The organism is Nitrosovibrio sp. Nv17, from assembly GCF_900119085.1.
Taxonomy (GTDB): domain Bacteria; phylum Pseudomonadota; class Gammaproteobacteria; order Burkholderiales; family Nitrosomonadaceae; genus Nitrosospira.
This window is the reverse complement of sequence record NZ_FPIQ01000005.1, coordinates 90795-148465: the sequence shown is the minus strand read 5'-3', so window position 1 is coordinate 148465 and position 57671 is coordinate 90795. Positions and strand designations below refer to the sequence as shown.

51 protein-coding genes (1 of these 51 only partly in view) are annotated in these 57671 nt (G+C 63.8%); 30 read left to right on the top strand and 21 right to left on the bottom strand.

Translation table 11 applies throughout. The features are described from left to right. The 8 genes in view from BT108_RS04855 to BT108_RS04820 are tightly spaced (at most 43 nt apart) and all read left to right on the top strand, a layout consistent with a single transcriptional unit that may run on beyond the window. On the top strand, window positions 1-731 hold the 3' portion of the coding sequence (locus BT108_RS04855) for a TIGR03016 family PEP-CTERM system-associated outer membrane protein (protein ID WP_255369622.1). It extends 898 nt beyond the left edge of the window; 731 of the gene's 1629 nt are visible here — the last part of the coding sequence; its start codon lies beyond the left edge, outside the window; it ends in the stop codon at window positions 729-731. Between the two features lie 11 nt (window positions 732-742). After that, entirely contained in the window at window positions 743-1762 is a 1020-nt protein-coding gene (locus tag BT108_RS04850) for an XrtA/PEP-CTERM system-associated ATPase (protein WP_072293412.1), read from the top strand. Window positions 1763-1805: 43 nt separating this feature from the next. After that, window positions 1806-2657 carry an XrtA system polysaccharide deacetylase gene (locus BT108_RS04845; RefSeq protein ID WP_072293411.1) on the top strand — a complete coding sequence of 284 codons (852 nt, stop codon included), beginning with the start codon at window positions 1806-1808 and terminating at the stop codon, window positions 2655-2657. Between the two features lie 5 nt (window positions 2658-2662). Further along, window positions 2663-3739 carry a FemAB family XrtA/PEP-CTERM system-associated protein gene (locus BT108_RS04840; RefSeq protein ID WP_369816925.1) on the top strand — a complete coding sequence of 359 codons (1077 nt, stop codon included), beginning with the start codon at window positions 2663-2665 and terminating at the stop codon, window positions 3737-3739. A 4-nt stretch (window positions 3740-3743) separates the two neighbouring features. Then, window positions 3744-5012, top strand: coding sequence for a TIGR03087 family PEP-CTERM/XrtA system glycosyltransferase (locus BT108_RS04835; protein WP_072293409.1), 1269 nt, complete (start codon window positions 3744-3746; stop codon window positions 5010-5012). Beyond that, complete coding sequence (gene xrtA / locus BT108_RS04830) at window positions 5009-6595, top strand: exosortase A (protein ID WP_072293408.1); 1587 nt, start codon at window positions 5009-5011, stop codon at window positions 6593-6595. Before BT108_RS04835 ends, xrtA begins: the two co-directional genes overlap by 4 nt. Window positions 6596-6626: 31 nt before the next feature. Further along, on the top strand, window positions 6627-7784 hold the full coding sequence (locus tag BT108_RS04825) for a TIGR03088 family PEP-CTERM/XrtA system glycosyltransferase (protein ID WP_218184817.1): 1158 nt from the start codon (window positions 6627-6629) through the stop codon (window positions 7782-7784). A gap of 11 nt (window positions 7785-7795) precedes the next feature. After that, on the top strand, window positions 7796-9772 hold the full coding sequence (locus tag BT108_RS04820; RefSeq protein ID WP_072293406.1) for an XrtA/PEP-CTERM system amidotransferase: 1977 nt from the start codon (window positions 7796-7798) through the stop codon (window positions 9770-9772). A 182-nt stretch (window positions 9773-9954) separates the two neighbouring features. On the opposite strand, the gene BT108_RS04815 is transcribed toward BT108_RS04820, so the two are convergent. Together BT108_RS04815 and BT108_RS04810 are read right to left on the bottom strand one after the other, a co-directional pair. After that, window positions 9955-12087: a VanZ family protein gene (locus tag BT108_RS04815; RefSeq protein ID WP_072293405.1), complete on the bottom strand. Its 2133-nt coding sequence runs from the start codon at window positions 12085-12087 to the stop codon at window positions 9955-9957. Between the two features lie 17 nt (window positions 12088-12104). Beyond that, on the bottom strand, window positions 12105-13406 hold the full coding sequence (locus tag BT108_RS04810; protein WP_083566217.1) for a right-handed parallel beta-helix repeat-containing protein: 1302 nt from the start codon (window positions 13404-13406) through the stop codon (window positions 12105-12107). A 320-nt stretch (window positions 13407-13726) separates the two neighbouring features. Between BT108_RS04810 and BT108_RS04805 the strand changes: the two genes are divergently transcribed. Together BT108_RS04805 and lolD are read left to right on the top strand one after the other, a co-directional pair. Next, window positions 13727-14974, top strand: a complete 1248-nt coding sequence (locus BT108_RS04805) for a lipoprotein-releasing ABC transporter permease subunit (protein WP_072293436.1) — start codon at window positions 13727-13729, stop codon at window positions 14972-14974. Further along, window positions 14967-15644, top strand: coding sequence for a lipoprotein-releasing ABC transporter ATP-binding protein LolD (lolD, locus tag BT108_RS04800; RefSeq protein ID WP_072293404.1), 678 nt, complete (start codon window positions 14967-14969; stop codon window positions 15642-15644). Before BT108_RS04805 ends, lolD begins: the two co-directional genes overlap by 8 nt. A gap of 48 nt (window positions 15645-15692) precedes the next feature. Here the strand turns inward: lolD and BT108_RS04795 are convergent, their stop codons facing one another. Continuing rightward, window positions 15693-16280, bottom strand: coding sequence for a DUF2062 domain-containing protein (locus BT108_RS04795; protein WP_255369621.1), 588 nt, complete (start codon window positions 16278-16280; stop codon window positions 15693-15695). Between the two features lie 69 nt (window positions 16281-16349). Here BT108_RS04795 and BT108_RS04790 point away from each other — a divergent pair, with 69 nt between their 5' ends. The 18 genes from BT108_RS04790 (at window position 16350) to ftsZ (ending at window position 39297) form a co-directional block, all read left to right on the top strand. Further along, on the top strand, window positions 16350-18773 hold the full coding sequence (locus tag BT108_RS04790) for a ComEC/Rec2 family competence protein (protein ID WP_255369620.1): 2424 nt from the start codon (window positions 16350-16352) through the stop codon (window positions 18771-18773). 53 nt (window positions 18774-18826) lie between these two features. Continuing rightward, the gene (locus BT108_RS04785; RefSeq protein ID WP_083566216.1) at window positions 18827-21049 is read left to right on the top strand and encodes a RelA/SpoT family protein; all 2223 of its coding nucleotides are present in this window, start codon (window positions 18827-18829) and stop codon (window positions 21047-21049) included. Between the two features lie 382 nt (window positions 21050-21431). After that, window positions 21432-21875: a division/cell wall cluster transcriptional repressor MraZ gene (gene mraZ, locus BT108_RS04780; RefSeq protein WP_072293401.1), complete on the top strand. Its 444-nt coding sequence runs from the start codon at window positions 21432-21434 to the stop codon at window positions 21873-21875. Between the two features lie 19 nt (window positions 21876-21894). Beyond that, on the top strand, window positions 21895-22854 hold the full coding sequence (rsmH, locus tag BT108_RS04775) for a 16S rRNA (cytosine(1402)-N(4))-methyltransferase RsmH (protein WP_072293400.1): 960 nt from the start codon (window positions 21895-21897) through the stop codon (window positions 22852-22854). Between the two features lie 15 nt (window positions 22855-22869). After that, window positions 22870-23181 (top strand): cell division protein FtsL, encoded by a 312-nt coding sequence (gene ftsL, locus BT108_RS04770; protein ID WP_072293399.1) that lies wholly within the window; start codon window positions 22870-22872, stop codon window positions 23179-23181. Next, entirely contained in the window at window positions 23178-24914 is a 1737-nt protein-coding gene (locus BT108_RS04765) for a peptidoglycan D,D-transpeptidase FtsI family protein (RefSeq protein WP_072293398.1), read from the top strand. Before ftsL ends, BT108_RS04765 begins: the two co-directional genes overlap by 4 nt. After that, window positions 24911-26461, top strand: a complete 1551-nt coding sequence (locus tag BT108_RS04760) for a UDP-N-acetylmuramoyl-L-alanyl-D-glutamate--2,6-diaminopimelate ligase (RefSeq protein WP_072293397.1) — start codon at window positions 24911-24913, stop codon at window positions 26459-26461. The genes BT108_RS04765 and BT108_RS04760 overlap by 4 nt, the downstream gene beginning before the upstream one ends. Further along, complete coding sequence (murF, locus tag BT108_RS04755) at window positions 26458-27852, top strand: UDP-N-acetylmuramoyl-tripeptide--D-alanyl-D-alanine ligase (RefSeq protein ID WP_072293396.1); 1395 nt, start codon at window positions 26458-26460, stop codon at window positions 27850-27852. Before BT108_RS04760 ends, murF begins: the two co-directional genes overlap by 4 nt. Window positions 27853-27912: 60 nt before the next feature. Continuing rightward, a complete protein-coding gene (gene mraY / locus BT108_RS04750; protein ID WP_072293395.1) occupies window positions 27913-28998 on the top strand; it encodes a phospho-N-acetylmuramoyl-pentapeptide-transferase in 1086 nt (361 codons plus the stop codon). Between the two features lie 13 nt (window positions 28999-29011). After that, the gene (murD, locus tag BT108_RS04745) at window positions 29012-30433 is read left to right on the top strand and encodes a UDP-N-acetylmuramoyl-L-alanine--D-glutamate ligase (protein WP_072293394.1); all 1422 of its coding nucleotides are present in this window, start codon (window positions 29012-29014) and stop codon (window positions 30431-30433) included. Window positions 30434-30435: 2 nt separating this feature from the next. Then, complete coding sequence (gene ftsW / locus BT108_RS04740) at window positions 30436-31599, top strand: putative lipid II flippase FtsW (protein ID WP_072293393.1); 1164 nt, start codon at window positions 30436-30438, stop codon at window positions 31597-31599. Window positions 31600-31616: 17 nt separating this feature from the next. Beyond that, window positions 31617-32669, top strand: coding sequence for an undecaprenyldiphospho-muramoylpentapeptide beta-N-acetylglucosaminyltransferase (gene murG, locus BT108_RS04735; RefSeq protein ID WP_072293434.1), 1053 nt, complete (start codon window positions 31617-31619; stop codon window positions 32667-32669). A 10-nt stretch (window positions 32670-32679) separates the two neighbouring features. Further along, window positions 32680-34098: a UDP-N-acetylmuramate--L-alanine ligase gene (murC, locus tag BT108_RS04730; protein WP_072293392.1), complete on the top strand. Its 1419-nt coding sequence runs from the start codon at window positions 32680-32682 to the stop codon at window positions 34096-34098. Between the two features lie 70 nt (window positions 34099-34168). Continuing rightward, entirely contained in the window at window positions 34169-35191 is a 1023-nt protein-coding gene (gene murB / locus BT108_RS04725) for a UDP-N-acetylmuramate dehydrogenase (RefSeq protein ID WP_072293433.1), read from the top strand. After that, window positions 35188-36105, top strand: a complete 918-nt coding sequence (locus BT108_RS04720; protein ID WP_072293391.1) for a D-alanine--D-alanine ligase — start codon at window positions 35188-35190, stop codon at window positions 36103-36105. The genes murB and BT108_RS04720 overlap by 4 nt, the downstream gene beginning before the upstream one ends. Further along, window positions 36095-36793: a cell division protein FtsQ/DivIB gene (locus BT108_RS04715; RefSeq protein ID WP_072293390.1), complete on the top strand. Its 699-nt coding sequence runs from the start codon at window positions 36095-36097 to the stop codon at window positions 36791-36793. The genes BT108_RS04720 and BT108_RS04715 overlap by 11 nt, the downstream gene beginning before the upstream one ends. A 40-nt stretch (window positions 36794-36833) precedes the next feature. Next, window positions 36834-38072 (top strand): cell division protein FtsA, encoded by a 1239-nt coding sequence (ftsA, locus tag BT108_RS04710; protein ID WP_072293389.1) that lies wholly within the window; start codon window positions 36834-36836, stop codon window positions 38070-38072. A 58-nt stretch (window positions 38073-38130) separates the two neighbouring features. Beyond that, window positions 38131-39297, top strand: coding sequence for a cell division protein FtsZ (gene ftsZ / locus BT108_RS04705; RefSeq protein WP_072293388.1), 1167 nt, complete (start codon window positions 38131-38133; stop codon window positions 39295-39297). A 78-nt stretch (window positions 39298-39375) separates the two neighbouring features. On the opposite strand, the gene BT108_RS04700 is transcribed toward ftsZ, so the two are convergent. Beyond that, window positions 39376-40029, bottom strand: a complete 654-nt coding sequence (locus BT108_RS04700; protein ID WP_143142398.1) for a zinc metalloprotease — start codon at window positions 40027-40029, stop codon at window positions 39376-39378. A 196-nt stretch (window positions 40030-40225) separates the two neighbouring features. Next, on the bottom strand, window positions 40226-40687 hold the full coding sequence (locus BT108_RS04695) for a DciA family protein (RefSeq protein ID WP_072293386.1): 462 nt from the start codon (window positions 40685-40687) through the stop codon (window positions 40226-40228). A 31-nt stretch (window positions 40688-40718) separates the two neighbouring features. On the opposite strand from BT108_RS04695, the gene BT108_RS04690 reads away from it, so the two are divergent. Together BT108_RS04690 and secA are read left to right on the top strand one after the other, a co-directional pair. Next, on the top strand, window positions 40719-41636 hold the full coding sequence (locus BT108_RS04690) for a M23 family metallopeptidase (RefSeq protein WP_072293385.1): 918 nt from the start codon (window positions 40719-40721) through the stop codon (window positions 41634-41636). Between the two features lie 93 nt (window positions 41637-41729). Next, window positions 41730-44477: a preprotein translocase subunit SecA gene (gene secA, locus BT108_RS04685; protein ID WP_072293384.1), complete on the top strand. Its 2748-nt coding sequence runs from the start codon at window positions 41730-41732 to the stop codon at window positions 44475-44477. A gap of 90 nt (window positions 44478-44567) precedes the next feature. Here the strand turns inward: secA and BT108_RS04680 are convergent, their stop codons facing one another. The 16 genes from BT108_RS04680 to BT108_RS13945 all read right to left on the bottom strand — a co-directional run. Continuing rightward, window positions 44568-45134: a cytochrome P460 family protein gene (locus BT108_RS04680; protein WP_255369619.1), complete on the bottom strand. Its 567-nt coding sequence runs from the start codon at window positions 45132-45134 to the stop codon at window positions 44568-44570. Window positions 45135-45298: 164 nt separating this feature from the next. Further along, window positions 45299-47380 carry a M3 family metallopeptidase gene (locus BT108_RS04675; RefSeq protein ID WP_072293382.1) on the bottom strand — a complete coding sequence of 694 codons (2082 nt, stop codon included), beginning with the start codon at window positions 47378-47380 and terminating at the stop codon, window positions 45299-45301. A 32-nt stretch (window positions 47381-47412) separates the two neighbouring features. After that, window positions 47413-48687 carry a dihydroorotase gene (locus tag BT108_RS04670; RefSeq protein WP_072293381.1) on the bottom strand — a complete coding sequence of 425 codons (1275 nt, stop codon included), beginning with the start codon at window positions 48685-48687 and terminating at the stop codon, window positions 47413-47415. A gap of 6 nt (window positions 48688-48693) precedes the next feature. Continuing rightward, window positions 48694-49644 (bottom strand): aspartate carbamoyltransferase catalytic subunit, encoded by a 951-nt coding sequence (locus BT108_RS04665; protein WP_072293380.1) that lies wholly within the window; start codon window positions 49642-49644, stop codon window positions 48694-48696. Beyond that, window positions 49641-50153 (bottom strand): bifunctional pyr operon transcriptional regulator/uracil phosphoribosyltransferase PyrR, encoded by a 513-nt coding sequence (gene pyrR, locus BT108_RS04660; RefSeq protein WP_072293379.1) that lies wholly within the window; start codon window positions 50151-50153, stop codon window positions 49641-49643. The genes BT108_RS04665 and pyrR overlap by 4 nt, the downstream gene beginning before the upstream one ends. After that, window positions 50137-50628, bottom strand: coding sequence for a Holliday junction resolvase RuvX (gene ruvX, locus BT108_RS04655; RefSeq protein WP_083566213.1), 492 nt, complete (start codon window positions 50626-50628; stop codon window positions 50137-50139). Before ruvX ends, pyrR begins: the two co-directional genes overlap by 17 nt. Beyond that, window positions 50621-51181, bottom strand: a complete 561-nt coding sequence (locus tag BT108_RS04650; protein ID WP_072293432.1) for a YqgE/AlgH family protein — start codon at window positions 51179-51181, stop codon at window positions 50621-50623. The genes ruvX and BT108_RS04650 overlap by 8 nt, the downstream gene beginning before the upstream one ends. Before the next feature lie 212 nt (window positions 51182-51393). Then, a complete protein-coding gene (locus BT108_RS13495) occupies window positions 51394-51651 on the bottom strand; it encodes a hypothetical protein (RefSeq protein WP_143142397.1) in 258 nt (85 codons plus the stop codon). A 65-nt stretch (window positions 51652-51716) separates the two neighbouring features. Then, window positions 51717-52166, bottom strand: coding sequence for a hypothetical protein (locus BT108_RS04640; RefSeq protein ID WP_072293376.1), 450 nt, complete (start codon window positions 52164-52166; stop codon window positions 51717-51719). Window positions 52167-52308: 142 nt separating this feature from the next. After that, window positions 52309-52797: a pilin gene (locus tag BT108_RS04635; protein ID WP_072293375.1), complete on the bottom strand. Its 489-nt coding sequence runs from the start codon at window positions 52795-52797 to the stop codon at window positions 52309-52311. Between the two features lie 49 nt (window positions 52798-52846). Further along, window positions 52847-53272: a universal stress protein gene (locus BT108_RS04630; protein WP_072293374.1), complete on the bottom strand. Its 426-nt coding sequence runs from the start codon at window positions 53270-53272 to the stop codon at window positions 52847-52849. 147 nt (window positions 53273-53419) lie between these two features. Further along, window positions 53420-54148 (bottom strand): TerC family protein, encoded by a 729-nt coding sequence (locus BT108_RS04625; RefSeq protein WP_072293373.1) that lies wholly within the window; start codon window positions 54146-54148, stop codon window positions 53420-53422. Between the two features lie 44 nt (window positions 54149-54192). Beyond that, entirely contained in the window at window positions 54193-55398 is a 1206-nt protein-coding gene (locus tag BT108_RS04620) for a patatin-like phospholipase family protein (protein WP_072293372.1), read from the bottom strand. A gap of 9 nt (window positions 55399-55407) precedes the next feature. Further along, the gene (fumC, locus tag BT108_RS04615; protein WP_072293431.1) at window positions 55408-56796 is read right to left on the bottom strand and encodes a class II fumarate hydratase; all 1389 of its coding nucleotides are present in this window, start codon (window positions 56794-56796) and stop codon (window positions 55408-55410) included. Between the two features lie 186 nt (window positions 56797-56982). Further along, window positions 56983-57261, bottom strand: a complete 279-nt coding sequence (locus BT108_RS04610) for a hypothetical protein (protein ID WP_072293430.1) — start codon at window positions 57259-57261, stop codon at window positions 56983-56985. A 190-nt stretch (window positions 57262-57451) separates the two neighbouring features. Beyond that, window positions 57452-57671: hypothetical protein (locus BT108_RS13945; RefSeq protein ID WP_218184816.1), on the bottom strand; the 220-nt coding region annotated here is incomplete at its 5' end.

The following is a 57671-nucleotide window of genomic DNA, read 5'->3' as shown; positions in this document are numbered from 1 at the left end:
ACGAGCGCACCAGCGTCATGCTGAACGCGGGGCAGAGATTCTTCGGCGACACCTATTCCGCTCTGCTCAACCATCGTACCCGGATGACGGTCTGGAACCTTACTTACGATGAGAACATCACCACCTTCAACCAGCAGACGGGCATGGGGGCGGGCGGCTTCGGTCTGGGCGGCCTGGGGCAGCTCATCGGTTCCCAGAATCCGGGCATGGGGTCGGGACCGTCGCTGGGCAGTCCCGGCTTGGGTCCGGGGTTCCCGGGTGGGGGCGGATCCTTCCTGGATCCGAGCAATTTCCTCACCAATCGCCTGTTCCTGCAAAAGCGCCTGCAGGTTTCCATGGGGATAAACGGAAAGAGGCACACGTTTATGCTCAGGGGATTCAACATGACGCGCCGGGCATATTCTCCGGAATCGGACGACATCGGCCTGCTGGGGGTGAATACCTCGTTGCTCAACAACACCCGGCAGAGCGGAGCCAGTGCGACGTGGAGCTATCGGGTATCCGCGCTGACGCAGGCCAGCCTGAACGTCGGTTTTACGCGCTACGCTTTCCTTTCGACCGACCGGGAAGATGATTTCATCATCGGCAGGGCGACCGTGTCGAGGAATCTGCGCACGAATCCCATGGTGCAGGGCATGCTTGAATTCCGGCACGTTCAACGGGATTCCAATCAGGCTGCGGCCAATTATCGCGAGAATGCCGTGACCGCTTTTCTGAACATGAGTTTCTAGGAGCGGCGGCGATGTACGCATCCTACTACGGTTTCAGGGTCAAGCCCTTCCAGCTGCGGCCCGACCCGAACTTCTTCTTCGGCAGCAAGGGCCATCGGCGCGCCATGGCCTACCTTCAGTACGGCCTTTCCCAGGGCGAGGGCTTCATCGTCATCACCGGCGAGGTGGGGGCCGGCAAGACCACGCTGGTGCGCAACCTTTTCCGTACGCTGGAATCCGAGAACGTCCTGGCTGCACAGATCGTCAGCACCCACCTGGACTCGGACGATACGCTCAGGATGGTCGCGGCGGCATTCGGCCTGCCCCACGAGAATGCCAGCAAGGCCTCCCTGCTGATTTCCCTGGAATCGTTCTTCCGCCAGTGCGAGCGGCAGGGGAAGCGCACCCTTCTGGTGGTGGACGAGGCACAGAACCTTTCCCCGAAGACGGTGGAGGAGCTGAGGATGCTGTCCAATTTCCAGACGGACGACAAGCCGCTGCTGCAGACGTTCCTGCTGGGTCAGCCGGAGTTCAGGAAGACCCTGCTGGGGGGCGACATGCTGCAGTTGCGGCAGCGGGTGACCGCCACTTACCACCTTGGCCCCATGGATCTGTCGGAAACGCATTCCTATATCGAGCATCGCCTGAACACCGCCGGCTGGAACGGCGATCCCTCGTTCGACGAAGACGCGTTCGAGACCATCTTTGCCCATACCGGCGGCATTCCGCGCAGGATCAACACGCTGTGCGACAGGCTCCTGCTGATGGGCTGCCTGGAGCAGTTGCATCGTTTCGGCAATGCCGAGGTGGCCGAGGTCATCCGTGACATTCGACAGGAATTCGATATGTCGTCGATGGATGACGACCACGTCGATACCGGCGGTGCCCATTCGCCGGTGGGGGAGGCATCCGGGGGCCTCGCCCATATCGACGAGCGGATCGTCAAGCTGGAAGAGTCCGTCGTGTCGGTGCTGGAGCTTCTCAAACAGATCCTTGCCCTGGCGGAGGTCAGCAAGCATCTGCACAGGGACGAGGCCCGGCGCAGTCCCTGACGCGCGGGCGAAGGACAGGAACCGTGGAAGCGAGGACGTCCGGATGAGCGCAGCATCCATACGCAATGCGATGACGATCGATGTGGAAGACTATTTCCAGGTATCGGCGTTTGCACCCTATATCCCGAGGGAATCGTGGGCCTCTCGTGTGTGCAGGGTCGAATCCAATATCGATCGCATCCTGGCCCTGCTGGATGAGAAGGAGGTCAAGGCAACCTTTTTCACCCTGGGGTGGATCGCGGAGCGCCACGCCGGCATGGTCAGGCGCATCGTGGCGGGCGGCCACGAACTCGCCAGCCATGGTTGGGGGCATCAACGCGTCACCGACCAGGCTTCCCATGAATTCCGGGAGGATGTCGTGCGCAGCAAGGCACTGCTCGAGGATATTGGCGGGCAGGCGGTGCTGGGCTATCGCGCGCCAAGTTTTTCCATCGGTCGCCACAACCTGTGGGCGCTGGATGTGCTGGAAGAGTCGGGTTATCGCTACAGCTCCAGCATCTATCCCATCCGGCACGATCACTATGGCATGCCGGAGGCGCCGCGCTTCCCATACCATCCGCGTCCCCAGCACGGGTTGCTGGAGGTGCCGATCACCACTTTGCAGCTGTTCCAGCGCAACTTTCCCGCCGGGGGCGGAGGCTACTTCCGGCTCTGGCCCTATCCGGTCTCGCGCTGGCTGCTGCAGCGGCTGAATCATCGGGAGGGTCGTTCCGCGATCTTTTATTTCCATCCCTGGGAGATCGACCCGGGACAGCCGCGCCAGCCGGGTATCGGCATGAAGACGCGTTTTCGCCACTACTACAATCTCGATCGCATGGAAGGGCGCATCCGGGCGTTGACGCGCGATTTCCAGTGGGGCCGCATGGACCGGATCTTCCTGGAGGGGAGCGCGTGAACAGCGTGGCCGATGCATTCCAGCGGTTGCCGCAGGCCGCCCCTGCACGGGACGGCGCGCTGTCCGTCCGTGCCTGCCAGCCGCGCGACGCGGCAAGGTGGGATGCGTTCGTCCATGCCTGTCCGGAAGCCACCTTCTTTCATCGGGCAGGCTGGAAAACAGTCATCGAGCAGGCGCTGGGCCACAGGACGTGGTATCTCTACGCGGAGGCGGGCGGAGAGATTCAGGCGGTGCTGCCCCTCGTCGAGATCGACAGCAGGCTTTTCGGCCATAGCCTGAGTTCGCTGCCGTTCTGCGTCTATGGGGGCATTGCCGCGGTCTCGGAACCTGCCCGCATTGCGCTCGACCAGGAAGCCCAGGCGCTTGCTGCGCGGCTGAACGTCGATTTCCTCGAGTATCGCAATCTTGAGGTACGGCACCCCGGCTGGCACGCCAAGAATCTCTACGTGACGTTTCGAAAGGAGCTGTATCCGGAGACGGAGCAGAACATGCTGGCGATTCCGCGCAAGCAGCGGGCAATGGTGCGCAAAGGCATCAAGGCCGGCCTGGAAAGTGTGCTCGATGAGGATATCGGACGTTTCTACCTGGCCTACTCCACCAGCGTGCACCGCCTGGGCACGCCGGTATTCTCAAGGAAGTATTTCCGGCTTCTCAAGGAAACATTCGCCCAGGATTGCGAGCTCATGGTCGTGCAGAATGCGGGGCGCACGCTCAGCGGCGTGATGAGCTTCTATTTTCGGGACGAGGTGCTGCCCTACTATGGCGGAGGCACCGGCGAAGCCAGGGAGCTGGCAGCGAACGACTTCATGTATTGGGAGCTGATGCGGCGCGCATGTGAAAGGGGAATCCGGATTTTCGACTTCGGGCGCAGCAAGCGCGGCACGGGATCGCATGACTTCAAGAAGAACTGGGGGTTCGAGCCGCAGCCGCTGCACTACGAGTACCAGCTCCATCGCGCCCGCGCGGTGCCCGACCACAATCCGCTCAATCCGAAGTACCGCCTGTTCATCCGCGCGTGGCAGAAGCTGCCGCTGGCGCTCGCCAATTTCGTGGGTCCCTATGTCGTGAGGAATCTGGGTTAGGCGCATGCAGGATCTGCTCTATCTCGTACATCGTATCCCCTACCCTCCGGACAAGGGGGACAAGATACGCTCCTACCACCTGCTCAAGCACCTGAGCCGGCGCTATCGCGTGCATCTGGGCACATTCATAGACGATCCGAGAGACCGGGCTCACATCGAGACGGTGAAGGGTCTTTGCGGCGAGACCTGCTTCATCGACCTTTCTCCGCGTATCGCGCGCCTGCGCAGCCTGGGCGGCATGCTGCTGCGGCAGCCCCTGACGCTGCCCTATTATCGGAGCGGACGCCTGCAGGCATGGGTGAACGGCATGCTCGAGACACGGTCGATCCCCGGCATCCTGGTATTTTCCTCGGGAATGGCGCAGTACGTGCGGCATGCCGCACCGGCGCGCCGCATCATCGATTTCGTCGACATCGATTCCGACAAGTGGATGCAGTACGCGGCCACGCGCGGATGGCCGATGAACTGGATATACCGGCGCGAGTCGAGATTGCTGCTGGAGTATGAAAGGCGGGTTGCCGCGGAGTTCGACGGGGCCGCCTTCGTTTCCGCAGCGGAGGCCGATCTTTTCAGGCGGCTTGCACCGGAGGCCGCAACCAAGGTGACGCACTTCAACAATGGTGTCGATACCGACTATTTTTCTCCCGGCCGCGAGTATCCCAATCCGTATGCCGCGTCCGGCCGCATTCTGGTCTTCACCGGGGCCATGGATTACTGGGCGAACGTGGATGCGGTCGAATGGTTCGTGCGCGATATTTTCCCCGCGCTGCGCCGGCGCCTGCCCGATATCGAGTTCCACATTGTCGGCGCCAGGCCCACCGCGAGGGTAATGACCCTGTCCGCCGTTGCCGGTGTCAGGGTAGCGGGCTCCGTGCCGGACATACGGCCCTATCTCGCCCATGCGTCGCTGGCGGTGGCACCCCTGCGCATCGCCCGCGGCATCCAGAACAAGGTGCTGGAGGCCATGGCCATGGAGAAGACCGTGATCGCCTCGCCGCAGGCGATGGAGGGAATCTGCGCCCTGCCCGGCAAGGAGTTGCTGGTCGCCGCCAACGAACGTGAATTCGTCCAGCAGATCATTGCGTTGCTTCAGCACCCCGCGCACCAGGCCAGAGGGCAGCTTGCCAGGGCCCGCATCCTGAAGGACTATACCTGGGAAAGCGGGCTGGCGCGCGTGGATGCGCTGCTTTCGCAGTCGGTTGCCATGCCGCCCGACATTCCATACACGTATTCCGTGGAAGGCTACCTCGAGTCTGCGGAAGATCCGGCATGAGCGCGCACACCCCCCAGGAGATCGTGCAGGGTGTTTCCACGATCCCGGATCAGCATCACCTGAAGATGGCAGCATGGGTGACGGCGCTCGTCGTGGCGGCGATTCTGGTGGGCTACCATGAGACCACCTGGTCCATGATCTCCATCTGGGAGCGTTCCGACACCTTCGCTCATGGTTTTCTCATCTTTCCCTTCAGCGCCTACCTGATCTGGGGCCGTCGCCATCATCTGGCGACGCTGCGTTCGCGCCCCTGCCCGCTGGCGCTGGCGGCGCTCGGAGTGCTGGGATTCTGCTGGCTGCTGTCCACGCTCGCCAGTGTTCAGGTACTCGAGCAGTATTTCCTGATCGCCATGATCCCGGTCGCCGTCTGGGTCATCCTGGGCACCCGGATGGCCTGGGCCCTGGCCTTTCCGCTGGCCTACCTCCTCCTGGCGGTCCCGTTTGGCGACGTCCTGATTCCTCCCCTCATCGACTTCACCGCCGATTTCACCGTGCGCGCATTGCAACTGACCGGCATTCCCGTCTACCGCGAGGGCAGCTTCTTCACCATTCCGACAGGGAACTGGTCGGTGGTGGAGGCCTGCAGCGGCCTGCGCTATCTGATCGCATCCTTCACCCTGGGCACGCTGTATGCCTATCTCACCTACCGCAGCCTCAAGCGCCGCCTGGGGTTCATCGCGTTGTCGGTGATCGTGCCCATCGTCGCCAACGGCATCCGCGCCTACCTGATCGTGATGACCGGCCATCTGAGCGACATGCGGCTGGCCGTGGGGGTCGATCATCTCATCTATGGCTGGGTGTTCTTCGGCGTCGTGATGCTGGTGCTGTTCTGGATCGGCTCGTTCTGGCGCGAGGATGACGAAGCTGGCGAGGACGCCGGCACGATCTCCCGGTCCGGCTCGCATTCCGGCCTCGAGGTTGCAGATGCGCCGCTGGGCGGCACATTGCTTGCCTCCGGCGCGGTGTTGCTCATTGCCCTGGTCTGGCCGGCGGCGGCGGACTATCTGGATGACAGATTCTCCCGCAGCACCGCGCCCCAGGTCGAGATACCTGTCGCGAGCGGGGAGTGGAGGGCCGCCACGGAACCGGCTTCCGACTGGAAGCCGGTATACGTGGGGGCGACTGCAGGGTACCTGAGAAGCTACCGCAGCAGCGACGGCAGCGTGGATCTGTACGTCCACTACTACCGTAACCAGCGCCAGGGGGAGGAGCTGGTCAATACCGAGAACCTGCTCGTGCCCGAGATGGGGTCGCGCTGGCGCAACGTCGGGGAAAGTACCCGCAGCATCGCGCGGGGATCGCGTTCCATGACCGTGAGGCAGAGCCAGCTGCACGCGCCGGCGCGGAGACTGCTCGTCTGGCGCTGGTACTGGGTCGGGGGGGAAGAAACGGCGAGTCCCTACATGGCGAAATTTCTTCTGGCGCGAAACAGGCTCCTCGGCAGAGGGGACGATGGCGCCGAGATCGTTCTCGCGACGCCCTATGAAGAGGACCCGGAAGAGGCCACGCCGAGCCTCCAGGCTTTTGTCGACCACATGGCGCCAGCGCTGACGGAGGGACTCAGGCATGCATGGCAGCATTAGCGCCCGACCGGCATCATCGATGGGGCTCTCGATGAGCGCCGTCGCACGGCCTCCGCTCATCGTCCACGTCATCCATCATCTGGGCGTGGGCGGTCTCGAGAACGGCCTGGTCAACCTGATTAACCATATGCCGGTCGAGCGATACCGGCACGCCATCGTCTGCCTGAAGGGTTATTCGGATTTTCGCCGCCGCATCCTGAGGGAGGACGTGGAGATCTTCGCGCTGAACAAGCGCGAAGGGCACGACCTTGCCGTCTATCGCAACCTGTTCCGGCTGCTGCGGCGCCTGCGGCCGGATATCGTGCACACCCGCAATCTCGGCACGATGGAGGCGCAGGTCGTGGCCGCGGCTGCGGGCGTGCGCGTGCGCATTCATGGCGAGCATGGGCGGGACATGTTCGATCTTCATGGAAAGAATCGCAAGTACAATCTCCTGCGCAGGGTAATCCGCCCGCTCATCCATCATTTCATCCCCGTCAGCCGGGATCTGGAAGGCTGGCTGGTCGAGACGGTGGGGGCGGTCCCGCAGCGCGTCGACCAGGTCTACAACGGCGTGGACAGTGTGCGCTTCCATCCGCGCGACGGAGCACGCATGGATGGCGTCATCCGGGAATTTTTTCCGGATGACGCCTTTGTCGTGGGAAGTGTCGGCAGGATGGCGGACGTGAAGAACTACCCCGGCCTGGTGCGGGCATTTCTGCAGGTCCTGGAGCAGGAGCCGATGGCCCGCGAACGTTTGCGACTGCTGATCGTGGGCGAGGGGGTTACCCGGGCGGCGTGCCTCGGGATGCTCAGGGAAGCGGGAGCGGAATCGCTTGCCTGGTTGCCGGGCGAACGCGCCGACATTCCCGAACTGATGCGCGCCATGGATCTCTTCGTCCTGCCTTCGCTCGGAGAGGGGATCTCCAACACCATATTGGAAGCCATGTCCACCGGTCTGCCGGTGGTGGCCACCCGCGTCGGCGGCAATGGCGAACTGGTGAGGGAAGGACATACCGGGATGCTGGTTCCGCCGGCGGACCCGCAAGCATTGGCGCAGGCCATCCTGGCGTACTACCGGGCCCCCGATCAGGCTGTGCGGCACGGCAAGGCGGCCCGGCGTCTGGTCGAGGCAGGGTTCAGCATGGAGGCAATGACACGCGGATATCTCCAGGTCTATGACAAGGCCCTGGGAATACGGTCGTCATAAAGGGGTCCGGTATGTGCGGAATCGTGGGATTGTTTGACACGCGCGGCAGGCGCGAGATCGACCGGCGGCTGTTGTGGCGCATGAATCAGCTTCAGATCCATCGCGGTCCCGATGAAGGCGAGCTTCATACCGAGCCCGGCGTGGGCCTGGGCCATCGGCGCCTTTCGATCATGGACGTTTCCAGCGGGCAGCAGCCGCTGTTCAACGCCGACGGCACCGTGGTCGTCGTGTTCAACGGCGAGATTTACAATTTCCAGGCGCTCACGGCGGAACTGGTCGCCCGTGGCTATACGTTCCGCACCCATTGCGACACCGAGGTCATCGTCTACGCCTGGGAGGAATGGGGCGAGCGATGCGTGGACCATTTTCGCGGCATGTTCGCCTTCGGCCTGTGGGATCGGAACCGGGAGACCTTGTTCCTCGCCCGGGATCGGCTCGGCATCAAGCCGCTCTATTACGCCCTGCTCGACGACGGCATGCTGGCGTTCGCCTCCGAGCTCAAGGCGCTGCTGGCGCATCCGGGCCTGGCGCGCACGATGGATCCTCGCGCCATCGAGGACTACTTCGCGTATGGCTACGTGCCCGAGCCGAAGACGATCTTTCGCGAGGCGTTCAAGCTCTCCCCGGGGCATACGCTGAGGCTCTCGACCGGGCGGGACGTGCCGCAACCGCAGCGCTACTGGGACGTGCCGTTCGTCCCGCACGACCCCATGAGTCTGGAGGCGGCGCAGGAGGGGCTGATCGCCCGGCTGAGTGAATCGGTCGGCCTCCATCTCATGACGGAAGTCCCGCTGGGAGCGTTCCTGTCCGGAGGAGTGGACTCCAGCGCGGTGGTGGCGATGATGGCGAATCTGATGGATGAGCCGGTCAACACCTGCTCCATTTCCTTCGGCAATCCCGCCTTCAATGAATCCGAGTACGCCCGCATGGTGGCGGAGCGCTACCATACCCGGCATGACGTCGAGCAGGTGGAGCCGGACGACTTCGACCTCGTGGACAGGCTCGCCACGCTGTACGACGAGCCCTTTGCCGACAGTTCGGCCATGCCGACCTATCGCGTCTGCGAACTGGCCAGGAAACGCGTGACCGTCGCCCTGTCGGGGGACGGCGGGGACGAGAATCTTGCGGGATATCGCCGCTACCGCTGGCACCTGTATGAGGAGCGGTTGCGCTCCATGCTGCCGCTGGGACTGCGCCGGCCTCTGTTCGGCCTGCTGGGCGGACTCTATCCCAAGGCCGACTGGGCACCCAAGGTGCTGCGTGCCAAGTCCACCTTCGAGGCCCTGGCGCGCGATTCCGTGGAAGGCTATTTTCATGGCGTTTCCATCATGAAGGACGCCATGCGTCGACGCCTGTTCAGCGGCGACTTCAGCCGCAGCCTCGAGGGGTACCGGGCGGTGGAGGTGCTGCGCGAGCACGCCGGGCGGTGCCCCGTCGATGATCCGCTGTCCCGTGTGCAATACCTGGACATGAAAACCTACCTGGTGGGCGACATCCTGACCAAGGTGGACCGCGCCAGCATGGCGCACGCCCTGGAAGTGCGCGTGCCGCTGCTGGATCATGAACTCGTCGAGTGGATATCCGGACTGCCGGTGTCCTTCAAGCTGCAGGGGCACCAGGGCAAGTACGTATTCAAGAAGGGACTCGAACCCTACCTGCCGGACGAGGTGCTCTATCGTTCCAAGATGGGATTCTCGGTGCCGCTCGCGGAATGGTTCCGCGGCCCTTTGCGGCAGAGGATCGAGGAGGCGCTGCTGGGACCGGTGCTGGCCGAGACGGGAATCTTCGACCGGGCCTTCCTCGGAGAATTGCTGGCACAGCACCAGTCGGGCAGGCGCGACCACAGTGCGCCGCTGTGGTCGCTGCTGATGTTCGAATCGTTTCTGCGCAACGTGCTATCCGTGGACCATGCCCGCCTGCCGACAAGCGGGCAGCCGTACGAGGAACGGGCGGTTGCGCGGGCCGCGAGCGTGTCCGCGTACCATTAACAGGGCATGAAAGCGAAGCGTATGCTCGATGGTGGGATGGGCACGCCGGCTCGCGGCCAGGTGATGGAGGCGTTCTTCGCCATCGACGCAGGGGCGACGGCTGGATCGGGATCGAGACCATTTGCCCGGTCGCGTCTTGCCGCTGGCGATTGACATCTCTGGCAGGCGAAAGCCGTCCAGGTTCAGGCGGCCGGTGATATGCGGCCGACCTCGGTTCCGGGACGGGCAGGGAGACTGCGGCGCCACAGCGGATATTGCACCATCGCGATGGTCGCGACGAGGGCGCTCCACAGCGTCAGGTAGCGCAGGATGAGCTCTTCCGTTGTTGCCAGTTGAGTACGGTCACTGCTCAGCAGGAACTGCAGCGCGGAGAAGACCCGCCCGTACTTGACGATCACCTGTTCCGTGCCGAGGTGCAGCGCAAGATAGACCAGCATCCCGCTGACGAGCGTCCCGGCGAGTGCCGCGCCGCGCGCGCCGGTCGTTGGCATGAGTCCCAGCGCCACGCTGGTTCCGCCGAATGCGATGCCGGCCATCGCCAGGCCGATCAGCAGGAATCCCGTCACGCTGCCGTTGCCGGCGATCAGTTCGACCACGTTGTCGGTGGCTGCCGCCATCACCATGACGTAGTAGAAGACCGGCAGCAGCAGGCAGGCGCCGATCGTCCAGCCCAGCATCGCCGTCCATGCTCCGCGGCCGGGGAGGGCATGCCGGGCGGCTGCGATGGTGCCGCCGGTCGCCGCGACGCTGTAGAAGCCGAACACCGCCAGGAAGCGTCCCAGGACTTCCCATTTCCAGGGCCAGTCCAGAATCGGGGAACCGACGATATCGTGGAAGCTTTCGTCGGGCACCGCCAGCCACAGCAGCAGCCATGCCCCCAGTCCGTGCAGCAGCACCAGGGGCGGGAGGCCGAGCAGATATGCTTCCCCCCGTGACAGCCGCCGTACGATCAGGATGGTGAAGCCCGCCGCCCAGTATGCCAGGATCGCAAGCAGCACGAGCGACCGGAAGGGATGCCCGGAATAGACCAGTTCGCGCACGTTGTAGGGCACCCATGGCGATCGGGCGACGAGCCAGCCGACGGCAGTGCACAGGGCCACGCCTGCAGCCATGATGGCCAGGACCTGCCTTGCGCTTATTCGATCCTCCCTCATGTGCGCTGCCGTACCGTGCGCCGGCGCAGGGCTGTCGATCGCCTGTGCCGAGGGGATACCGGGCCGATGCATCCGCGACAGGGCCCAGCCCACCAGCAGTACCAGCAGCGGTTCCGTCACGTCCGCCGTACGGCCCAGCATTCCCATCTGCAGCAGTTCGATGATAAACGACCCTGCCATCAGTCCCCCCGTGGCCCGTGCGAACCCTGTCCCCATCCGATGCAGCAGCCATAGCAGGGCGGTGTAGACGAACAGCGACTGGGTCAGCCCGCGCGCGCCGACCTCCATCGACCCGCGCAGCATGGTGGCGAACGGGATGCCGTTGAAGCTCCCGGCCGGTGCAATGGAAAACGGGGAAAGCGCGGCGATGCTCCAGGCGGCCAGCAGCAGCCAGAAGGCCGATGCGGGCGGGCGTGTGCGATCGGATCGCGACGTCGCCAGAAAGCCCGTGTAGCCCGCCAGCGAACCCACGAAGAACGATCCATCCACGGCCAGATGGATGATGATGAGCTTGCCCATCCCCACGCAGGCCAGCACGCCTCCCAGCCACCATGCCGGGCGCCGCCCCAGCGCCGCGAGGGCGATGCCCGCGATCATCACGCCCGCTGCGTGCATGAGCGCAGCGGAGAAGGAGAATTCGAAACCGAGGAGCAGCGGTTTCAGCGCATCCTTGAATTTCTGCCAGTCCAGCGTGGGCACCAGCGGCAGCAGTTCGGTGAGCAGCCATAGCAGCAGGATCCACAGGGGCGCCGATGCGCCGGCGCCCGGGATGTGAGCCAGCTTGGGCCGGTACCTGCCGATCGCATGCGCCACCCCCATGCCCAGAAGCAGCCCCGTCATGTTCCACAGCACGTCGGCCAGTCCCGCGGTGCGAGTGGGCAGCCATACCTGCGCCAGCTGGAGGGCAAACGAATAGGTGAGCGCAAACAGGCCGAGCAGGAAGGTATGGACGGAATCCTTCATCCAGTCGGGGCGCAGGAGCATGCAGGCCGCTCCCAGCGGAAAGAACAGAGCGATGTTGCCGAGCAGGTCGCCCTGGGTGGTGAACAGGCTCCAGTCGGTCAGGAACTGTCGCAGGGCGCCGGGTTCCGGGGGGGCGAAGTCGCCGGGGTAGAGCGATCCGTAGGCGATCAGGGCAAGGATGGCGAGCAGGATGCGCATGGCTGGCTGCCCGCCGCTCAGGGTTTGGTGCGCAGAAGCTTGATTTCCAGGGCCGGTCGCCAGTGCCCGTGCGCATGACCGGGCGCGTAGGCTCCTGCGACGTCGGTTTCCCATGCGTAGCCGTCGAAATCCAGGTTGGCGTGAAGGTAGGCGCCAAAGCGCGCCAGGGCGTCCGGCTGCAATCGCATGCCCGCACCCGCTGGCATCAGACTCATCGCGCCCAGAGGAGCGAACGGCCGGACGAGATGCCTGGGTGCGGCGTCGAATGACCCGGTCAGGTTCCCCTTCAGGGATGCGCCCCGGATCGGTATCCCGGCGAATACGATATTGGCCGTGACGAATTGCGGATATTCGGGATCGTGTTCGCGCCGCTCCAGTACGATACCCGAGCCGCCAGCCACCACGGTGTTGTGGAACACGTCCACTGCGCGCGGGGTGTCGTTGTGCGGCTGCAGCCGCACCGCGTCTCCCGCGTGGTTGACGAACAGGTTGCTGTACAGGGCGATGTTCCCTTCCCCCTGGAACAGGGCCTCGTACGGGTTCTGGTGGAAGAAGTTGCCGTATACGAGGTAGCGGTCGCGTGCGCCGGGACCGGAAAGCGGCCAGTGCCCCACCAGGACGTTGGGTCTCGCCATGTCTTCGGATCCGCCCTGTGCCTTGCTGAACACGTTGTGGCGGATGATCGTCACACGATCCTCGTCCGGCATGCCGGGCAGTGCCGGGCGGGGCTGCTGGTGCTTGATCTGCAGGTTGTAGCCGCGCGTGCCGACGACGAGGTTGTGCTCGATCAGTCCGCCGATGAAAGGTGCGCGCCCGTCGGAGTTGCCCAGATAAAGGCCGGTTCCGGCGCCTTCGATCACATTTTCGCGAATCGTCCAGTCCCACGCCGGGCATTTGGTGGAGATGCCCACCGTTTGCTGGTTGTGGCCGTGGCCGCGGATGCGCAGCGCTGCGAGCGTGATGTGGTGTGCCCAGTCCGCATGTCCCTCGCACTTGACACCGTCCACCGGCAGGTTGCGTCCATCCAGCACCAGATCGCGGATGGTGACGTATCGCGAATTGACGATGCTGATCGTATTGTGCCCGGGCCGTGCAATGAAGATCGCGAGGGGTTCTCCTTCCGGGCCCGAGATCGTGATGGGGTGCCCGGGAGTACCCTGCAGGTGATGGATGGGCAGGCCGTCCCGGTATTCCCCCGGCATCAGCTGCAGGCGGTCACCGGGGCCGAGTTGTCTGAGCTGCATACGGTAGGTGCCGGGATCCGCTGTATGGACGACCTCCGGACAGGCGAATGGCGTGTGGCAGAGCAGTCCAAGCATCGCCGGAATCCATTGGGGCCGGAGTGTGCCGACCGGGCGGAGTCCGGTTTCTCCAAAACACGGGGCGCGGGCGGCAGGATGCGCGCGGGGAGGGCGGAGGATTGGGAAAATCATGTGCGGAGGGTGTTGCGGTCCTTTTCCGTGGCGTGACTCCTCTCATGGGTGCCGGGCATGGCGGCGACGATGCGCCGAGGGATCATTGTACTGAAACTGGCGGATGAGTGGTCGATCGAACGGCGGGACGGAACCATCTCCAGCCTGTTAAGCCCTGTTGGAATATGGCACACTTCGGCATCTTTCATGCTCCGGGCCGCGAACCCATGTCGCCCTACGAATTGTTCATCGGTCTGCGCTACACACGTGCCAAGCGCCGCAATCACTTCATTTCCTTCATCTCGCTGATATCCCTGCTAGGCATCACCCTGGGCATGACGGCACTCATTACCGTCATGTCGGTGATGAACGGATTCCAGAAGGAAGTGCGCTCGCGCATCCTGGGCGTGGCGTCCCACATTCAGATCAGCGGATTCAACGGCGGACTGACGGATTGGCGGGACGTGGCGCGGGAAGCCTTGGCGCACGGGCAGGTCGAGGCCGCTGCGCCGTATGTGAGCGCGCAGGGCATGGTGTCGTTCGACCAGGGAGTCAGCGGTGTGGCGGTCAGGGGCATTGCTCCAGAGCTGGAGGACGGAGTAGCCGATCTGTCCCGGATGATGATAGATGGGCGACTCGAGGATCTCGTGCCGGGCCGGTTCGGCATCGTGATCGGATCGGAGCTGGCGCGAGCCCTGGGCGTATTCACCGGGGACAAGATCGTGCTGATCTCGCCCCAGGGCCAGGTGACGCCTGCCGGCATGCTGCCGCGCCTCAAGCAGTTCACGGTCACCGGCATTTTCGAGGCGGGGCACTTCGAATACGACTCGAGCCTGGTACTGATCAACATAGAGGATGCGCGTAGACTCTACCGCATGGAGGCCGGCCAGGTGTCAGGGGTGCGCCTGAAGCTGCACGACCTGTTCGGCGCACCGCAAGTGGCGCAGGATCTGGCATCGACGATCTCGCGGGCGGTCCTCATCAGCGACTGGACACGTCAGCATGCCAATTATTTCCGCGCGATACAGATCGAGAAGCGCATGCTCTCGCTCATCCTGGCGCTGATCATCGCGGTGGCGGCGTTCAACATCGTATCGACCCTGGTGATGGCGGTGACCGACAAGCAGCCGGATATCGCCATCCTGCGTACCCTGGGAGCCAGTCCGCGCAGCATCATGAAAATCTTCATCGTGCAGGGTACCCTGATCGGGATCCTGGGCACCGCGCTCGGCGTCCTGGGAGGCGTATCGCTGGCGTACAACATCGAGTCGGTGATCGCCGTGATCGAGCGCGTGTTCAGCGTCCAGTTCCTGTCGCGGGAGGTTTACTACATCAGCGAGATTCCATCCGATCCCCAGGCGGCCGACATCATCGCCGTGGCCGTGGTGTCGTTCGTACTGACGCTGCTGGCGACGATCTATCCCAGCTATCGGGCATCGCGGGTCAATCCGGCGGAGGCGCTGCGCTATGAGTGAAGCCGTCATCGCCTGCCAGGACATGCGCAAGAGCTATTTCCAGGGAAAGCAGGAAGTCCCGGTGCTCCTGGGCGTGAACCTGGATGTGCCCGCGGCCCATACCCTTGCCATCGTGGGTGCCTCGGGATCGGGCAAGAGCACGCTGCTGCACGTGCTGGGGGGGCTGGATGCACCGACCGGCGGCGACGTACGCATCATGGGTCGCAGCATGGTATCGCTGGGCGAGGACGAGCGGTGCAGGCTGCGCAATCGGTCGCTGGGCTTCATCTATCAGTTTCATCACCTGTTGCCCGAATTCAGCGCGCTGGAAAATGTCGCCATGCCGCTTTTGATCCGGCGCACCCCGCGCACCGAAGCCTGCGAGCGCGCGGCGGAGATTCTGAAACGTGTGGGTCTGGGTCACCGTCTTGCCCATACGCCGGGCGAGCTCTCCGGCGGGGAGCGGCAGCGCGCCGCGGTGGCGCGGGCGCTGGTGACCCAGCCCGCCTGCGTGCTTGCCGACGAGCCTACGGGCAATCTCGATCGGCATACCGCCGAAGGCGTGTTCGAGCTGATGCTCGAGCTCAATCGTCAGGTGGGCGCGAGCCTCGTCATCGTCACCCATGACCTGGATCTGGCCAGGAAGACAGGGCGAACGCTGTGCCTGGTGGACGGGGTACTGGCAGAATAGGCAGCCGCGGAGTCTTTCCGCGGGCCGGCGGTGGCCGGCGACGGCGCGTCAGTGTCGGTGCTCCATCCGCTTCCGCCATGCGTATATCACATACAGCCGCCATGCGACGCGTACCGCAAGGTATCCGGCCGTGGCCAGGAGCAGCGCCAGCAAGGGGATTCCCACCAGCAGCGGTTTGCCCAGGGCCTCCAGCCAGCCGATCAGCGCGGGGATCCATTCGCCGATGGGCTTGTCCATGAGGTGCAGCTCGGCCTGGGGTACGTTGCCGCCGCCGTCGTCGGTGACGAGATCGCCGATGGCGTAGGCGGCGATATAGATCGGTACGATCGTCAGGGGATTGGAGTAGAGCGTGGTGAATACCGCTACCGGAAGATTGACCTTGAAGGCGATCGAGAACAGGGCGGCAAAAAAAAACTGCACCGGATTGCTGCCGGGGATGAGTCCGGCGAACAGCCCCGCCGCCACGCCGCCCGCTACCGATCGGCGATGGAGGTGCCAAAGGTTGTGGTGCTGCAGGTGCTTGCCGAACAGTCCGATGAACCGGTTTTGCCGGACGGATTCGTGGGTGGGCAGGTATTTTCTGAAGAATTTTCGCAGCACGGGCAGAGTGTACGAAAATACCCAGCCTGCGTGCAAACATCCTCCTGAATCCGGTGGCAGGGAGAAAGTCCGATGCGAGCGTCTGTTCTTGCATGCGTAGCGGGTATGGCGTGGCTGCAACAGCAGGCAGAATTGCCCCTGCTGCACTGGGCCTGGCTGCTGCTGCCGGGGATCGCGCTGGTGGTGGCGCTCGCGCGCCTGCCTGCGATCCCGCCGATCGTCGTCCGGATGATGCTCGTCGGGGTGGCTGCGGGGGCCGGGTTTTTCTGGGCGGCGGCGTGCGCCCATTGGCGCCTGGCGGATGCCCTTCCCGCCGAATGGGAGGGTCGCAATATCCGGGTGGCCGGGGTGGTGGCCGATCTCCCGCAGATCGGAGAAGACGGGGTACGCTTCACATTCGACGTGGAGCAGGTGTTGACGGAAGGGGCGGCCGTTCCCGAGCGTATCCTCCTGACGTGGTACAACGAGCGGCGCCGGCCCGGAAAGGCGCTTTCTCCGGAGGCCGCTCCGCGCAGGCCCAATGCGGGCGAGCGTTGGCAGATGACGGTACGGCTCAAGCGCCCGCATGGCAGCGTCAATCCCCACGGTTTCGATTTCGAGAGATGGGCGTTGGAACGGCGCATCCGGGCCACCGGCTATGTCCGGAGCGGCGACGGCACCCTGCGTCTGGCCGAGCAGGTGGATCGGCCCACTTACCGGATCGCGCGCCTGCGCCAGACGATACGCGAACGCCATCTCGCGGCGCTGCCCGGCTATGACCATGCCGGGGTGCTGGTCGCGCTGGCAGTGGGCGACCAGCGTGCGATCCCGCGGACGCAATGGCAGGTGTTCACGCGCACGGGCGTCAATCATCTCATGAGTATCTCGGGGCTGCACGTGACCATGGTCTCGGGCCTGGTGTTTGCCCTGGCCTACGGGCTCTGGCGCAGGAGCCACCTTCTGCTGCTGTGGCTGCCGGCCCGCAAGGCAGCGGTGATCGCCGGACTGGCCGCCGCGTTCGGGTACGCGCTGCTGGCAGGCTTCGAAGTGCCGGCGCAGCGCACGGTCTATATGCTGGCAGCGATGGCGCTTGCCCTCTGGCTGGGGCGCCTGGCGTCCGCCACGACCGTGCTGGCCTGGGCATTGCTGTGCGTGGTGGTGCTGGACCCGTGGGCAGTGCTCGCCCCCGGTTTCTGGCTGTCGTTCGGCGCGGTGGCGGTCATCATGCTGGTCGCGGCCGGGAGGATTGGCGCCGAGCACTGGCTGTCCGGATGGGTACGGGTGCAGTGGGCCATCACGCTCGGCCTGGTACCCCTGCTGCTGGCGATGTTCCAGCAGGTATCGCTGGTCTCGCCCATCGCGAATGCCATCGCCATACCGTTGGTAAGTCTGGTGGTGGTTCCCCTGACACTATTGGCGACACTGCCTTTTCTCGACATCCTGTTGTTGCCGGCGCATATGATCATGCACGCCTGCATGGAAATGCTGCAATGGATGGGTAGTCTGCCGCAAGCGGTATGGAGCCAGCATGCGCCGCCGCCATGGACGGTGGGTGCGGCGATGGTCGGCATCATCTGGATGTTGCTTCCAGGAGGACTGGGGTTCGGTCTCGGGGGTGGTCCGAGATTCACTAGCGGATTTCCTGCCCGCTGGCTGGGAGCGGTGGCGCTGCTGCCCATGTTTCTGGTATTCCCGCCGAGGCCGGAACCCGGGACCCTGTGGCTCACGGTGCTGGATGTGGGGCAGGGGTTGGCGGTGGTGGCGCGCACGGCGCAGCATGCGCTGCTGTTCGATACGGGTCCGGCTTTCGGCACCGGAGCGGACAGTGGCAACCGCATCATCGTTCCTTACCTGCGCGGCGAAGGGATCGGACACCTGGACGTCATGGTCGTCACGCACGCCGACTCGGATCATAGCGGTGGGGCGCTGTCGGTGCTGGAGGCGGTACCGGTGGAATGGCTGGTGTCCTCCCTGGGTGTCGATCATCCGATCCGGCGAGCCGCCGCCAGGCAGCGCCCCTGTCTTGCGGGGCAGTCCTGGGAATGGGACGGCGTGCGCTTCGACATGCTGCATCCGCCACCGCAGCGCGATGCCAGGCGCAAGGTCGGGAGCAACGCCGGGAGCTGCGTGCTGAAGGTCACGTCTGCCCACGGCAGCGTATTGCTGCCCGCGGACATCGGCAAGCAGGCCGAGCGCAGGCTGCTCAAGGAGAGCGGTGAGCAGTTGGCCGCGACGGTGCTGGTGGCTCCCCATCATGGGAGCAAGACATCTTCCAGCGAAGCGTTCGTGCGCCAGGTGGCTCCTGGGCTGGTAATATTCACCGTGGGTTACCGCAATCGCTTCGGTCATCCCCGGGAAGAGGTGGTCGAACGCTATCGGAGACAGGGGAGCACGCTGCTGCGCAGCGACCAGGATGGAGCCATACTGCTGCGTTTCATGGGAGGCGTGCCGGCAGTGAGGCGTGCGCGCACCCTGTATCCCCGCTATTGGCAGGCTGACCCTTCTGCGTCCAGCCCGCCCGCACCACCCGCAGCTTCCTGGCCCCGATGAAATCAGAATGCCCGATTGTCGCAGTGAACCGCCCCTTGTCCGATATGCCGGGAATGCCGCCGCCTGATCCCCTGCCCGCGGCAACCGCCGCCTGGCTGGAGCCCGTGTTGTCCGCGCTGCCCGCTTCTGCCGGGGAGGCCGACACCCTGCGGCGCGCATGGACGTTTTCCCAGCCGCTGTATGCAGGCAGACGCCTGCCGGACGGCGAGGCGGCCGATCGGCATGTGGCAGGGGTCGTATCGATCCTGGCGTCACTGCGGGTCGATGCCGACACCCTGGTTGCGGGACTGCTGTGCGGCACCCCGGATTCGCCGGAGGGTTTCCGGGAGGCGCTGCAATCGGCCTTCGGCGAGACGGTGGCCCACCTGGTGGAAGGCGTGGTGCGCATGGGCCGCATCCACATCCTGGGAGCGGCAAAGAAGAGCGGGCGTCGTGGGGTGGATCATGGCGCCCAGATCGAGGCGCTGCGGAAAATGCTGCTGGCGATGGCGGAAGACATACGCGTGGTCATCATCGCGCTGGCCGATCGCGTGCAGACGATGCGGCACCTCGTTGCCAATGACGCTGCCCGGCACGTGGAGGTGGCGATTGAAACGCTGGAGATCTTCGCCCCCCTCGCCAATCGCCTGGGGTTGTGGCGGGTAAAGTGGGAGCTGGAGGATCTGTCGTTCCGGATACTCGAGCCCGAGCGCTACCAGGAGATTGCCCGGCTGCTCGAAGAGACCCGTGACAGCCGGGAGCGGTATATCGCCAGGGTGGTGGCAAAACTGCAGCAGGAACTGCATCAGGCCCGCATCGTGGCCGAGGTGACCGGGCGTCCCAAGCACATCTACAGCATATACAGGAAAATGCGGCGCAAGGATGTAGGCTTCAAGGAGATCCACGATGCCCGGGCGGTGCGCATCCTGGTGAACGACATCAAGGACTGCTATGCCGTGCTGGGAATGGTGCACAATCTGTGGACGCCGATTCCCAAGGAATTCGACGACTACATTGCGCGGCCGAAGAGCAACGACTATCGTTCGCTCCATACCGCCGTGATGGGGCCGGAAGACAAGGTGATCGAAATCCAGATACGCACCCACGAGATGCATCGGCACTCCGAGATGGGCGTGGCTGCCCACTGGCGCTACAAGGAGGGTGCGAGACGGGATGCCCGTTACGAGGAAAAGATCGTCTGGCTGAGGCAAATCCTGGAATGGAAGAATGACGTGGAAGACGCCGGGGAACTGGCGGAACACTTCAAGACCGCGTTGTTCCAGGATTCGGTCTATGTGCTCACGCCCCAGGGCAAGGTGATTTCCCTGCCCCGCGGCGCCACCCCGGTCGATTTCGCCTACCACGTCCACAGCGACCTTGGCCACCGCTGCCGCGGGGCGAAGGTTGACGGCATCATGGTGACGCTCGATCACCCGCTTCAGAACGCGCAACGGGTGGAGATCATCGCGGCCAAGCAGGGCGGACCGAGCCGCGATTGGCTCAATCCCGCTCTGGGCTACCTCAAGAGTCCCCGTGCCCGCTCCAAGGTCAAGCAGTGGTTCAACGCGCAGCAGCGCGAAACCTCCCTCCTGCAAGGGCGGGCAACCGTGGAAAAGGAGATGCAGCGCCAGGGCATGACGGCGCTGGGACTGGAGAAGGTGGCTGCCGCATTCGGGTTTTCCAGGCTCGACGCCTTTCTTGCCGCTGTGGCGCGCGGCGACATCAACAGTCATCAGCTGAGCGGGTTCCTGCAGGGCCGGATGGATGCCGCCGAGACGAGTGCACCGGGCACGTCCGGCATGGTGGCGGTGGCGGCGGAATCATCGGGAAACAGGAGATCCGCCGCGGGGCCCGAAGACGGCGTGCTCATCGTCGGCGTCGACAAGTTGCTCACGGTCCTGGCGAAATGCTGCAAACCGGCACCTCCCGATGCCATCGTCGGCTTCGTCACCCGCGGGCGCGGCATCACCATCCACCGGCAGGGTTGCGCCAGCCTGACGCGGCTGGCGGCGGAAAGCATGGAACGTCTGGTCGCAGCGGATTGGGATGCGTCGAAGCATGGTGCTGGCTATCCGGTCGACGTCGAGATTCGGGCATTCGACCGTCCAGGGCTGCTGAACGACATCTCGACCATCCTGCTGCGCGAGAAGATCAATGTAATCGCCACCCACACCCAGTGCCGACGGGAGCTCGCGGTCATGCTGTTCACGCTGAGAATCGGTGATCTGGCGCAATTGCACCGGGTTCTCGGCTGGATACGGAACGTGCCAGACGTGATGTCCGCCGCCCGGCGATAGGACATTCCCCTTCACGACATGCCTCCACCCTCCTCCAGCGGTAGGTACAGCCGGTCGTGCCGCCGACAGTGCGCGCGGCTCGCTCTCCGTCCATGCCGCAGGGGCTTTCACGCCACGATCTGGTAAACAACCTTAACAGTCTTCCACATCCCCTTTATTTTAATAGGGTATTGGGGCAGAGAAAGGATTTTGCCGATCTCTACCTTAAGTCCTTGTCACATAACAACAAACGCATCGTATTCACTTGACTTCACGAATATTATTAATTACAGTGGGTAATTATGGGGATTTAAAATAATAAAGTGGATTATTGTGCAGTTCATCTCTCTCCCGATGGTCGATTTCCTGGGATCGAGCGGCTGCCGGAGCGCGAGGAAACCGAATGTTTCGCGGCAGCACACCTATCAGCCTGGACAATAAGGGGCGACTCGCGGTTCCTGTGAAGTACCGGGATGCTCTGGCCTCCCTGTGCGCCGGGCGCATGATCGTCACCGCGGATCCTTCCCGCTGCCTGCTGATCTATCCGCAGCCTGTATGGGAACCTCTGGAACAGAAGCTCATTGGCTTGTCCAGCTTCGACTCCCGGATACGGAACCTGCAGCGCCTGCTCGTCGGCAACGCCAGTGATGTGGAGATGGATGGCGGCGGCCGCATCCTGCTGCCGCCCCTGCTGCGCCAGTTTGCCGGCTTGAGCAAGGATGTGGTGCTGATGGGCCAGGGCATGAAATTCGAATTGTGGGATGCCGAGAAATGGAACGTGCAGATGGATGACGCGCTCATTTTCAAGGACGGCATTCCGCCGGAGCTTGACGGTTTCTCGCTTTGACGGCGCGGCCGATGCGTCGATGCACGTCCCGGTCCTGCTGCAGGAAGCAGTGGACGCCCTGGTCGTCCGAGCGGACGGCGTGTATGTGGATGGAACGTTCGGGCGCGGCGGCCACAGCCGCGCGATACTGGAGCGGCTGGGGCCGCATGGGAGGTTGCTGGCATTCGATCGGGATCCGGCCGCTCTGGCGGAGGGAGAACGAATTCCCGATCCGCGCCTGCACTTGATTCATGCGAGCTTCTCGCAACTGGGGGAGGCGCTGCGGCAGCAGGGGGTGGCGCGAGTAGACGGTATCCTGCTGGATCTGGGGGTCTCCTCGCCGCAACTGGAGGAAGCATCCCGCGGGTTCAGTTATCGGCTGGACGGGCCGCTGGACATGCGCATGGATACCAGCCAGGGCGAGACGGCGGCACAATGGCTGGCCGGGGTCCCGGAGGCGCACTTGGAGGAGGTCATCAGGAACTATGGCGAAGAACGGTTTGCTAGGCAGATTGCAAGAGCAATTGTTGCGGCAAGGGCGCGGCAGCCCATTGTCACGACATTCCAGCTCGTCGCGCTGGTGGTGGCGACCGTGCGCTCGCGCGCGCGCAGCCGGGAAAATCAGAATCCGGCCACGCGTACCTTCCAGGCCATACGGATTCATCTCAATCAGGAACTCGACGCCTTGTCGCGGGCCCTGCCGCAATGCGTGGACAGCCTGAATCCCGGCGGCCGGCTGGTGGTCATCAGTTTCCATTCCCTGGAAGACCGGATGGTGAAGCGTTTCATGCGCGCATCGGCAGAGGCCGATGCGTTGCCGCGCGGCGTTCCCCTGCGGGAGCGGGAATTGCACGCCCTGAGCCGTCGTACCCTGCGCCTGATGGGCAAGGTGCGGCCGGGCATGGCGGAGCTGGCGGCCAATCCCAGGGCCAGGAGCGCGACCATGAGAGTGGCGGAACGGGTCGACGCGCTGGCGGGGTCGCAGTCGGAGTCCCGATGACGACGGGCGGCTGACGTGGCCAGGACCAACATGCTGCTGACACTGATCCTCATCGCCTGCGCGTTGGGGGTGGTGACGTCGCAGCACCGGGCGCGCAAACTTTTCGTGGAACTGGAAAAAGAGCAGGAGCAGACGGCGCAGCTGGCCGTGGAGTGGGGGCAACTGCAGCTCGAGCAGAGTACCTGGGCAATGCCGGCGCGCATCGAGCAGATCGCGACCGGCCGGTTGCGCATGCGCGTGCCGGATGCCACGCGCATACAGGTGATCTCGCCGGTACGGGCGAGTGACCCGGTGGTTGTCGCTCCCGGGGAAGGCGGGGCTCCATGATGCCCGTTCGCCCGCCGAGCGCGATCCTGCCGGCGGGCCGGTCGCGCCTGCTGGTGGCCTGCATCCTGCTGGGCATGGTGGCGTTGACGGTACGCGCGGCCTATCTGCAGGGAATGCACAATGGCTTCCTGCAGCAGGAGGGCAAGTCGCGCTACAGCCGCTTGCTGGAAATGAGTGCGGATCGCGGGATCATCACCGATCGGGAGGGAAAGCCGCTGGCAATCAGCACCCCGGTGGAGTCGGTATGGGCAAGTCCCCAGAATGTGGAGGCGACGCCCCGGCAGCTGAAGCAGCTGGCGCAGCTGTTACAGGTCGATTTCGAGGAAATCCAGCGGCGTGTCAGCGGTTCGTATCCGGGCGCGGGTCGTGACTTCGTCTATCTGAAGCGACACCTGTCGCCTGAGACCGCGGCCAGGGTGGTGGAGCTCAACCTGCCGGGTATCTTCCTCAAGCGCGAATATCGTCGCTACTACCCGGCCGGCGAGCTGACGGCGCACGTGCTCGGTTTCACCGACGTCGACGACATCGGCCGCGAAGGCTTGGAATTGGCGTGGCAGGATGAGCTGGCGGGAAAGCCCGGTAGTCGCCGTGTCATCAAGGATCGCAAGGGGCGTATCGTCGAGGACGTGGAAAGCATCCGCGCGCCGCAGTCCGGGAAAGACATGGCCTTGTCCCTCGACAGCAGGATCCAGTATCTTGCGTTCCGCGAGTTGACCCAGGCGATCGATACCTATAAGGCCAAGGCGGGCGGCATCGTGGTGCTTGATGCGCAGAGCGGAGAACTGTTGGCGCTCGTCAACCTGCCCACGTACAACCCCAACAATCGTCAGCGCATGCGTGGGTCGCGCGCGCGCAACAGGGCGTTGACCGACATGTTCGAGCCGGGATCGACCCTGAAGCCGTTCACCGTGGCTGCCGCGCTGGAGTCCGGGGAAGTGACCCCCGACACGGTGCTCGAGACCGGTTCGGGCGCATTCTCCATCGGCCGGGCGGTGATACGTGATGCCCACAAGGAGGGGCCGCTGACGGTCGCGCAGGTGATACAGAAGTCCAGCAACGTCGGTTCCGCGAAGATCGCCCTGTCGCTGGCGCCGCAGACGCTGTGGGAGATGCTCAGCGAATCGGGATTCGGTGCGCCCACCGGATCGGGTTTCCCCGGCGAAGTCGGCGGCAGATTGCGTCCCCATCGCACCTGGCGTCCCATCGAACAGGCGACGATGTCCTATGGCCACGGCATCGCCGTGAGTCTGCTGCAACTGGCGCGCGCCTATACCCTGTTCGCATCGAAGGGGGAGCTCAAGCCCGTCTCGCTGCGGAGGCTGGATGCCCGGGTGGCGGGCAAGCAGGTGGTTTCGCCGGAGACCGCCTTCGCCGTGGGCAGGATGCTGGAGATGGTGGCGCAGCCGGGCGGTACCGCTCCGAAGGCACGAGTCGACGGCTATCGCGTAGCGGGCAAGACGGGCACGGCGCACAAGCCGGAGGGAAAGGGTTATGCGAAGAATCGCTACCTGTCGACCTTCGTGGGTTATGCGCCGGCTTCCAACCCGCGGTTCGTCATCGCCGTCATGCTGGATGAGCCCTCTTCGGGCCAGTATTTCGGCGGTGCGGTGGCAGCGCCGGTATTCAGCCGGGTGATGGGGGGTGCCCTGCGCATATGGAATGTTCCCCCCGATGCTCCTGTTCGCAACGGGGTATCGCTCACCATGGCCCCGGGTTCGAAGAGTGGCGCATGAGCCGGGAACCGGAACGTGCAGAACTGAACGATTTCCTTGCCTTGGATAACCTGGGGGTCGGAATCGAAAATCTTGTTACGGACAGCCGCCTGATCAGGCCGGGAGATACGTTCCTGGCGTATCCCGGCAAACGCCTGGATGCGCGCCGGTTCATCCCCCAGGCGCTGGCCGCCGGCGCCAACGCGATCCTGTGGGAGCCCCGCGGCTTTGCGTGGGAGCCGGCGTGGCAGGTTCCCAATCTGCCCGTGGAGGGATTGCGGGCCCGTGCGGGTGCCATCGCCGACCGGGTGTACGGCCATCCTTCACGCAGACTGCGGCTCGTCGGCATCACCGGCACCAACGGCAAGACCTCCTGCAGTCATTGGATCGCGCAGGCCCTGAGTCTTCTGGGCGATCGCACGGCGGTCATCGGCACACTGGGAAACGGTTTTCCCGAAGCGCTCGACGCCGCCACCCATACCACGCCGGATGCGGTGCAGTTGCAGCGGATACTGGCTGACTATGTTCGGCAGGGCGCACGTTGCGTGGCGATGGAGGTATCGTCGCACGGGATCGAGCAGGGGCGCGTCAATGGATCGGCGTTCGCGGTGGCGGTGTTCACCAATCTCTCCCGCGATCATCTCGACTACCACGGCAGCATGGAGACATACGCGGCCGTCAAGGCAAGGCTGTTCCAGTGGCCCGGGCTGGGACATGCCGTCCTCAATCTCGACGATGGATACGGCATCGAACTGTCGCGACGGCTTCCGGACGGACAGGCGATCATCGGGTACGGTTTTGACGATGCAGCCGCTCGATATCCGGTTTCGGAAAAGCGCGCGCGGCTGCATGGCGGCAATCTCAGGCACGATCCGGAAGGCATGGTATTCGATGTCGTGTTCGAAGCGGCATCCGGCAGCGAGTGCGGCACGCTTGAAACCCGGCTGGTGGGGCGCTTCAACGCCTCGAATCTGCTGGCGGTGCTGGCGGTGCTGCTGGCAGGGGGAAGGAGTTTGGCCGACGCCTTGCGAGCGCTGCGGCAGGTGTCGCCGGTGGCGGGAAGAATGGAGCGTGTCTGTGACCGGCCGTTGGTGGTGGTGGACTACGCCCATACCCCGGATGCGCTGGAGCAGGCACTGACGGCGCTGCGCGAGATGCTGGCCAGCACTTCGGCGGAGCCGCGGCCACAGAGCGACGCTCCCAGGTTGACCTGCGTGCTCGGCTGCGGGGGCGAGCGCGATCCCGGAAAACGACCTTTGATGGGCGCAGCGGCGACCCGGTTCGCCGACGAGGTGATTCTCACCAGCGACAATCCGCGCGGGGAGGATCCACGCGCCATCATCAGCCAGATCGAGGCGGGCGCGAGCCATCCCTGCCATATCGAGGCAGACCGCGCGGCGGCCATCCAGCGGGCGATTCGCGGCGCGCGCGCGCAGGATGCCGTGCTGATCGCAGGCAAAGGACATGAGACGTACCAGGAGGCGGGCGGGACCAGGTTTCCCTTCAGCGACGTCGGGGTCGCCCGGGAAGCGTTGCAGCGCCTTGCCGCCGCAGCGCCTGCGACATGATGGCGGTACGGGCGGCGGCGGAAGCTCTCCAGGCCGACTGGAGCGGCCGGAATGCGGTGTTCGCCGGCGTGAGTACCGACAGCCGCACGCTGGGCGACGGCGATCTGTTCGTGGCTTTGGTGGGAGAGCGGTTCGACGGTCATGAATTTCTGGCCGCGGCGGCGGCGCGGGGTGCGGCCGCCGCGATGGTCGCGCGCGATCACGTGGTGGTTGACGGGGGATCGGATCTGCCTCTGATCCAGGTGCCGGACACTCGCCTGGGACTGGGCCGACTGGCTGCTGCATGGCGTGACCGCTTCGGCATCCCGGTGGTGGCGGTGACGGGCAGCAATGGCAAGACCACGGTCAAGGAGATGATCGCCTGCATTCTGCGGCAGACGGTGGCGGAATGCGGCGGAGCGCCGGATACGGGCGAGCTCGACAGGGTGCTGGCAACGGCGGGCAATTTCAATAACGACATCGGCGTACCGTTGACGCTGCTGAGGCTGCGTGATCGGCATCGGTACGCGGTAATCGAGATGGGCATGAACCGTCCGGGCGAAATCGCCTATTTGACCCGGCTGGCGCGACCCGGCGTTGCCCTGGTCATCAATGCCGGAGCGGCGCACGTTCAGGGCCTGGGATCGCTGGAGGCGGTTGCACGCGCCAAGGGCGAGATATTCGAAGGACTCGATCCGCATGGCATCGCCGTGATCAATGCCGACGATCCGTATGCGGAACGCTGGCGGACACTTGCCGGAAGCAGGGCAGTGGTCGATTTCGGATTGACGGGCACCCCCACGGTGGGGGCACGTTGTCGCTCGGACTTCAGGGGCAGCGACGTGACGCTGCTACTGCCCGGGGGCGGTGAGGAGGTGCGGCTGCAGGTCCCCGGCCTGCACAACGTGCGCAATGCGCTGGCCGCCGCGGCTGCTGCCGTGGCCTTGGGTATCGGCGGGACGGCGATCGCGTCCGGACTTGCCGCGTTCCGCGGGATGGCGGGACGGATGCAGGCGAAACGCGGGCTGCACGGGGCGACATTGATGGACGACAGCTACAACGCCAGCCCGGAGTCGGTGAAGGCTGCATTGGCGGTGCTGGCGAAGGCACCGGGTCGAAAGATCCTGGTGCTGGGCGACATGGGTGAACTGGGAGACGCCGTCTGGGAATTTCACGCGCGCATCGGTGCGGAGGCGCGCACACTGGGGATAGACGAACTGCTTGCGCTGGGCGAAGCCAGCGCGCATGCGGTGGTGGCGTTTGGCAAGGGTGCGAGGCATTTCGTCGATGTCGCCGGATTGCTGGCGGAATTGCGAGGCCGGCTGGCAGCCGACGTGACGGTGCTCGTCAAGGGGTCGCGTTTCATGCGCATGGAGCGCGTGGTAAAGAACATCGAGCAGAATCATGAATGATCCGTTCCGGTCTGGTCTTGCGCGGGTTACGACGGGCGTTGCAGCGCCGGGGTACCCGCGATGCTGCTAGAACTCGCGCAATGGCTGGCGCGGGATGTGCGCGGCTTCAACGTATTCAGCTACATCACCCTGCGCACCGTGCTCGCCGCGCTCACGTCGCTTGCGATTTCATTCGTCATCGGGCCCGCCATGATACGCAAGCTCACTGCATACAAGATTGGCCAGTCGGTGCGCGACGACGGACCCCAGACTCATCTGGTCAAGGCGGGGACACCCACCATGGGCGGCGCGCTGATCCTGGTTTCCATCGCCGTCTCCACCCTGCTGTGGGCGGATCTCGGCAACCGCTACGTCTGGGTGGTGCTGGTGACCACGCTGGGCTTTGGCGTGATCGGCTGGGTGGACGATTATCGCAAGGTGGTGTACCGCAATCCCAAGGGTCTTTCCGTCGCGGCGAAATTCTTCTGGCAGTCGGCGATTGCCTTCTCGGTTGCACTGTACCTCGCGGTGACGGCCGAAATGCCGGCGCAGACCACCATGATCGTGCCCTTCTTCAAGCAGGTGGCGATTCCCTTGGGGGTGGCCGGTTTCGTCGCGCTCACCTATCTGGTGATCGTGGGCACCAGCAACGCGGTGAATCTGACCGATGGCCTCGACGGCCTGGCCATCATGCCCACGGTGATGATCAGCAGTGCGCTGGCGATCTTCGCCTATGCGGCCGGGCATGCGGTGTTCGCCAAGTACCTGGGTATTCCCCACATCCCGCACGCCGGCGAACTGGCCGTCTTCTGCGGGGCCCTGGCGGGTGCGGGACTGGCCTTTCTGTGGTTCAACGCCTACCCCGCAGAGGTGTTCATGGGCGACGTCGGCGCCCTCGCGCTCGGAGCGGCGCTCGGCGCGGTGACGGTGATCGTGCGCCAGGAGATCGTGCTGGTCATCATGGGCGGCGTCTTCGTGGTGGAAACGCTGTCGGTGATGCTGCAGGTGGCTTCGTTCAAGCTTCTGGGCCGGCGTATCTTTCGCATGGCGCCGCTGCACCATCACTACGAGCTGAAGGGGTGGAAGGAGAATCAGGTCGTGGTGCGCTTCTGGATCATTACCATGATGCTGGTGCTGTTCGGGCTGTCGTCACTCAAGCTGAGATGAGGAAGACCGGTCCATGAACGTGGAGAACAAGGCGGTACTGGTCGTGGGGATGGGCGAAACCGGCCTTTCCATGGCTCGATGGCTGCAGCGCCTGGGTGCCGAGGTGCGGGCGGTCGATACCCGCGCCGTACCGCCGTGCCTCGAAGAGCTGAGACGGTTGCTGCCCGGCGGCCGCATCGCTACAGGTGCGGATGGGCCTGGCGCCATCGCCGGCGTGGCGGCCGGCATCGACCTGGTCGCGCTCAGTCCCGGAGTGCCCCACACGGAGCCGGTGGTGCGGGATGCGGCGCGGCGCGGCGTGCCGCTGGCGGGGGACATGGAGCTCTTCGCCTGGGCGATCGCACGAGTCGCCCCGGAAAGGCCGAGAATCATCGCCATCACCGGTTCCAACGGCAAGACGACCGTGACCGCCATGACGGGCGCGATGGCAAGGAAGGCGGGATGGGATGTCGAGGTGGCAGGCAACATCGGACCAGCGGTGCTGGATGCGCTGACGCGGCGCCTGGACGCGGGCGAACAGCCACAGGCATGGGTGCTGGAGCTGTCCAGCTTCCAGCTGGAGGCCACCCGCAGTCTCGCCGCCGACGCGGCGACGGTATTGAATCTGAGCGAGGATCATCTCGATCGCTATGCGGGGATGGAGGACTATGCCGCCGCCAAGGCCCGGCTTTTCCGGGCCAGCGTGGCCGATGGCGGGGTGCAGGTGCTGAACCGGGACGATTTCCGGGTGCGTACCATGGCTGTGGCGGGACGCAGACAGGTATCCTTCGGCCTCGATCGTCCGGCAGGCGACGATTTTGGTCTGCTACGCGACGGCGATGTCTGGCTGGCGCAAGGGGATGTCCGCCTGATGCGGATCGGCGAACTGGGCGTGGCGGGCCTGCACAACGCCGCCAATGCGCTCGCGGCCCTGGCGCTGTGCCGGGCCGTCGGTCTGCCGCTCGATCCCCTGCTGCAGGCCCTGCGCGAGTTTCGGGCACTGCCGCACCGCATGCAGCAGGTGGCTGAGGTCGGCGGCGTGACGTTCTACGACGATTCCAAGGGGACCAACGTCGGTGCCACGGTGGCCGCGCTCAGAGGCATGATGCAACCAGCGGTGCTGATCGCCGGCGGCGACGGCAAAGGGCAGGACTTTTCTCCCTTGGCGCCTCCCGTCACAAGGCATGCACGGGCGGTGGTATTGATCGGACGCGATGCCGGACGCATCCACGCCGCCCTGGAAGGGTGCGGGGTGCCGCTGCATCGTGCAGATACCCTGGAAGAAGCGGTGCGGAAGAGTTTTGCGCTGGCACGGAAAGGCGACGCTGTACTGATGTCGCCGGCGTGTGCCAGCCTCGACATGTTCAGGCACTACGCGCATCGCGCCGAAGTGTTCGTGGCGGCGGTGCGGAGGATACAGGAGGGTCTTCCGGATGCTGCGCAGGCCTCGCCGTGACGATGATCTATCAGAATGATCTGGACTACCGGCGGCCTCCAGCCGACTTCGATCGGTCCCTGGTCTGGTCCGCGGTGCTGCTGCTGGGTCTCGGAACGGTGATGGTCTATTCCGCCTCCATCGCCATTGCCGAGGCGGGGCGCGGCACCGATGGCCAGTCCACCTACTACCTCGTCCGCCATGGCGCCTACGTGGTGGTGGGCCTGATGGCAGGGGCGGTTGCATTCCAGGTGCCGATGCGGACGTGGCATGCGTGCTCGCCGTACCTGTTTCTCGCCGGGCTGGCACTGCTGGCACTGGTGCTGGTTCCGGGAATAGGCCGAGAGGTCAACGGCAGCCGGCGCTGGATTCCGCTGCTGATCGTGAACCTGCAGCCGTCCGAGTTCATGAAGCTGTTCGTGGTGCTGTACGCCGCCCACTATACGGTTCGCAAGGCGGCGCATCTCGCCAGTTTCCGCAGGGGCTTCCTGCCCATGCTGGCCGTCATTCTCGTCATCGGCTCATTGCTGCTGCTGGAGCCGGATCTGGGAGCATTCGTGGTCGTCACGTGCATCATCATGGCGGTGCTGTTCCTGGGAGGCATGCGCCTCGGGCTGTTCACGGGTCTGACGGGATTGTTGGGGATCGGCCTGCTGCTGCTGGTCTGGGCGCGACCTTACCGTTTGCAGCGATTTCTGGGATTCATGAATCCGTGGGACGACCCTTATGGAAAAGGCTATCAGCTGAGTCATGCCCTGATTGCGTTCGGGCGCGGCGAATGGCTGGGTGTCGGTCTCGGCGGGAGCGTCGAGAAGCTGTTCTACCTGCCCGAGGCCCATACCGATTTCCTGTTGGCGGTGATCGCGGAGGAACTCGGCTTCGCCGGCATTCTGGCAGTGATGCTGCTGTTTGCGGTGCTGCTGGTACGGGCTTTCATCATCGGTCGTCAAGCGGCAGTGCGCGAGCGTCCCTACGCCGCGCTGGTCGCCCAGGGCATCGGCGTCTGGCTGGGCGTACAGGCGCTCATCAACATGGGCGTGAACATGGGCGTGCTGCCGACGAAGGGACTGACCTTGCCGCTGATGAGTTTCGGCGGCAGCAGCATCGTCGCCAACTGCATCGCGCTGGCGGTGCTGCTGCGGGTGGACTGGGAGAATCGGCAATTGATGAAGGGGTTCGCGGCGTGAGCCTCACCATACTCATCATGGCGGGAGGGACCGGAGGACATGTGTTTCCGGGGCTGGCAGTCGCGGACTACATGCGGGCGGCGGGCTGGCGCGTGGTATGGCTGGGAACGGAGCGGGGGATGGAAGGGGCTTTGATGTCGCAACGGGGTTATGTCATGGAGACGATACGGTTTTCCGGGCTGAGAGGGAAGGGGCTCGTGACCTGGCTCACACTGCCTGCGCGCTTGCTGGCGGCGCTGTGGCAGAGCGCTGCGATCATCCGCCGGGTACGCCCGGACGTGGTGCTGGGCATGGGGGGCTACCCTGCATTCCCCGGCGGGCTGATGGCCGCTTTCCTGAACAGGCCATTGCTGGTGCACGAGCAGAATTCGATCCCCGGTCTCGCCAATCGCGTCCTGGCGAGGCTCGCCGACAGGATCCTGCTGGGATTTCCAGGCGTGATCCCGGGGGACGGCAAGGTCATCGTGTCCGGCAATCCGGTACGCGGCGACATCGGCCGACTGGGGGCACCGGATACCCGATACGCGGCACGCAGCGGCAGGCTGAGGTTGCTGGTGGTAGGCGGAAGCCTGGGCGCACAAGTATTGAATACCACCGTGCCCCAGGCTCTGGGGCGGATTCCGGAGGCGTTGCGGCCGCAGGTCGTGCATCAGGCGGGTGCCCGGCATCTGGATGTCCTGAAGCGGAACTATGCTCAGGCCGGAGTGGAGGGCGACCTGGTCGCCTTCATCGATGACATGGCTGCACGCTATGCCGACACCGATGTGGTGGTGTGCCGTGCCGGGGCACTGACCGTGGCCGAGTTGGCCGCGGCGGGTGTGGCCAGCATCCTGGTGCCTTATCCGTACGCCGTCGACGATCACCAGACTGCCAACGCTCGCTTCCTGAGCGACCGGCAGGCGGCGCTGCTGCTGCCGCAGGAGAAATTGACGACGCAGGGGCTGGCGGATCTGCTGCGGGGTCTGACGCGCGAGGCATTGCTGCAGATGGCCCGGAACGCACACACGCTGGCACGGCCGGAGGCCACGCGCGTAGTGGCGGAGGCCTGCATGGAGATGGTGAAGACATGAGGCGTACCGCATGAGGCACAAGGTCAAGCACGTGCACTTCGTCGGCATCGGCGGTTCCGGCATGAGCGGTATCGCCGAGGTGCTGCTCAACCTGGGCTACCGGGTGAGCGGTTCGGATCTGTCCGGTACGGCGATCACCCGTCGCCTGAAGAAGCTGGGCGCCGCCATCCATCAGGGCCATGCCGAGGGCCACGTTGCAGCGGCGGATGCGGTCGTGGTTTCCACGGCGATCGGTCCGGACAATCCGGAGGTGATCGCCGCGCGCGCGCGCAAGGTGCCGGTGGTGCCGCGTGCCATCATGCTGGCGGAACTGCTGAGGTTACGCCAGGGAATCGCCATTGCCGGCACGCACGGCAAGACCACGACCACCAGCCTCGTCGCCAGCATCCTGGCAGAGGCACAGATGGATCCGACGTTCGTCATCGGGGGCAGGCTGGAGGCTGCCGGTTCCCACGCCAAGCTCGGCAAGGGCGAGTTCATCGTGGTGGAAGCGGATGAGTCGGACGCTTCCTTCCTCTACCTGCAGCCTGTCCTGGCGGTCGTGACCAATATCGACGCGGACCACATGGGAACCTACGGCCACGACATCGGCAAACTCAGGCAGGCATTCATCGATTTCTTGCAGCACCTGCCGTTCTACGGCATGGCAGTGCTGTGCGTGGATGATGCCAACGTGCGCGAGATCGTGGCAGGCATAACCAAGCCCATCACCACCTATGGCCTGTCGGAGACCGCCCAGGTTCGAGCCGTCGACATCCGTCACGATGCGGGCCGGATGCGCTTCACCGCGCTGGTGGGGGTCAACGGACGGACTCGCAAGCTTCGGATCGTCCTGAACCTGCCGGGCTTGCACAACGTACAGAACGCGCTTGCAGCCATTGCCGTCGGCAACGAGATCGGTGTCGCGGATACGGCCATCGTCAGCGCGCTGGAGAGTTTCAGGGGCGTGGACCGGCGCTTCCAGCGCCACGGAGAAATTCCGTTGGCCGATGATGCCCGGGCGGATGCGGACGGCAGTTTCACGCTGATCGACGACTACGGCCATCATCCGGTGGAGATGGCCGCCACCATAGACGCCGTGCGTGGAGCCTTCCCCGGCCGCAGGCTGGTGCTGGCATTTCAGCCGCATCGTTATTCGCGCACCCGGGATCTGTTCGAGGATTTCGTCAGAGTGCTCTCTACCGTCGACGTGCTGTTGCTGACCGAGGTGTATGCGGCGGGCGAGGCGCCCATCGTGGCGGCCGATAGCCGCTCGCTCGCCCGCGCGCTGAGGGTGCTCGGAAAAGTCGAGCCGATATACGTCGAAGCAGTGGATGAGTTGCCGGCCGCTGTGCGCGGCGTGGTGCGAGAGAATGACGTTGTCCTGGTCATGGGGGCGGGATCGGTAGGTGGGGTGGCGTCCGGCATCGGGCGCCTGTTCCAGGTCTGAGCATGCCATGCTTGCGGAAAAAGACATCGGCTGGCAGGTCCCGCGGCAGATCGCCGGGTTCGAGGCAGGCATGCCGGAAACCGATCGGGGGATGTCTGCTGAAATGAGGGTATTGAGGGGAACGATGCGCGTACAGGAGCCGCTGAAAAAACATACCTCATGGCGGGTGGGCGGTGCGGCCGAGCGGCTCTACATCCCGGCCGACCTGGATGACCTGCGGTACTTTCTACGCAGTCTGGCGCAGGACGAGCCGATACACGTGATGGGTCTGGGCAGCAACCTGCTGGTCCGGGACGGGGGCGTGCGTGGCACGGTGGTGGTGCTGCATGCGCGCCTCGACGACCTGCGCCAGTCACCGGCCGAGGGGGGCGAGGGCGGCGGGCTGATCGTCGCCGGTGCGGGAGTGACCTGCGCCAAGCTGGCGCGGTATGCCGCGTCGCGCCATCTGGGGGGTGCCGAATTCCTGGCTGGCATACCGGGTACGGTGGGTGGCGCGCTGGCGATGAATGCAGGATGCCATGGCGCGGAGACCTGGGGAATCGTCGAGCAGGTGCGCACGGTCGATCGCACCGGCCGGCTGCGCGAACGCACGCCTGGCGACTATGAGATCGGCTACCGGCAGGTCGCGCTGAAGCCTCGGTCGGAAGATGGCGGGGCCGATGTCCCGAACGAAGAATGGTTCGTCCAGGGGAGCTTCAGGCTGAGGGCCGGTGACGATAGCGCCCTGCGGCGGCAGATGCGGGAACTGCTGGCCCGGCGCAACGACAGCCAGCCGCTCAACCTGCCCAATGCCGGTTCGGTATTCCGCAATCCGCCCGGGGATTTCGCCGCACGGCTGATCGAGTCGTGCGGACTGAAGGGGCTGCGCGCAGGGGGGGCGATGGTATCCCCGAAGCATGCGAATTTCATCGTCAATACCGGGGAGGCCACTGCGGCGCAGATCGAGGCACTGATCGGGCGGGTGCACGATACGGTGAAGAAAAGGACCGGCGTCGATCTGGTGCGGGAGGTACGCATCATCGGCGTGCCTGCTGCATCGGGCGTAGCCCCGGGGCGCCTGGCGGATAACGGGCCGGAAGGGGGGGCATCATGACGCACACAAGCTTCGGCAAGGTCGCGGTGCTTCTGGGCGGGCGTTCCGCCGAGCGCGAGATTTCGCTTCAAAGCGGCGCGGCGGTACTCGACGCGCTGTGCCGCCAGGGCGTGGACGCCCATCCCTTCGATCCCGCGGGACAACGCATGGAGGTGCTCCTGCAGCAGGGGTTCGAACGCGTGCACATTGCCCTGCACGGGCGCTACGGCGAGGATGGCACGATCCAGGGGGCGCTGGAACTCATGGATCTGCCCTATACCGGCAGCGGGGTCATGGCGAGCGCCCTGGCGATGGACAAGTGGCGCACCAAGCTGTTGTGGGAGCAGGCCGGCATCGACACGCCGCGCCATGTGCTGATGGACGCCGGCAGCAAGACCGACGCGGTGGTGGAGGCGCTGGGTCTGCCGTTGATCGTCAAGCCCGCCCGGGAAGGCTCGACCATCGGTCTGAGCAAGGTGGTCGCGGCGGCAGATTTGCCGGCCGCCTACGAACTGGCGGCACGGCACGATTCGATGGTGCTGGCGGAGCAGTACATCGCGGGCATGGAGCTGACCGTGGGCATACTGGAGGAAACGCCTCTGCCGCTGGTGCGCATCCGGGCCGCGAGCGGCCTGTACGACTACCACGCAAAGTACGTGGCGACCGATACCCGCTACGACTGCCCGAGTGGCCTGCCCGCCACGGAAGAGGAGGCGATCCAGGCGCAGGCGCTGAAGGCGTACCGGATCCTGGGATGCGAAGGATGGGGCAGGGTGGACGTGATACGGGATGAAGCCGGCAAGGCCTATCTCATCGAGGCCAATACCTCGCCCGGCATGACCAGCCACAGTCTGGTGCCGATGGCGGCGAAGGCTGCGGGGATCCCGTTCGACCGGCTGGTATTGAGGATACTGGAGCTCGCCCATGTGGGATGACCACGAAGTGCTGGATTTGGTTGCGAACTCGCTGTACCTGCTGGTCGTCCTGTCGGTGGCGTATGTTGCGGGCCAGTGGGCGTTGCGGCTGCCGGTGCTGCCGCTGCGGGAGATCGTCGTCGTCGATCGGGAGGGTGGAAAACCGCGGCATGTTACACACGCGCAGGCCGAAGCCGCTATTCGCGACGAGCCCATCGGCAGTTTTCTGGCGCTGGACCTCGACGCCATGCGCCGTGCGTTCGGGAAACTGCCGTGGGTACGCACCGTGACGATACGGCGGCTGTGGCCCCAGGCCCTGGAGGTAACCCTCGAAGAACACGTGGCGCTGGCACGCTGGGGCGAGGGCATGCTGGTCAACATCCATGGCGAGACGTTCAGCGGGGAATCCGACGAGACGCTGCCGCAGTTCGACGGCCCCGCTGGCACCGCCGGCGACATGGCGCGGCGCTACGCGGTCTTCACGGAATTGCTGCAGCCTCTGGGCCGGCGCATCGGCCGGATGGATCTTTCGCCGCGGCGCGCCTGGCGCGTCCATCTGGACGACGGACTCGTGCTGGAGCTCGGACGCGAACAGATGACGGCACGCCTGGCCCGGTACGTGAGGACGCACGACCATCTCCTCGCAAGGCTGAGTCCGCCGCCCAGCCATGTGGATCTGCGCTATCCCAATGGATTCGCGGTGCGGTGATGGTGAGCATGATCGAAATGGTTACGGATGCATGAGACAGATGGCCAGGCTCAATGACAGCAGGAACTTGATCGTCGGCCTTGACATCGGTACGTCCAAGATCGTCGCCATTGTCGCGGAGGCGAAGGCCGAAGGTGGATTCGAAGTGATCGGCATGGGCAGCCATCCCTCGCGTGGGCTGAAGAAGGGCGTGGTCGTCAACATCGAGACGACCGTGAGCGCGATCCAGCGCGCACTGGAAGAAGCGGAGCTCATGGCCGACTGCAAGATACGGGAAGTGTATACGGGTATCGCCGGCAGCCACATCAGGAGTTTCAATTCTCATGGCATGGTGGCGGTGAAGGATAGGGAAGTATCCAGACTGGATGTGGAGCGCGTGATGGAGACCGCCAAGGCGGTGCACATTCTCAATGATCAGCAGGTGCTCCATGTCCTCAACCAGGAGTTCATCATAGACGGTCAGGAGGACGTGCGCGAGCCGATCGGCATGAGCGGCCTCCGACTGGAGGTGAAGGTGCATATCGTCACCGGCGCGGTATCTGCGGCCCAGAACATCATGAAATGCGTCCGCCGCTGCGGTCTCGAGGTACGCGACCTGGTGCTGCAGCCATTGGCCTCCTCCATGTCCGTGCTGTCGGAGGACGAGAAGGATCTGGGTGTATGCCTGGTGGATATCGGGGGGGGCACGACCGACATCGCCGTCTTCACGCACGGCGCGATTCGCCATACCGCCGTGATCCCGATCGCGGGAGACCAGATCACGAACGACATCGCCATGGCGCTGCGCACCCCGACCAAGGACGCCGAGGACATCAAGTGCCGCTATGGATGCGCGCTGCGCGGCATGGCGGACCCGCACGCGATGGTGGAGGTGGCCGGAGTGGGCGAGCGCGCCGCGCGGCAGCTTTCGCGGCAGACGCTGGCCGAGGTGATCGAACCGCGGGTGGAGGAACTCTACTCCCTGGTGCAGGCCGAGCTGCGCCGCAGTGGCTTCGAGGAGTTGCTCTCGTCGGGGATCGTCATCACCGGCGGTAGCAGTTCCCTCCAGGGCATGGTGGAGCTCGGGGAGGAAATTTTCCACATGCCGGTGCGCCTGGGATTGCCCCAGTATCGCGGTGGGCTCGCCGAGGTGGTGCTGACGCCGCGATGCGCTACCGGCATCGGCCTGATCATGGCCGGGATGGAGCAGTTCCAGCGCAACCAGCATACCCGGCTGCAGGGGAATTCGTTCAAGCGCATCCTGGAGAGGATGAAGAGCTGGTTTCAGGGGAATTTTTGACGTTGGGGTCGGCAGTGGCGAGTACGTCGCGCGGCTGACATTTTAAAGGAGAAACGCCATGTTTGAAATAATGGATACACATGCTCAGGAAGCAGTCATCAAGGTGATAGGCGTCGGCGGTTGCGGCGGCAACGCCGTGGATCACATGATCCAGAACGGCGTGCAGGGTGTCGAGTTCATCTCCGCCAATACCGACGCGCAGGCGTTGAAGCGCAGCCAGGCGCGCACTCAGCTCCAGTTGGGCGCCTCGATCACCAAGGGGTTGGGTGCCGGCGCCAATCCGGAGATCGGGCGTGAAGCGGCGATGGAAGACCGCGATCGCATCGCCGAACTGATCGAAGGGGCCGACATGCTGTTCATCACCGCCGGCATGGGTGGCGGCACCGGTACCGGCGCCGCGCCGGTGGTGGCGCAGGTGGCGCGGGAGTTGGAAATCCTCACCGTGGCAGTGGTGACAAAACCCTTCGCCTTCGAGGGGAAGCGGCTGAAGGCGGCGCAAGCCGGAATGGAGGCCCTGTCGCAGCACGTCGACTCGCTGATCGTGATTCCCAACGACAAGCTCATGGCGGTGCTGGGCGAGGACATCAGCATGCTGGATGCATTCAAGGCCGCCAACAACGTCCTGTACGGTGCGGTGGCGGGCATCGCCGAGGTGATCAATTGCCCCGGCCTGGTGAACGTCGACTTTGCCGACGTGAAGACCGTCATGTCGGAAATGGGCATGGCCATGATGGGTTCCGCTACCGCTTCCGGCATGGAGCGCGCGCGCGCGGCGGCGGAGCAGGCGGTCGCCAGCCCCCTGCTGGAGGACGTGAATCTCGCGGGAGCGCGTGGCGTGCTGGTCAACATCACCGCCAGTTCGGGCATGAAGATGCGCGAGGTGCACGAGGTCATGGGTACCATCAAGGCCTTCGTCGCCGACGACGCCACCGTGATCGTCGGTACCGTGATCGACGAGAACCTGCATGAGGACCTGCGCGTCACCATGGTGGCAACCGGGCTCGGCGGAGTGGGCAACCGCGCGCAGCCCCGGCCGCTGAGCGTCGTCCACACGCGCACCGGCACCGACAACGCCGTGCTGCCGGATACCGTCAACTGGAGGGAACTGGACGCCCCCGCCGCGCTACGCACCAACCGGCGGCGTGACGCCACGGTCGAGGCCATGAAGCAGTCCGGTGTGGACGTGCTGGACATTCCGGCATTCCTGAGGAAGCAGGCGGACTGATACATGGCATAGAGACAGAAGGCAGAAGCATTCCGGAATCGCACGTCCGGAAAGGTTGGAATTTGAGATGATCGGCCTTCAATCAGGCGTATGCATGCGTCCGATGCGATCGAGATCCTCGATGCCCATGAGGGGAGAATACATCGCATCGTCGATGTTGCCCGACCGCTTCCAGCCGAATTGCAGCTCCCCGATGGCCCGGCGAACCATCTTGCCGAGCCGGTCGGCCAGCAGGGAGGCGGCGCGCGGCGACGAATCGCCCGGTTCCGCCAATCGCGCGGTCGATACCACCGAGGCGCGCAACAGGCTGTCGTGCCACGAAAACATATATCGGAAAGTACGCGCGCGCGCATTGATGTCCCGATTTGTCAGTATGACGTAGCTTGCATCCGGGGCCTGGGCGGGAAGGCGTGCCAGCACGGGGGCCGCAAGGGACAGGATGTCCTCCACGGCGTATTGCTGCGTTCCTTCGAACGGCCGCAGTTCCCGGGATCCCATCGGCAGCGCGCTGCGCATGCGCACCCCGAATTCTTCGGAAAAGTGCCGGGCCAGGGATGCGGAAGCTTCCATATTGAAATCATCCAGCGGCAGGAAATAGACAACGACATCGCGTTCGTCGGCTTTCGTTTCCGCCGGTGGCGTCGATGACTGTACCGGTTGCGGCTGCTGCATGGCGCAACCTGCGGTCAGGCCTATCGTCAGTATCGGCCCAAGAATGCCGGATATCCTCATGGTGTCTTCCTCCACGTTTCTTCAGATGCATCGATGCATGAAGCACCCTTCCTTTTTGCCGCCTGGCTTGCCAGGAGCCGCCAGGCCCGAACCGGGCGGGGATCGGACCTCGGCTCATGGAAAACGATGCGAGGGTATCGTGCGTTCAAGCAACGGCAGGCGGGATGCGCTGCGCAAGGGCCCCGACAAGCATGCGCTATCGCTTACCCTGCCTTTCCAGGAGCGAATCGATTGCCATCCTGAGGGGGGATTCCGGCAATCCCGCCGTCAGCCTGCGCAGGCTTTCGAAGCCCCCGGGGCCTATTGTCCGCTTTCCGGCTGATCCATTCGCGGGCGAGCCGGATTTTGGCGGTGAGTGGAAATAGGCTTGCACGGTAATTCGAATTGCAGTAACCTCGTGGCCTCTCGACCTAAATTTTAATAACAGCGACGGGACCATCTGCCTGAGTTTTGCGGCGATCGCACCGTTGTGAGCGCACAGAGTCAGACTTCCTTCTGAGAATGCACCCAGCACGCAATGCTGGGCCAGTTGCGGTGGCGTGATCTCGATGAATGCCCGTTGCATCCTTGCCAGCGTGCCGAGGTGGTCGAGCAGTTGCCGCTGCTTGGCGGAAATGCCGGGCGCACCGAGGTAAAAGTCGATTCTGCGCGTGGTCATGATGAGATAACTAGATAATCGGGGAGTAGGGATGAATATTATTCTAGTTTCCAGCAATCTGGCAAAGGCCAGGAACATCACCCTGACACGCGTACACCTCATATTCCTGGGCATGGCGTTCCTGCTGGCTGCGCTGGTGCTGGCGATGGCGTTGAACTACCTCTCCCTGCGGTATGCCGACAAGATCGACAGTCCCACCCTCAGGTCGCTGGTGCTGAGCGTACAGGCGGAGGAGCAGGAAAAGACCCAGTCATACCTGCGCGACAGTCTCAATGCGATGGCGATTCGCATGGGGCAGATGCAGGCTCAGTTGTTGCGGCTCGACTCGGTAGGCGCGAGACTGGCGGAGCTGTCCGGCATCAAGCCGCAGGAATTCCTGTTCAACCAGGACCCGGGACAGGGTGGCGCCGTCTCCGCACTGGCATCCCAGGAGCTGTCGTTTTCCGAGGTCGGCAGCAGGATCCAGGAAATGGGCATCTTGCTGGACGACCGCGCCGACAAGTTCGGGGCGCTGGATTCCGTTCTGATGCAGGATCGCCTGCAGAAGAAGATGATGCCTTCCATCATGCCGGTCAACGCAAAATGGTACTCGTCCGGTTTTGGCGTGCGCATCGACCCTTTCACCGGGCGGCGCATCTTTCATGAAGGCGTGGATTTCTCTGCCGTGAAAGGTACTCCGATCCATGCGGCAGCGGGAGGCGTCGTGGTATATTCCGGTTTCCATGCCGAATATGGTAATATGATAGATGTTGACCACGGCAATGATCTCGTCAGCCGATATGCCCACGCATCCAGGCGGCTGGTCAAGGTGGGCGAAGTGGTGGTGCGCGGGCAAAAGATCGCGGAAGTGGGCAGCACTGGCCGATCCACCGGTCCGCATCTGCATTTCGAGGTCAGGCACAAGGGTTTGCCGCAGAATCCGTCACGATTCCTGAAAATGCCTGGCTGAACCGGATTCGATACTCTATTGCGGGGGGTGAGGCTCAAAACCTCACCCCCTTATTTTTTGGACGCCGATTTACTACTCCTTTCCCAGGATTCCATGCTGAACAATCTGCTCAAGAAGGTTTTCGGAAGCCGAAACGATCGGCTGATCAAGCAGTATTTTCAGAAGGTGGCGGCGATCAATGCGCTGGAAGCCAAGGTGGAGGCACTGAGCGATGCCGAGTTGCGTGCCCGCACCGACGAGTTCAGGCAACGCCTTGCCGATGGAGCGACGCTGGACGCGTTGTTGCCAGAGGTCTTCGCGGTCGTGCGCGAGGCCGGAAAGCGGGTGCTGGGCATGCGTCACTTCGATGTGCAGATGATCGGGGGCATGGTGCTGCACGCTGGCAGGATCGCCGAGATGCGCACTGGCGAAGGCAAGACGCTGATGGCGACCTTGCCGGCCTACCTCAACGCCCTGGCTGGCAAGGGCGTGCACCTGGTGACCGTCAATGACTATCTCGCCAAGCGCGACGCCGAGTGGATGGGGCGCCTCTATCAGTTTCTGGGGATCAGCGTCGGCGTGATCCTTTCGCAGATGGATCATGGAGCCAAGCAGGCAGCCTATGCCGCAGACATCACCTACGGCACCAACAACGAATACGGATTCGACTACCTGCGGGACAATATGGTGGGGCACCCCGCCGAACGGGTACAGCGCGTACTCAACTTTGCCATCGTCGATGAGGTGGACTCCATCCTGATCGACGAGGCGCGCACACCCCTCATCATCTCCGGGCAGGCGGAAGGCAATACCGACGTCTACGTGCGCATGAACGCGCTGATACCCAGGCTTGCCCGTCAGGAAACGGAAAAGGACCCGGGCGACTTCAGCGTGGACGAGAAGGTCCAGCAGGTGACATTGAGCGAGGCAGGCTTCGAGCACGCGGAAAAACTGTTGGCGCAGAGTGGACTGCTTGCTCCGGGCACCAGCCTGTACGATCCCGCCAACATCAGCCTGGTTCACCATCTTTACGCAGCCCTGCGTGCCCATGCGCTGTTCCAGCGCGACCAGCACTACGTGGTACAGAACGGCGAGGTGGTGATCGTCGACGAATTCACCGGGCGCCTCATGTCCGGCAGGCGCTGGTCCGAGGGTCTGCATCAGGCGGTCGAGGCCAAGGAGGGCGTGACGATCCAGAAAGAAAACCAGACGCTGGCCTCGATCACTTTCCAGAATTATTTCCGCATGTACCACAAGCTGGCCGGCATGACGGGAACCGCCGACACCGAAGCATACGAGTTTCAGCAGATCTATGGATTGGAGACGGTGATCATCCCCACCCATCGTCCCATGGTACGCAACGACCGCATGGACCAGGTGTTCCGCACCATGGCCGAGAAGAATCGTGCCATCATCCTGGATATCAAGGATTGCCACGAGAGGGGGCAGCCCGTCCTGGTGGGAACCACCTCCATCGAAAACAACGAGTTGCTGTCTGGCCTGCTGACGGCGGAGCAGTTGCCCCACCAGGTGCTCAATGCCAAGCAGCATGCGAGGGAGGCCGAGATCGTCGCCCAGGCCGGCCGTCCCAAGATGATCACTATCGCCACCAACATGGCCGGCAGGGGAACCGACATCGTGCTGGGCGGCAATCCAGAACCCGAACTCGATCGCATCCGTGCGGAGGAAGGGCTGAGCGAGCAGGAAAAAGTCGACCGCATCCAGGCGGTGCAGGGCGAATGGAAGCAGCTCCACGACGAGGCACTCAGGCAGGGTGGGCTGCATATCATCGGAACCGAACGGCACGAATCACGGCGAGTGGACAACCAGTTGCGCGGCCGTTCGGGGCGACAGGGCGATCCTGGCTCCAGTCGTTTCTACCTTTCGCTGGAGGATCCGCTGCTGCGCATCTTCGCTTCCGATCGGGTGGCGGGCATCATGCAGAAGCTCAGCATGCCGGAGGGCGAGGCCATCGAGCACCCATGGGTGACCCGTGCCATCGAGAATGCGCAACGCAAGGTGGAGGCCCGCAACTTCGACATGCGCAAGCAGTTGCTGGAGTATGACGACGTGGCCAACGACCAGCGCAAGGTGATCTACGAGCAGCGTAACGAATTGCTGGAGTCCAAGGACATATCGGAGACCATCATCGCCATGCGCGGGGATGTACTGGGCGGTCTCGTGTCTCTGTACGTGCCGCCCGAGAGTCTTGAGGAGCAGTGGGACGTGCCGGGACTGGAGAAGGCGCTGGCCGCCGAGTACCAGTTGCCGCTTTCGCTGCAGGCATGGCTGGAGAGCGAGCCCGATCTGCACGAGGAAATCCTGCGACAGCGGATTCTCGAGCAGGCAGGCGAGCTTTATGCCGGCAAGGTGGGACAGGTCGGGGCCGACGTGATGCACCAGTACGAGAGAGCGGTGATGCTGCAGAGCCTGGATGCCCACTGGCGGGAGCATCTGGCGGCGCTCGATCACCTGCGCCAGGGGATACACCTGAGGGGGTATGCGCAGAAGAATCCCAAGCAGGAGTACAAGCGCGAGGCTTTCGAGCTGTTTTCCGCCATGCTCGAGGAGATCAAGACCGAGGTCACGCGGGTGCTCATGACGGTGCAGATCCGGAGCGAGCAGCAGGTGGAGGCTGCAGCCGAGACCCGGCAGGCGCCGCCGGTGAACGTCCAGTACCACCATGCGGCCTACGAGGAAGCATTGGATGGGGCGGAAGAACGGGGAGAGCAGGGTGCCCACGCTCCCGAACGGGAAAAGCATCAGCCATTCGTGCGGCAGGGAGGCAAGGTCGGCCGCAATGATCCCTGCCCGTGCGGATCGGGCAGGAAATACAAGCAGTGCCACGGAAAGCTGAGCTAAATTTACGCCAACGCGCCGATCGATGCCGGACAGCCGGCCCTTCGTGACCTCGCGACCTGTCCTGCTGGCCGGCGCGTACCGCGTATCTTGCTAGTTGGTACGCTTCTGGAAGTATTCGTCGTAGCGGAAGACGTAGTCGGTGCTCGTCAGCGGCAGATGGCAGGCGCGACAGGTGTTGAGGTCGTCCGGCGCCTTGGTCTTCCCGTCGGCCAGGTACATCGCGTACACCCAGTCGCCATTCCTCAGCTCCGCCGGGACCACGCTCTCACCCCAACCGGCGCCCTTGCCCATGATGGCCACCTTGAGCAGGTCGCCCTTGACGAGCTTGCCGTCGGCGCCTATCAGGAGGGTGCCGTCCGAGGCTTCCTGCGCCTTGTAGATTTCCATCACGGCGAGCGTGCCGTTCGGGAATGCCTCGCCTATCTTCGTGGCGTGTCCGATGGGATTGATGTAGATCTCGCGCACCTGCTTGGCGTCCGTGCGCTGGACTTCGGATAGAAACTTGGGCCAGTTCCTGTAGTCCTCGGGAACCGACAGCTCGCCATCCTGGTATTGCGGCGTCTGGAACGTGCGGGGCGTCTGGGCGCAGCCAATCAGCAGCGTGGTGGCCAGCATGGCTGCCAGCATGATCGTAGTGGCATGTCTCAACCGTTTCACTTGGTTTTCTCCTGTTTTATGGTCCCTCTTGCATGACCGGTCGCCGTTGGGAATTGCTGCCCGCCGGTCCCGTCCTGATGGAAGGAAATCCGTGTTTTTTATGGTAGGGTTCATACTAGTCTTGCCCGGGTGGGGTTGCAAGCCTCGTGCGCCGGAGGCCACCCTCAGGCCGGCACCATGCCATGGTGGCGCAGCAGCGCCTCGAGGCTCGGTTCGCGCCCCCGGAACGCAATGAACGACTCCAGCGCCCGGCGGCTTCCGCCGATGGCCAGGATTTCGTCACGGAAGCGTGCGCCGATGGCGGCATCGATCACGCCGTTGGCGTTTTCCTCGAACAGGCTATAGGCATCGGCCGACAGCACCTCCGCCCATTTGTAGCTGTAGTAGCCGGCCGCGTAGCCGCCGGCGAAGATGTGGGAGAAGCTGTTGGGGAAACGGTTATATGCGGGCGGGATGACGACGGCGATCTGCCTGCGTATTTCGTCCAGGAGCTGGCGCACCGTTTTTCCTCCGCCGGGAGCGAAGTCGGTATGGAGGCGCATGTCGAACAGGGAGAATTCGATCTGACGCAGGGTCTGCAACCCGCTCTGGAAGTTCCTGGCGGCCAGCATCTTCTCGAACAATGCCTGGGGGAGCGGTTCGCCGGTATCGACGTGCCGGGTCAGTGCCGCCAGCACCTCGCGTTCCCAGCAGAAGTTTTCCATGAACTGGCTGGGCAGCTCCACGGCGTCCCATTCCACTCCGTTGATGCCGGAGACCCCCAGATCCTCGATCCGCGTGAGCAGGTGGTGAAGACCGTGCCCGAATTCGTGGAACAGTGTAATGACTTCATCATGAGTGAACAGTGCCGGCCGGGTTCGGCCATCAAGCGGCACCGGCGCCGAGAAATTGCAGGTGAGATACGCCACCGGCGTCTGGATGCGGCTTCCTCCCTCGCCCTTCCCATGGACGCGTCGACGGCTGATGGCATCGTCCATCCATCCGCCCCCGCGCTTGCCCGGGCGTGCGTACAGGTCGAGATAGAACTGTCCGATCAGATCGCCGGCCGCATCCAGGATTTCGAAGAACTTGACGTCTGGGTGCCAGTGCTGGATGCCCGATGCATCCCGCGGTTCTGCGATGGTGATGCCGTACAGGCTCTCGACCAGTCTGAACATGCCGGACAGTACGCTGGTTTCCGGGAAGTATTGCCTGACTTCCTGGTCCGAGAAGGCATAGCGGTCGAGGCGCAGTTTTTCGCTGGCGTAGGCCAGATCCCAGGCTTCCAGGGCCTCCAGCCCCAGCCTGTCGGCGGCGAACCGCGACAGCTCCTCCAGGTCGCGCTGGGCGTAAGGCCGGGCCCTGCCGGCCAGTTCCTCCAGAAAATCGAGTACCTGCCTCGGGCTCGAGGCCATCTTCGTGGCGAGCGAGACCTCGGCGTAGCAGTCGAATCCCAGCATCTGCGCTTCTTCCCCGCGCAGCGCCAGTATCCTGTCGATGAGCGGGGTATTGTCCCACTCCGGTTTTGCCAGCTCACTGGCACGGGTGGAATAGGCATGGTACAGAGTCTCGCGCAGCGCCCGGTCGTCCGCATATTGCATGACAGGCAGGTAGGCAGGCGCGTGCAGCGTGAACGTCCAGCCCGTGGAGCCATTCGCGGCGGCAAGGTTGCGTGCCGTTTCCAGCACGTCCGCAGGGATGCCGGACAGCTTGGTACCGTCGTCCACGTGCAGCGTGTAGCCATTGGTGGCATCCAGCAGGTTGTCGCTGAAGCGGGAGGAGAGCGCCGACAGTTCCTCCTGGATTTTCAGGAAACGCTCTTTCTCGGCCGGTGGAAGCTCGGCGCCGCCCAGCCGGAAGTCCCGCAATTCATGCTCGATGACGGTCTTGCGCGCCGCGCTCAACTCGTCGAAATCCGCGTCGTCGCGTATCCGGCGGAACTTCTCGAACAGCACCGGATCCTGCCCCAGTTCGGCGAAGTACTGGGTAATCAGGGGCAGGTTCGCATTGTACGTTTCGCGCAGCGCCGGACCGTTCATCACGGCGTTCAGGTGCGAGACCTGGCTCCAGGCGCGCGTCAGGCGCTCATTGGCGTCCATCATGGGCTGCACGAAATTCTGCCAGGTCGGCCTGGCGGCGTCGTCGCGTATCGCGGCGAGGACGCCGCGGCCGTCGGCGAGCAACTGCCGTATCGCCGGAGTCACGTGCTCGGTACGGATGTCGGCGAAACGCGGAAGTCCCGAAAAGTCTAGCAGAGGGTTGGTCATGGGTGCCAGCGTGAAAAAGGGGCAATCGAGCTTCAGCCCTGGTAAATGATGTTACCGTTGACGAGCGTGTATTTTACCTTGCCTTGCAGTTCTATGCCCAGGAAGGGTGTATTTTTCCCCTGGCTCTTGAGCGTTGCCGCCTCCACCTTCCAATAGTGCTCCGGATCGAAAATGCATAGATCCGCAGCCCCGCCGGGAGTCAGATGCCCGGCGTTCACGCCCAGCACCCTCGCCGGTTCCGACGTGATTCTCGCAATGGCACGCGATGGCGGCAGGCGCATCTCCGCGCTCCATTTCAGCGCTAGCGGCAGCAGCAGTTCCAGGCCCGTGGCGCCGGCCTCGGCTTCGCCGAAAGGCAGCAGCTTGGCGTCGTCATCCACGGGCGCGTGGTCGGAGCATATCGCGTCGATCGTGCCGTTCTCCAAGCCCGTGCGCAGGGCATCCCGGTCCTTGAGCCCCCGCAAGGGCGGGATCAGATGACAATTGGAGTCGAAGAAGCCGACGTCCATCTCCGACAGATGAACGTGGTTGGCGGCGACATCGCACGTTATCGCCAATCCCTGACGTTTCGCTGCCTGCACCATGGAGACGCCCTCTGCGCTGGAGATCCGGCAGAGGTGCACCGTCGCCCCGGTTTCGCGCGCCATCAGGATGATGTTCGACAGGGCCAGCGTTTCCGCGCACACTGGTATTGCGGGAAGCCCCAGGCGCGTCGCCACCTCACCGTCGTGGGCGACACCGCCGTCGGCCAGGCTTGCATCCTGGGGGCGCAGCCATACGCGGAAGCTGAAGGTGGAAGCATATTGCATCGCCTGCATCATGACCCGTGCACTGGCGAGCGGGCGATCCGCCTGACCGAAGGCGACGCAGCCGGCGTCGCGCAATTCTGCCATTTCCGTGAGCTTCTCGCCCTCCAATCCCTGGGTGAGCGCGCCGATGGGGTAGACGTGGGCCAGATGGAGGTTTCTGGCACGGTGTTTCAGCATTTCCACGAGTCCCGGTTCGTCCAGCGGCGGATCGGTATCGGGAGAGCATGCGAGACTGGTGACGCCGCCGGCCGCCGCCGCCGCCATTTCGGACTCCAGCGTGGCCCTGTATTCGAAACCCGGTTCGCGCAGGCGGGCCGAGAGATCCACCAGACCCGGACACACCACCAGGCCGCGCGCGTCGATCTCGCGATTGGGGTGGAAACCGGGAGGGGGCGGTCCGACGCCGAGAATCTTGCCGGCCACGATGGAGACATCCTGGATGGCGTCGATGCCGTTGGCGGGATCCATGAGGTGGCCGTTCCGTATCAGCAGCTTCATGCGGCCTCAGTTGCTCGCCAGGATCGACATGACCGCCATGCGCACGGCGATGCCGAAGGTGACCTGCGGCAGGATGACCGACTGTCCGCCGTCGGCGACCGCCGAGTCGATCTCCACGCCACGGTTCATCGGCCCTGGATGCAGCACGATGGCGTCGTGCTTCGCCAGCGCCAGCTTTTCCTGCGTAAGCCCGTAGTACTTGAAGTACTCCTGGGTGCTGGGAATGTGGGCGCTCAGCATGCGTTCGCTCTGCAGGCGCAGCATCAGCAGCACGTCCGCATCCCTCAGCCCCTCGGCCATGTCATGATGCACCTGCACGCCCAGGCGCTCGACCCTCGCGGGCAGCAGCGTCTTGGGTGCGATCACGCGCACTTCCGGGACTCCCAGCGTGGTGAGCGCGTGTATCTGCGAGCGGGCCACGCGCGAGTGCAGGATGTCGCCGACGATGGCGACCCGGAGGTTGTGGAAATCGCGCTTATAGCGGCGAATGGTGAACATATCCAGCAGTCCCTGGGTGGGATGGGCATGGCGCCCGTCCCCCGCGTTGATCACGCGGATGTCGGGCCGTACGTGGTGCGCGATCAGGTGGGCTGCGCCGCTCTGCGAATGCCGCACCACGAACATGTCCGCGTGCATGGAGGACAGATTGTCGACCGTGTCCAGCAGCGTTTCCCCCTTGGATTGCGAGGAAGCCGCGATGTTGAGGTTGATCACGTCTGCCGAGAGGCGCTTGGCGGCGATCTCGAACGTGGTGCGGGTACGTGTGCTGGGTTCGAAAAACAGGTTGAAGATGGATTTTCCGCGGAGCAGGGGAACCTTCTTCACGTCTCGTTCCGTCACGCCGACGAATGACTCGGCGGTATCCAGGATCCGCCGCAGGATGGCGAGCGGCAATCCCTCGGTGGTGAGCAGGTGCTGCAGTTCACCGTGCTCGTTCAGTTGCGGGTTGCGGCTCATGCTTTCGGGAGATTTCTGGGATGCAGGTCCAGCCCCAGTTTTCCTTCGGAGTCCTGCACCAGCACCAGCATCGTGTCCGGCGGCAGGGCCAGGCTTGCGCCCACGTAGTCGGCGGCGATGGGAAGCTCCCGGCCGCCCCGGTCGACCAGGGTGGCGAGGCGTACGCTGGCGGGCCGGCCGTAGTCGAACAGCTCGTTGATCGCGGCGCGGATGGTGCGGCCGGTATAGAGCACATCGTCGATCAGGATGATGTGTCGGGCTTCGACCTCGAACGGGATGTTCGAGCGCCGTACCTCGGGACGCAGGCCGGTCTGGTCGAAATCGTCGCGATAGAAGGATACGTCCAGGGTACCCAGGGGCAGGACGGGGCCAAGCTGCCGATGCAGCCGCTCGGCCAGCCAGGCGCCGCCGGTATGGATGCCTACCAGTGCCGTGGCCTGCGTCAGGTCGGGCCGTATCCGGTCGATCAGACGGGCGAGCAGCACCTCGGCATCAGGGAGCGGCGACATCGCATCCATCGAGATAGGATTGCAGGATCATCTGCGCCGCTACCTGGTCCAGTATGGCTTTATGCCGCCTGCTCCCGACGCCGATTTCCCGCAGGGCGGCCTCGGCATCGCGGGAAGTGTAGCGCTCGTCGACCAGGACGGTGTCGACACCGAAGCGACCTGCAAGGCGCCGCGCGAAGCGCCGACTGAGCCGTGTCAGTTCGTGCTCGGTGCCATCGGCGTGGGTGGGCAGGCCCACCACCAGGAGAACGGGCCGCCACGCATCGATGAGATCGTGGATTCCATCGAAGCGCTGCGACGCATCCTTGCCGGTCACCGTGGCAAGTGGGTGCGCCAGTCGCAGCGCCCTGTTTCCTACCGCCACACCGATGCGTTTTTCCCCGAAATCGAACCCCAGCACGGTGCCCGCGGCATCGCCGGGGTTCTTGCAATCGGCCGGCGCGCCGGGCACCGGGAGTGTAAACGCCTCAGGCATGCCCGGCCGTATCCGACAGAGTGGAAAAGTCCACGCCCAGCGAGTGCATCGCCGCGGTCAACCGTTCTTCCGATGGCAGTTCGAATATGATGGCGGGAGAGGCCGGTACGGTCAGCCAGGCATTCTGGGACAGCTCGTGTTCGATCTGGCCCGGCGCCCATCCCGAGTAACCGAGCGCGACGAGTATTCTTCCCGGGCTGCGTCCGTCCGCGATGGCCTGCAGGATGTCCAGCGACGTGGTGAGCCCCACCTCCTGATTCACGACCATGGTGGACTGCCAGTCACCTATCGGCTGGTGCAGGACGAAGCCGCGATCCAGTTGCACCGGACCGCCGAACATGATCTGCAGTCCACCGCTCGCCTCGTCGCTGGCGGAGATATCCAGCTGGTCGAACAGATCCCTGAGCGTCAGATCGATGGGCCGATTGATCACCAGACCCAGCGCGCCTTGCTCGTTGTGTTCGCAGATATAGGTCAGCGTCTTCGAGAAAAAGGGATCCGCCATGGCGGGCATGGCGATCAGGAAGTGGTTGGTCAGGTCGACGCTTTGCATGAGGCGGGCCGCGTACTCGTTGTCGATATCCTTCCGGGTTTCAGGTCGACGAAAGGAATCGATGGTGGAACCGCTACCGTCAGCCTTTGATCGTTCTCCATTGTAGAACGAATCGGTGTGCGGCAGTATCTCCTTCCATGACCACATTCGGGTTTGGTATACCCGCTTTTGGCGAAAGATCCATCGGGACAGACGGTACCATGGAAACGCCGTTATTGTTTTCTCTCGGCCTTTTCATCGTGCTCCTGTTCTTCCGCGGCGGGGGTGCCGTTCCTGGTGTCATGTTTCTTGTCGGCATGAGATTCATGCTTTGCACCGTGCTTTCCATGCCCCTTGTGACCACTGTGTCCTTTCGAGTGCGCGCCATCGTGGTGCGCGCCGTGGTGGCCGTCATGTTTTTCTGCCCAGGCACCGGAACTCAGGGTAGCGGCGAGGGCGATGGCGGATAGCGTCGACAGCAGTTTCTTCATGTTTTTCTCCAAGGCAGGATAAGGGGACGAAAGTGGAAAATCACCCAGTTCACACGGTCGCGTGTTCAATTGGCATGGCTGAGCAGATTGGAGACCAGGGTATGGAATCTTTTTTTGGGATCCGGTTCCGTGCCGGGATTCAGTTCCGCCGCCTCGCATCTGTCGTCGGTCACCTCCGTGCGGCAGAACTGGCAGTAGTTGTCCCAGTCCCGATTGTAGGCCGGAATATTCTGCTGCGGCACGTAGTGCCTGAAATATTCGATGATTTCCTGCATGGCGGGCAGTCGGGCGCACAGATAGGTATCGATGCACTTGGGCCAATGCTTGGGTTCGGGATACAGGCCGGCTAGCGTGGAGAGGATGGCGGAACGGAACTCATCGATGGCGTTGGCACGCTGCCTGCGGTAATACAGTTCGTATATTCCCGTAAGAACGATACCCGCCGCGAGCAACACCAGAGGCCACATGGGCACCTTGTTGAAGTACCCGGCTATCTGATCGGTGAATTCGTTCATGTAGTCCCTGGTGGAGTGTCGGTTGCGTGGCAAACCGCGGCAGTCGCAAACGGGCGCCACGCACGATTCAGGATTATAAGCCCTGAAGGATTGGGGTCAAGTGCGCAGGGGGTCGACGGCAGGGCGAGCCGGGGGGCCTGCCCTACTTGCAGGCGGGCGGACGGTGCTGCGGCAGAACGGTGCCCGCAACGAGCCCGGGTACGCCCGTCGCGGGATCGCTGCTGTCGTTGCATATCCATCGTATGCCATCTCGTGTTGCCATCACCAGGGTTCTTCCCATGCTTTCGTCCGGGAGCCCCGCATTGATTATCGCCTCTTTGAAAGTAGCGGTGACCTGATAGCCGGAAGGAAGCACCCGTGGAGCGAGCTGGGTGATATACCGGTGTGTACGCTGTGCGAACAACTCTTCAAATTCCGCCTTCGTCGGCCATCTTCCGTTATCCCTGCGGAATTCGGAAATCGAGGGCTGGGCCGCTTCCAGAAGGCCCAGTACCTCCGCCACGTGGTCGCGTGCAACCGCATCCCGGTACAGTTGATACGCCGGCGGAATGGCGATGGTCGCCAGGATGCCAACAGCGGCAAGCGCCATCATGGTTTCGATCAGTGTCAGACCTGATTGATGCTGCTTCATTTCTTTCGGGCTCCTTGTTTTTATCCTTTTATTGACATGCACTCGTCGATCACCTGATGAGCAACACCGGCACGGTTGAAAGCTGCATCACCCGGCTGGCCACGGAACCCAGCAGCAGGCCCTTCACCATGCCGAGTCCGCGCGGCCCGATGACGATCAGGTCGAACCCCATCTCCATCGCGTAACGGGTGATCACTTCCTCCGGGATGCCCACAGTGATGTGGTAGCGGCAGACGAGACCCGCCTCCTCCAGCAGCGCGCGGGCAGGCCCCAGCCCCTTCATGCCCTCTTCCTGGTGATATTGCTCGACGTTTTCCCTGCCGATGAACCGGGTCACGTTTCCATGCTGCGGGAACTGGACGTTCAGCAAATGGATTTCCGGTGTTTCACGATACCACTCCAGCCTGCCGATGAGTCCGGAAATTGCCCGGTTGGAGGCCTCGGAGCCATCCACCGGCAATAGAAACTTCAGCATCTCGTTCTCCCTGGTGCGATCACCATCCCTATGGTTGCCATGGCATATGCTACTCCCGCCAGCCGATCGGGTTCCATTGCCCACGTCATCCTTGCGCGGGATTTCCGCTCCGGTCGTTCATGGATCCGGATCGACGGCATCCCGGCTTCAGGTCGGCGGCCTGTCCGCATCGTCCGCAAGATCGGTGATGGGTTCGGATCCCGTGCGGGTTCTTGCCCCCAGCCATTTGCCGATCACCACGACCAGCAGCGCGCCACAGACGGGGGCAAGCCAGTCCAGGAAGGCGGCGTGGGTGGCAACCCATGCCCTGACGACGGCGTCGTTGACGCTCATGTCGCCCGCGATCCAGCCCAGCAGCCCGGCACCCATGACGATGACGACGGGAAAGCGTTCCATGAGCCGCATGACCAGCTTGCTTCCCCAGACGATGATGGGTACGCTCACCACGAGTCCGAGAACCACCAGCCCGATGCTGCCCTTGGCAGCCCCCGCGATCGCGATGACATTGTCGAGGCTCATCACGGCATCGGCGATGATGATCGTCCTGATGGCGCCCGGCAATGTGGTGCTGGCGTCGATTTCGTGCCCCTCGCCGTCGGACGCAGGCTGGAGCAGCTTGATCCCGATCCACAGCAGCAGCAAGGCGGCGACCAATTTCAGAAAGGGAATCGCCAGCAGCGAGAGGGCGAAGAATATCAGGACCACCCGCAACCCGATGGCGCCGAACACTCCCCAGAAGATGCCCAGATTGCGTTGCTGCTCCGGCAGCCGCCGGCATGCGAGTGCAATCACGATCGCATTGTCCCCACCCAGTACGATGTCGATCGCGATGATTTGCAATACCGCGAGCCAGAACTGCGGATCTCCGATATCCATGGAAACAATCCCTGCAAGAATGGAAACCGCGGGTCATGCCGGAATCAGCGTCCATCCGGGGAGACGCCCGCAACCGGGCTGTCCCGGATTATACCAGTGCCCATCTCGATTCCGATGAAGCGCAGGATTCGCGATTTTTGGGCCATGGTATCCTGATACCCCAGATCGATCAGTGCGCGACAGAACGGCTCCTCGAACAGAACATAGCTCAGGAGCGACGAACCATCGTGTCGCAGTGCCCCGATGGCGCGATAGAGCAACCGTATGGTGCGCGGCAGCGTATGGGCATGGTGAACCGCGATTTCATGGATCTCCACACTGGGAGAGATGACCATCGATTCCACCTGACGCAGGGACATGCCGCTGCCTCTGAGCAGCGCCTCCGGGAATGTCTGCAGTGTGCGGTTGATGCGCTCCAGCCGCTCCAGATCCACGTCCAGGCTGTCGAGAAAAATACTGCCCAGTATGTGTCCGCCAATCTGGGCCAGTGTGGGGGGAGCGTTCACGACCATGCGCTCGGGCAGCGTGTCCGGGGGCTTGCGCACCCCGATCACCAGCACGCGCTCCGCGCCGAGATGCAGCGCCGGACTCAGGGGTGCAAGCTGGCGCATGGAGCCATCGCCAAAATATTCACGGTTGATGCGGATGGGCGGAAAAAGAATGGGAATGGCTGAGGATGCCATCAGATGCTCCACGCCGATGCGCGTACTGACGCCGATGCGGCGCCTGCGCTTCCAGGGGACGATGCTGCCCGCGCCCTGGTAGAACGTGACTGACTGGCCGGAAGTGTAGCCCCAGGCTGTGATGCCCAGCGCGTGCAGGACGCCGCTCTCGATGTTGTGCTGGATGGCATGGAAGGGGAGATGCGCCTCCAGCAGACGGGAGAGGGGCGAACTGTCGAGCATCGAGACCGGCGTGGATTCGCTCTTTCCCCCGAGCAGAAGAGTGGACAGCAGCCGCAGGGAGTTCCTGAGCACGCCCGGGGGATCGGAGCGATAGGCCTGGTCGACGTGGGCGTTTTCCCATACGGCCGACAGCCGTGCCACGCCTTCCCGAAAATCTAGTGCGGACAGGGCGAGACTGGTGGCGTTCACGGCGCCGGCGGAGGTGCCGCAGATCACGGGAAAAGGGTTGCGGGCCCTTTCCGGCAGCAGGGCGGCAATGGCTCGCAGTACACCTACCTGGTAGGCGGCGCGTGCGCCACCTCCGGTCAGGATCAGTCCGACCCTCGGAAAAGCCGGCGAAGCCATCGGGTTCGCCTATCCCCCTCCGATCATGTCCTCGGGTCTGACCCAGGCCTCGTACTGGTCCGTCGTGACATGGCCTGATGCCAGGGCAGCGGCCCGCAGCGTGCTGTTTTCGTGATGTGCCTTCAGGGCGATTTCCGCCGCCTTGTTATAGCCGATGTGCGGGGCCAGCGCAGTGACCAGCATCAGGGAATCGCGCATCAACTGATCGATGCGCGCCCGGTTGGCAGTGATGCCCGCCGCACAGTGGTCGGTGAAGCTTCTGGCGCCATCCGCCAGCAGGCGCACGCTTTGCAGGAAGTTATGGATGATGAGGGGTTTCATGGCATTCAGTTCGAAGTTGCCCATGCTGCCTCCCAGGTTGATCGCCACGTCGTTGCCCATCACCTGGCAGCACAGCATGATCAGGGCTTCGGACTGGGTGGGGTTGATCTTGCCCGGCATGATGGAGCTGCCGGGTTCGTTTTCCGGGATTCTCAGCTCCCCGATACCGCAGCGCGGACCCGACGCCAGCCAGCGTATGTCATTGGCAATCTTGATCAGGGAGGCCGCCAGGGTTTTCAGCGTACCGTGGCCATGAACCAGAGCATCATGCGCCGCGAGCGCCTCGAATTTGCTGGGAGCCGTGACAAATGGTAATCCCGTCAGCCGTGCCAGTTCCGCCGCGGTACGTGTGGCAAACTCGGGATGCGTATTGAGCCCCGTCCCGACTGCCGTGCCGCCCAGCGCCAGTTCGTGCAGGTGTGGAAGCGACGCGTCCAGATGCGCCAGTCCATGGTCCAGTTGCGAGACATACCCGGAGAATTCCTGCTGCAGCGTCAGGGGAGTCGCATCCTGCAGGTGGGTACGTCCGATCTTCACGATGCCGGAGAATGCCTCGGCCTTGGTGGCAAGCGTGCGTCGCAGCGTGCTCAACGCCGGTTTCAGCTGCCGATGGATGGATTCTGCCGCCGCGATGTGCATGGCGGAGGGGAAAACGTCGTTGGACGACTGTCCCATGTTCACATCGTCGTTGGGATGGATCCGTCGATCGATGCCTCTCTTGCCGCCGAGGAGCTCGGAGGCGCGGTTTGCCAGCACCTCGTTCATGTTCATGTTGGTCTGGGTACCCGAGCCTGTCTGCCATACCACCAGGGGAAACTCTTGTTCGTGACGACCATCGATCACTTCGTCTGCAGCCTGGACGATGGCATCGGCCTTGCGGGCATCGAGCAGGCCCAGATCTCGGTTGACGCATGCCGCCACTCGTTTCACCAGTGCGAGCGCATGCAGCAGGGCCAGGGGCATGCGCTCGCCGGAGATTCTGAAGTTCTGCATGGCACGCTGGGTTTGTGCACCCCACAGCGCGGTATCCGGTACTCGTACCGTACCCAGGGTATCATGCTCTTCGCGATGACTCATGGCGATCGGGAGGCCGAGAAATGGAGGGAGGGATTCGCGTGGCGCTGCACGCCGTATCTCCATGGATGCCTCCGGCGCAGGCCGGAGCGCGGGCGGCCACGCACGGGGTCTCAGGCAAGCAACGGGCTGGAACGCTCCCGCGTACCGTCATGTATCGGAAGTGGTACGGACAACCGGCCGGTCAAGTCAATCGTCATAGTGGAACAGATTGTTGTCCGATTCCCCTGCTTCCTGATCCACCCATCCCGAGATTCCGATCTCATCTTCTGCCTCTTCCAGGGTTTCACCGGGTTCATAGTCGGATTCGGCGTTGTATTCCATGTCCTGGATGGCTTCCAGCAGGGTGGGAAACGGACCGAAAACCCGTTCGCTTTCGTTCTCGTCGTGCCAGTAGAAACCATCCGGGCGTTCGATGACACGGGTCGTGTCGTAGTCGCGTGACGTTTGTGGGATCGTATGAGCCATGGCCATTCTCGCAAAACGATTTGTCGATTCGGTTCACATGAATGGTAACCTCGTCCACTGAATATTGCCAGCACAAATAAGGCCCGATCGGAAAAAGCCGCGCGCAGGACAAGTACAGCCTTCGTCACCGAATGGACGAAGGCGCCTCCCCGGCAGCCGGGATGAGACCCGGTGATGGCTGCGGACGAGTCTATGTCGTGAAAGAGATAGACCGATCCGCAGGGGCAGTCTTCAAAATCAGGAGCGCGACCCCGAAAGCGGAAACGGCCAGCTGGATGCAGGACTGGCTGTATCGGGCGTACTCGTGACCTTCGGCGCCGGTTTCCTGGTTGCCGTGGCCTTGGGTGCTGCGGTTTTCTTCGCTGCAGGCTTCTTCTCGGCTGCGGCCTTGGTCGCGGCGGGCTTCTTGG

Coding starts and splice junctions, on each gene's coding strand:
- BT108_RS04850 (WP_072293412.1), top strand. CDS start 743: ATGTACGCATCCTACTACGGTTTCAGGGTCAAGCCCTTCCAGCTGCGG.
- BT108_RS04845 (WP_072293411.1), top strand. CDS start 1,806: ATGAGCGCAGCATCCATACGCAATGCGATGACGATCGATGTGGAAGAC.
- BT108_RS04835 (WP_072293409.1), top strand. CDS start 3,744: ATGCAGGATCTGCTCTATCTCGTACATCGTATCCCCTACCCTCCGGAC.
- xrtA (WP_072293408.1), top strand. CDS start 5,009: ATGAGCGCGCACACCCCCCAGGAGATCGTGCAGGGTGTTTCCACGATC.
- BT108_RS04825 (WP_218184817.1), top strand. CDS start 6,627: ATGAGCGCCGTCGCACGGCCTCCGCTCATCGTCCACGTCATCCATCAT.
- BT108_RS04820 (WP_072293406.1), top strand. CDS start 7,796: ATGTGCGGAATCGTGGGATTGTTTGACACGCGCGGCAGGCGCGAGATC.
- BT108_RS04815 (WP_072293405.1), bottom strand. CDS start 12,087: ATGCGCATCCTGCTCGCCATCCTTGCCCTGATCGCCTACGGATCGCTC.
- BT108_RS04810 (WP_083566217.1), bottom strand. CDS start 13,406: ATGCTTGGACTGCTCTGCCACACGCCATTCGCCTGTCCGGAGGTCGTC.
- BT108_RS04805 (WP_072293436.1), top strand. CDS start 13,727: ATGTCGCCCTACGAATTGTTCATCGGTCTGCGCTACACACGTGCCAAG.
- lolD (WP_072293404.1), top strand. CDS start 14,967: ATGAGTGAAGCCGTCATCGCCTGCCAGGACATGCGCAAGAGCTATTTC.
- BT108_RS04790 (WP_255369620.1), top strand. CDS start 16,350: ATGGCGTGGCTGCAACAGCAGGCAGAATTGCCCCTGCTGCACTGGGCC.
- BT108_RS04785 (WP_083566216.1), top strand. CDS start 18,827: ATGCCGCCGCCTGATCCCCTGCCCGCGGCAACCGCCGCCTGGCTGGAG.
- mraZ (WP_072293401.1), top strand. CDS start 21,432: ATGTTTCGCGGCAGCACACCTATCAGCCTGGACAATAAGGGGCGACTC.
- rsmH (WP_072293400.1), top strand. CDS start 21,895: ATGCACGTCCCGGTCCTGCTGCAGGAAGCAGTGGACGCCCTGGTCGTC.
- BT108_RS04765 (WP_072293398.1), top strand. CDS start 23,178: ATGATGCCCGTTCGCCCGCCGAGCGCGATCCTGCCGGCGGGCCGGTCG.
- BT108_RS04760 (WP_072293397.1), top strand. CDS start 24,911: ATGAGCCGGGAACCGGAACGTGCAGAACTGAACGATTTCCTTGCCTTG.
- murF (WP_072293396.1), top strand. CDS start 26,458: ATGATGGCGGTACGGGCGGCGGCGGAAGCTCTCCAGGCCGACTGGAGC.
- mraY (WP_072293395.1), top strand. CDS start 27,913: ATGCTGCTAGAACTCGCGCAATGGCTGGCGCGGGATGTGCGCGGCTTC.
- murD (WP_072293394.1), top strand. CDS start 29,012: ATGAACGTGGAGAACAAGGCGGTACTGGTCGTGGGGATGGGCGAAACC.
- ftsW (WP_072293393.1), top strand. CDS start 30,436: ATGATCTATCAGAATGATCTGGACTACCGGCGGCCTCCAGCCGACTTC.
- murG (WP_072293434.1), top strand. CDS start 31,617: ATGGCGGGAGGGACCGGAGGACATGTGTTTCCGGGGCTGGCAGTCGCG.
- murC (WP_072293392.1), top strand. CDS start 32,680: ATGAGGCACAAGGTCAAGCACGTGCACTTCGTCGGCATCGGCGGTTCC.
- murB (WP_072293433.1), top strand. CDS start 34,169: ATGCCGGAAACCGATCGGGGGATGTCTGCTGAAATGAGGGTATTGAGG.
- BT108_RS04720 (WP_072293391.1), top strand. CDS start 35,188: ATGACGCACACAAGCTTCGGCAAGGTCGCGGTGCTTCTGGGCGGGCGT.
- BT108_RS04715 (WP_072293390.1), top strand. CDS start 36,095: ATGTGGGATGACCACGAAGTGCTGGATTTGGTTGCGAACTCGCTGTAC.
- ftsA (WP_072293389.1), top strand. CDS start 36,834: ATGGCCAGGCTCAATGACAGCAGGAACTTGATCGTCGGCCTTGACATC.
- ftsZ (WP_072293388.1), top strand. CDS start 38,131: ATGTTTGAAATAATGGATACACATGCTCAGGAAGCAGTCATCAAGGTG.
- BT108_RS04700 (WP_143142398.1), bottom strand. CDS start 40,029: ATGAGGATATCCGGCATTCTTGGGCCGATACTGACGATAGGCCTGACC.
- BT108_RS04695 (WP_072293386.1), bottom strand. CDS start 40,687: ATGACCACGCGCAGAATCGACTTTTACCTCGGTGCGCCCGGCATTTCC.
- BT108_RS04690 (WP_072293385.1), top strand. CDS start 40,719: ATGAATATTATTCTAGTTTCCAGCAATCTGGCAAAGGCCAGGAACATC.
- secA (WP_072293384.1), top strand. CDS start 41,730: ATGCTGAACAATCTGCTCAAGAAGGTTTTCGGAAGCCGAAACGATCGG.
- BT108_RS04675 (WP_072293382.1), bottom strand. CDS start 47,380: ATGACCAACCCTCTGCTAGACTTTTCGGGACTTCCGCGTTTCGCCGAC.
- BT108_RS04670 (WP_072293381.1), bottom strand. CDS start 48,687: ATGAAGCTGCTGATACGGAACGGCCACCTCATGGATCCCGCCAACGGC.
- BT108_RS04665 (WP_072293380.1), bottom strand. CDS start 49,644: ATGAGCCGCAACCCGCAACTGAACGAGCACGGTGAACTGCAGCACCTG.
- pyrR (WP_072293379.1), bottom strand. CDS start 50,153: ATGTCGCCGCTCCCTGATGCCGAGGTGCTGCTCGCCCGTCTGATCGAC.
- ruvX (WP_083566213.1), bottom strand. CDS start 50,628: ATGCCTGAGGCGTTTACACTCCCGGTGCCCGGCGCGCCGGCCGATTGC.
- BT108_RS04650 (WP_072293432.1), bottom strand. CDS start 51,181: ATGCAAAGCGTCGACCTGACCAACCACTTCCTGATCGCCATGCCCGCC.
- BT108_RS13495 (WP_143142397.1), bottom strand. CDS start 51,651: ATGAAGAAACTGCTGTCGACGCTATCCGCCATCGCCCTCGCCGCTACC.
- BT108_RS04640 (WP_072293376.1), bottom strand. CDS start 52,166: ATGAACGAATTCACCGATCAGATAGCCGGGTACTTCAACAAGGTGCCC.
- BT108_RS04635 (WP_072293375.1), bottom strand. CDS start 52,797: ATGAAGCAGCATCAATCAGGTCTGACACTGATCGAAACCATGATGGCG.
- BT108_RS04630 (WP_072293374.1), bottom strand. CDS start 53,272: ATGCTGAAGTTTCTATTGCCGGTGGATGGCTCCGAGGCCTCCAACCGG.
- BT108_RS04625 (WP_072293373.1), bottom strand. CDS start 54,148: ATGGATATCGGAGATCCGCAGTTCTGGCTCGCGGTATTGCAAATCATC.
- BT108_RS04620 (WP_072293372.1), bottom strand. CDS start 55,398: ATGGCTTCGCCGGCTTTTCCGAGGGTCGGACTGATCCTGACCGGAGGT.
- fumC (WP_072293431.1), bottom strand. CDS start 56,796: ATGAGTCATCGCGAAGAGCATGATACCCTGGGTACGGTACGAGTACCG.
- BT108_RS04610 (WP_072293430.1), bottom strand. CDS start 57,261: ATGGCTCATACGATCCCACAAACGTCACGCGACTACGACACGACCCGT.